The 57,671-nt window shown below is 52.3% G+C and carries 48 protein-coding genes and 1 pseudogene (1 of these 49 running past the window's edge); 15 read left to right on the forward strand and 34 right to left on the reverse strand.

Annotation, left to right across the window (positions count from 1 at the left end; genetic code table 11):
- The 4 genes and pseudogenes from HK11_RS12570 to HK11_RS06400 all read left to right on the forward strand — a co-directional run.
- Nucleotides 1-205 (forward strand): annotated as a pseudogene (locus tag HK11_RS12570) (hypothetical protein); the annotation flags it as partial.
- 171 nt (nucleotides 206-376) lie between these two features.
- Nucleotides 377-766 (forward strand): hypothetical protein, encoded by a 390-nt coding sequence (locus tag HK11_RS06390; RefSeq protein ID WP_086554521.1) that lies wholly within the window; start codon nucleotides 377-379, stop codon nucleotides 764-766.
- A gap of 65 nt (nucleotides 767-831) precedes the next feature.
- Nucleotides 832-2,790, forward strand: coding sequence for a copper resistance system multicopper oxidase (locus tag HK11_RS06395; RefSeq protein ID WP_086554522.1), 1,959 nt, complete (start codon nucleotides 832-834; stop codon nucleotides 2,788-2,790).
- Nucleotides 2,790-3,605, forward strand: coding sequence for a copper resistance protein B (locus HK11_RS06400; protein WP_086554523.1), 816 nt, complete (start codon nucleotides 2,790-2,792; stop codon nucleotides 3,603-3,605). Before HK11_RS06395 ends, HK11_RS06400 begins: the two co-directional genes overlap by 1 nt.
- Nucleotides 3,606-3,627: 22 nt before the next feature.
- Here HK11_RS06400 and HK11_RS06405 read toward each other — a convergent pair whose 3' ends face one another.
- Nucleotides 3,628-3,894 carry a metal-sensitive transcriptional regulator gene (locus HK11_RS06405; RefSeq protein ID WP_173559525.1) on the reverse strand — a complete coding sequence of 89 codons (267 nt, stop codon included), beginning with the start codon at nucleotides 3,892-3,894 and terminating at the stop codon, nucleotides 3,628-3,630.
- Nucleotides 3,895-4,119: 225 nt separating this feature from the next.
- Here HK11_RS06405 and HK11_RS06410 point away from each other — a divergent pair, with 225 nt between their 5' ends.
- On the forward strand, nucleotides 4,120-6,507 hold the full coding sequence (locus HK11_RS06410; RefSeq protein WP_086554524.1) for a heavy metal translocating P-type ATPase: 2,388 nt from the start codon (nucleotides 4,120-4,122) through the stop codon (nucleotides 6,505-6,507).
- On the opposite strand, the gene HK11_RS06415 is transcribed toward HK11_RS06410, so the two are convergent.
- Together HK11_RS06415 and HK11_RS06420 are read right to left on the reverse strand one after the other, a co-directional pair.
- Nucleotides 6,495-7,883 carry a glycosyltransferase family 39 protein gene (locus HK11_RS06415; RefSeq protein ID WP_158092790.1) on the reverse strand — a complete coding sequence of 463 codons (1,389 nt, stop codon included), beginning with the start codon at nucleotides 7,881-7,883 and terminating at the stop codon, nucleotides 6,495-6,497. The genes HK11_RS06410 and HK11_RS06415 overlap by 13 nt on opposite strands.
- Nucleotides 7,884-8,023: 140 nt before the next feature.
- Nucleotides 8,024-8,812 (reverse strand): polyprenol monophosphomannose synthase, encoded by a 789-nt coding sequence (locus HK11_RS06420; protein ID WP_086554526.1) that lies wholly within the window; start codon nucleotides 8,810-8,812, stop codon nucleotides 8,024-8,026.
- 171 nt (nucleotides 8,813-8,983) lie between these two features.
- Between HK11_RS06420 and HK11_RS06425 the strand changes: the two genes are divergently transcribed.
- The gene (locus HK11_RS06425; RefSeq protein WP_086554527.1) at nucleotides 8,984-9,925 is read left to right on the forward strand and encodes a DMT family transporter; all 942 of its coding nucleotides are present in this window, start codon (nucleotides 8,984-8,986) and stop codon (nucleotides 9,923-9,925) included.
- Between the two features lie 38 nt (nucleotides 9,926-9,963).
- On the opposite strand, the gene HK11_RS06430 is transcribed toward HK11_RS06425, so the two are convergent.
- The 4 genes from HK11_RS06430 to HK11_RS06445 all read right to left on the reverse strand — a co-directional run bounded on the left by HK11_RS06430 (nucleotide 9,964) and on the right by HK11_RS06445 (nucleotide 15,865).
- Nucleotides 9,964-12,408 carry a DUF3772 domain-containing protein gene (locus HK11_RS06430; RefSeq protein ID WP_086554528.1) on the reverse strand — a complete coding sequence of 815 codons (2,445 nt, stop codon included), beginning with the start codon at nucleotides 12,406-12,408 and terminating at the stop codon, nucleotides 9,964-9,966.
- Between the two features lie 26 nt (nucleotides 12,409-12,434).
- Nucleotides 12,435-13,178 carry an arginyltransferase gene (locus tag HK11_RS06435; protein ID WP_086554529.1) on the reverse strand — a complete coding sequence of 248 codons (744 nt, stop codon included), beginning with the start codon at nucleotides 13,176-13,178 and terminating at the stop codon, nucleotides 12,435-12,437.
- Between the two features lie 141 nt (nucleotides 13,179-13,319).
- Nucleotides 13,320-14,324 carry a porphobilinogen synthase gene (hemB, locus tag HK11_RS06440; protein WP_086554530.1) on the reverse strand — a complete coding sequence of 335 codons (1,005 nt, stop codon included), beginning with the start codon at nucleotides 14,322-14,324 and terminating at the stop codon, nucleotides 13,320-13,322.
- Between the two features lie 80 nt (nucleotides 14,325-14,404).
- A complete protein-coding gene (locus HK11_RS06445) occupies nucleotides 14,405-15,865 on the reverse strand; it encodes an amino acid permease (RefSeq protein WP_086554636.1) in 1,461 nt (486 codons plus the stop codon).
- Nucleotides 15,866-16,052: 187 nt separating this feature from the next.
- Here HK11_RS06445 and glyA point away from each other — a divergent pair, with 187 nt between their 5' ends.
- Nucleotides 16,053-17,339 (forward strand): serine hydroxymethyltransferase, encoded by a 1,287-nt coding sequence (glyA, locus tag HK11_RS06450; RefSeq protein WP_086554531.1) that lies wholly within the window; start codon nucleotides 16,053-16,055, stop codon nucleotides 17,337-17,339.
- A gap of 80 nt (nucleotides 17,340-17,419) precedes the next feature.
- Here glyA and HK11_RS06455 read toward each other — a convergent pair whose 3' ends face one another.
- Together HK11_RS06455 and HK11_RS06460 are read right to left on the reverse strand one after the other, a co-directional pair.
- Entirely contained in the window at nucleotides 17,420-18,460 is a 1,041-nt protein-coding gene (locus tag HK11_RS06455) for a succinylglutamate desuccinylase/aspartoacylase family protein (protein ID WP_086554532.1), read from the reverse strand.
- Nucleotides 18,461-18,639: 179 nt separating this feature from the next.
- Entirely contained in the window at nucleotides 18,640-19,806 is a 1,167-nt protein-coding gene (locus HK11_RS06460; RefSeq protein ID WP_086554533.1) for a DEAD/DEAH box helicase, read from the reverse strand.
- A 147-nt stretch (nucleotides 19,807-19,953) separates the two neighbouring features.
- Between HK11_RS06460 and HK11_RS06465 the strand changes: the two genes are divergently transcribed.
- Complete coding sequence (locus HK11_RS06465; protein ID WP_086554637.1) at nucleotides 19,954-20,880, forward strand: mitochondrial fission ELM1 family protein; 927 nt, start codon at nucleotides 19,954-19,956, stop codon at nucleotides 20,878-20,880.
- Nucleotides 20,881-20,888: 8 nt separating this feature from the next.
- On the opposite strand, the gene HK11_RS06470 is transcribed toward HK11_RS06465, so the two are convergent.
- A complete protein-coding gene (locus HK11_RS06470) occupies nucleotides 20,889-21,083 on the reverse strand; it encodes a hypothetical protein (protein WP_086554534.1) in 195 nt (64 codons plus the stop codon).
- Nucleotides 21,084-21,096: 13 nt separating this feature from the next.
- On the reverse strand, nucleotides 21,097-21,984 hold the full coding sequence (gene serB / locus HK11_RS06475; protein ID WP_086554535.1) for a phosphoserine phosphatase SerB: 888 nt from the start codon (nucleotides 21,982-21,984) through the stop codon (nucleotides 21,097-21,099).
- Nucleotides 21,985-22,012: 28 nt separating this feature from the next.
- Between serB and miaA the strand changes: the two genes are divergently transcribed.
- The 5 genes from miaA to sodC all read left to right on the forward strand — a co-directional run bounded on the left by miaA (nucleotide 22,013) and on the right by sodC (nucleotide 27,210).
- Nucleotides 22,013-23,032 carry a tRNA (adenosine(37)-N6)-dimethylallyltransferase MiaA gene (miaA, locus tag HK11_RS06480; RefSeq protein ID WP_086554536.1) on the forward strand — a complete coding sequence of 340 codons (1,020 nt, stop codon included), beginning with the start codon at nucleotides 22,013-22,015 and terminating at the stop codon, nucleotides 23,030-23,032.
- A gap of 39 nt (nucleotides 23,033-23,071) precedes the next feature.
- Nucleotides 23,072-24,883 (forward strand): biosynthetic-type acetolactate synthase large subunit, encoded by a 1,812-nt coding sequence (gene ilvB, locus HK11_RS06485; protein WP_086554537.1) that lies wholly within the window; start codon nucleotides 23,072-23,074, stop codon nucleotides 24,881-24,883.
- A gap of 70 nt (nucleotides 24,884-24,953) precedes the next feature.
- On the forward strand, nucleotides 24,954-25,463 hold the full coding sequence (gene ilvN / locus HK11_RS06490; protein WP_086554538.1) for an acetolactate synthase small subunit: 510 nt from the start codon (nucleotides 24,954-24,956) through the stop codon (nucleotides 25,461-25,463).
- 70 nt (nucleotides 25,464-25,533) lie between these two features.
- The gene (ilvC, locus tag HK11_RS06495; RefSeq protein ID WP_086554638.1) at nucleotides 25,534-26,553 is read left to right on the forward strand and encodes a ketol-acid reductoisomerase; all 1,020 of its coding nucleotides are present in this window, start codon (nucleotides 25,534-25,536) and stop codon (nucleotides 26,551-26,553) included.
- 120 nt (nucleotides 26,554-26,673) lie between these two features.
- Complete coding sequence (gene sodC / locus HK11_RS06500; protein WP_086554539.1) at nucleotides 26,674-27,210, forward strand: superoxide dismutase[Cu-Zn]; 537 nt, start codon at nucleotides 26,674-26,676, stop codon at nucleotides 27,208-27,210.
- Between the two features lie 6 nt (nucleotides 27,211-27,216).
- Here sodC and HK11_RS06505 read toward each other — a convergent pair whose 3' ends face one another.
- The 5 genes from HK11_RS06505 to HK11_RS06525 form a co-directional block, all read right to left on the reverse strand.
- The gene (locus HK11_RS06505) at nucleotides 27,217-28,500 is read right to left on the reverse strand and encodes a lipoprotein pyruvate-formate lyase (RefSeq protein WP_086554540.1); all 1,284 of its coding nucleotides are present in this window, start codon (nucleotides 28,498-28,500) and stop codon (nucleotides 27,217-27,219) included.
- 120 nt (nucleotides 28,501-28,620) lie between these two features.
- A complete protein-coding gene (gene gltX, locus HK11_RS06510; RefSeq protein ID WP_086554541.1) occupies nucleotides 28,621-29,958 on the reverse strand; it encodes a glutamate--tRNA ligase in 1,338 nt (445 codons plus the stop codon).
- A gap of 57 nt (nucleotides 29,959-30,015) precedes the next feature.
- Entirely contained in the window at nucleotides 30,016-30,435 is a 420-nt protein-coding gene (locus HK11_RS06515; RefSeq protein WP_086554542.1) for a hypothetical protein, read from the reverse strand.
- The gene (locus HK11_RS06520; RefSeq protein WP_086554639.1) at nucleotides 30,432-31,610 is read right to left on the reverse strand and encodes a nicotinate phosphoribosyltransferase; all 1,179 of its coding nucleotides are present in this window, start codon (nucleotides 31,608-31,610) and stop codon (nucleotides 30,432-30,434) included. The genes HK11_RS06515 and HK11_RS06520 overlap by 4 nt, the downstream gene beginning before the upstream one ends.
- 127 nt (nucleotides 31,611-31,737) lie before the next feature.
- Nucleotides 31,738-33,123 carry a class II 3-deoxy-7-phosphoheptulonate synthase gene (locus tag HK11_RS06525; RefSeq protein ID WP_086554543.1) on the reverse strand — a complete coding sequence of 462 codons (1,386 nt, stop codon included), beginning with the start codon at nucleotides 33,121-33,123 and terminating at the stop codon, nucleotides 31,738-31,740.
- 308 nt (nucleotides 33,124-33,431) lie between these two features.
- On the opposite strand from HK11_RS06525, the gene HK11_RS06530 reads away from it, so the two are divergent.
- Nucleotides 33,432-33,830 carry a hypothetical protein gene (locus tag HK11_RS06530; RefSeq protein ID WP_086554544.1) on the forward strand — a complete coding sequence of 133 codons (399 nt, stop codon included), beginning with the start codon at nucleotides 33,432-33,434 and terminating at the stop codon, nucleotides 33,828-33,830.
- A gap of 8 nt (nucleotides 33,831-33,838) precedes the next feature.
- Here the strand turns inward: HK11_RS06530 and HK11_RS06535 are convergent, their stop codons facing one another.
- Complete coding sequence (locus HK11_RS06535) at nucleotides 33,839-34,462, reverse strand: YigZ family protein (RefSeq protein WP_086554545.1); 624 nt, start codon at nucleotides 34,460-34,462, stop codon at nucleotides 33,839-33,841.
- A gap of 131 nt (nucleotides 34,463-34,593) precedes the next feature.
- Between HK11_RS06535 and HK11_RS06540 the strand changes: the two genes are divergently transcribed.
- Complete coding sequence (locus tag HK11_RS06540) at nucleotides 34,594-34,971, forward strand: hypothetical protein (RefSeq protein WP_086554546.1); 378 nt, start codon at nucleotides 34,594-34,596, stop codon at nucleotides 34,969-34,971.
- Between the two features lie 27 nt (nucleotides 34,972-34,998).
- Here HK11_RS06540 and ligA read toward each other — a convergent pair whose 3' ends face one another.
- The 17 genes from ligA to HK11_RS06625 all read right to left on the reverse strand — a co-directional run.
- Nucleotides 34,999-37,113 carry an NAD-dependent DNA ligase LigA gene (ligA, locus tag HK11_RS06545; RefSeq protein WP_233133349.1) on the reverse strand — a complete coding sequence of 705 codons (2,115 nt, stop codon included), beginning with the start codon at nucleotides 37,111-37,113 and terminating at the stop codon, nucleotides 34,999-35,001.
- A complete protein-coding gene (recN, locus tag HK11_RS06550; protein ID WP_086554548.1) occupies nucleotides 37,097-38,830 on the reverse strand; it encodes a DNA repair protein RecN in 1,734 nt (577 codons plus the stop codon). The genes ligA and recN overlap by 17 nt, the downstream gene beginning before the upstream one ends.
- A gap of 153 nt (nucleotides 38,831-38,983) precedes the next feature.
- Nucleotides 38,984-39,934 (reverse strand): outer membrane protein assembly factor BamD, encoded by a 951-nt coding sequence (locus HK11_RS06555; RefSeq protein ID WP_086554549.1) that lies wholly within the window; start codon nucleotides 39,932-39,934, stop codon nucleotides 38,984-38,986.
- Nucleotides 39,935-40,031: 97 nt separating this feature from the next.
- Nucleotides 40,032-41,003, reverse strand: a complete 972-nt coding sequence (gene lpxC, locus HK11_RS06560; RefSeq protein WP_086554550.1) for a UDP-3-O-acyl-N-acetylglucosamine deacetylase — start codon at nucleotides 41,001-41,003, stop codon at nucleotides 40,032-40,034.
- A gap of 154 nt (nucleotides 41,004-41,157) precedes the next feature.
- On the reverse strand, nucleotides 41,158-42,801 hold the full coding sequence (gene ftsZ / locus HK11_RS06565; RefSeq protein WP_086554551.1) for a cell division protein FtsZ: 1,644 nt from the start codon (nucleotides 42,799-42,801) through the stop codon (nucleotides 41,158-41,160).
- 104 nt (nucleotides 42,802-42,905) lie between these two features.
- Nucleotides 42,906-44,312, reverse strand: a complete 1,407-nt coding sequence (gene ftsA / locus HK11_RS06570; RefSeq protein ID WP_086554552.1) for a cell division protein FtsA — start codon at nucleotides 44,310-44,312, stop codon at nucleotides 42,906-42,908.
- Complete coding sequence (locus HK11_RS06575; protein ID WP_086554553.1) at nucleotides 44,309-45,172, reverse strand: cell division protein FtsQ/DivIB; 864 nt, start codon at nucleotides 45,170-45,172, stop codon at nucleotides 44,309-44,311. The genes ftsA and HK11_RS06575 overlap by 4 nt, the downstream gene beginning before the upstream one ends.
- A complete protein-coding gene (locus tag HK11_RS06580; RefSeq protein ID WP_086554554.1) occupies nucleotides 45,172-46,110 on the reverse strand; it encodes a D-alanine--D-alanine ligase in 939 nt (312 codons plus the stop codon). Before HK11_RS06580 ends, HK11_RS06575 begins: the two co-directional genes overlap by 1 nt.
- A complete protein-coding gene (gene murB / locus HK11_RS06585; protein ID WP_086554555.1) occupies nucleotides 46,107-47,045 on the reverse strand; it encodes a UDP-N-acetylmuramate dehydrogenase in 939 nt (312 codons plus the stop codon). Before murB ends, HK11_RS06580 begins: the two co-directional genes overlap by 4 nt.
- A complete protein-coding gene (gene murC / locus HK11_RS06590; RefSeq protein WP_086554556.1) occupies nucleotides 47,042-48,469 on the reverse strand; it encodes a UDP-N-acetylmuramate--L-alanine ligase in 1,428 nt (475 codons plus the stop codon). Before murC ends, murB begins: the two co-directional genes overlap by 4 nt.
- Nucleotides 48,470-48,471: 2 nt before the next feature.
- Nucleotides 48,472-49,620 (reverse strand): undecaprenyldiphospho-muramoylpentapeptide beta-N-acetylglucosaminyltransferase, encoded by a 1,149-nt coding sequence (murG, locus tag HK11_RS06595; RefSeq protein WP_086554557.1) that lies wholly within the window; start codon nucleotides 49,618-49,620, stop codon nucleotides 48,472-48,474.
- Nucleotides 49,617-50,783 carry an FtsW/RodA/SpoVE family cell cycle protein gene (locus tag HK11_RS06600; protein ID WP_086554558.1) on the reverse strand — a complete coding sequence of 389 codons (1,167 nt, stop codon included), beginning with the start codon at nucleotides 50,781-50,783 and terminating at the stop codon, nucleotides 49,617-49,619. Before HK11_RS06600 ends, murG begins: the two co-directional genes overlap by 4 nt.
- A complete protein-coding gene (gene murD / locus HK11_RS06605; RefSeq protein WP_086554559.1) occupies nucleotides 50,783-52,213 on the reverse strand; it encodes a UDP-N-acetylmuramoyl-L-alanine--D-glutamate ligase in 1,431 nt (476 codons plus the stop codon). The genes HK11_RS06600 and murD overlap by 1 nt, the downstream gene beginning before the upstream one ends.
- Nucleotides 52,210-53,304, reverse strand: coding sequence for a phospho-N-acetylmuramoyl-pentapeptide-transferase (gene mraY, locus HK11_RS06610; RefSeq protein WP_086554560.1), 1,095 nt, complete (start codon nucleotides 53,302-53,304; stop codon nucleotides 52,210-52,212). Before mraY ends, murD begins: the two co-directional genes overlap by 4 nt.
- Nucleotides 53,304-54,692, reverse strand: a complete 1,389-nt coding sequence (gene murF, locus HK11_RS06615) for a UDP-N-acetylmuramoyl-tripeptide--D-alanyl-D-alanine ligase (RefSeq protein ID WP_086554561.1) — start codon at nucleotides 54,690-54,692, stop codon at nucleotides 53,304-53,306. The genes mraY and murF overlap by 1 nt, the downstream gene beginning before the upstream one ends.
- The gene (locus HK11_RS06620; RefSeq protein WP_086554562.1) at nucleotides 54,689-56,179 is read right to left on the reverse strand and encodes a UDP-N-acetylmuramoyl-L-alanyl-D-glutamate--2,6-diaminopimelate ligase; all 1,491 of its coding nucleotides are present in this window, start codon (nucleotides 56,177-56,179) and stop codon (nucleotides 54,689-54,691) included. Before HK11_RS06620 ends, murF begins: the two co-directional genes overlap by 4 nt.
- On the reverse strand, nucleotides 56,176-57,671 hold the 3' portion of the coding sequence (locus tag HK11_RS06625; protein ID WP_086554563.1) for a penicillin-binding protein 2. 571 nt of this gene lie beyond the right edge of the window; only the last 1,496 of its 2,067 coding nucleotides appear in the window; its start codon lies beyond the right edge, outside the window; the stop codon is at nucleotides 56,176-56,178. The genes HK11_RS06620 and HK11_RS06625 overlap by 4 nt, the downstream gene beginning before the upstream one ends.

The following is a 57,671-nucleotide window of genomic DNA, read 5'->3' on the forward strand; positions in this document are numbered from 1 at the left end:
CACCAGCAAAGGGGCCGATAAAGCGTGGGATAAGACAAAGTCTGTTTCTGAGAAGGGCTGGGACGCAACAAAGCACGGCACTGAGAAAGGCTGGAACGCCACCAAAAATGGTACAGTTGATGCCGCTCACAAAGTTGGAGAGTGGGGTGATGATGCCGGTAAAGGTATTAAAAACACCTTTTCAGGTGGCAGCACTAAACAGTAAAATCTGAGAGGTATCGTTCTGCTCAGCGGGTTAGCTCTGAATAATATGATCCGCTGAGAAAGCTGAGTTTTTGCCTGAAAGAGATTTCAGAAAAATCTGGATTTATATGCCCCCATGGGGTATATAAAGGGCATGATATTGCGTAACCATACCCGGCAGAGGCATTCGGTCATGATCAGGCATTGCGCCAGATTTCTGACTGGTTTGTTCATTTGTCTGTTTGTGCAGGCAGGGCTGTGGTTCTCTGTTGTGCCTGCACAGGCTAAGATGCCGGTTATGGTGCAGCATCACTGTTCATCACATATGGTTATGCCTCAGACAGTGCCTGTCGATGCTCCCCGGCATAAGGGTGGTGAGCAGACGACGTTGCCCGGGCAGGATAAATGCTGCTCGGTTGCCACAGGGGTTTGTGCCGTGCCTTTACCTGCTGTGGTGGGTCTGCACGACGATACAAAGCCATTAACCCGAATGGTTTTTGTCCATTTTTCTCAGACCACATTTACAGGCACCAGATGTGCCCCCTTACTCAGACCACCAAGAGCACAGAGTTTTCTGATCTGAAAACATGCCTGCTTTCCTGAAAAGGAGGCAGGAACTCTGAGCTCTATTGTGGATAATGAGTAAAAATGAAGTTCTCATCTCGTATGCGGGATGGCCTGACGCGTCGCAGCTTTGTGACAGGTCTTGGGGCCGGTGGGTTTGCTGCGGCATTCCCCCGGTCTGCCTGGGCCATTTCTCCGGTGGCCGGCATAATTCCGGCTCAGTCTTCTGCGCAGTGGCATCTTAATATCAGCCAGAAACACATTGAAATTGACCATAAGGCTCTGAAGGCCCCTTGTGTCGATGGCAGCCTGCCCGGGCCAACCTTGCGCTGGCGGCAGGGGGATACGGTTGAAATTAAGGTAACGAATCACCTTAAGCATGAGCATACTTCAATCCACTGGCATGGTCTGCGCCTGCCTTATACTATGGATGGTGTGCCCGGACTGAGCTTTATGGGGATTAAACCAGGTGAGAGTTTTACCTATCGCTTTCCTCTCATGCAAAGCGGCACATACTGGTACCATAGTCACTCAGGCATGCAGGAGGCTCAGGGGCTTTACGGTGCAATTGTTATTGACCCGGCAGAACCTGACCCGAATGCCTGTGAACGGGATTATGTGATTTTTCTGTCTGAGTGGACGGATGTGTCCCCCGACGACATGATCAGTAATCTCAAAATGCAGGATGATTATTATACCTTCCGGCAGCGCACAGCGGCGTCTTTCCCTCAGCAGGCGCGTGAGGCTGGCAGTGCTGTGGCAGCCCTGAAGAACCGCCTGATGTGGTCGCGTATGCGTATGGCTGCGACAGATATCTCAGATGTCTCGGGCATTATTTATACATATCTGCTTAATGGCCACTCCCCGGATATGAACTGGAATGGTGTGTTTCGTCCTGGTGAACGCGTCAGGCTGCGCTTTATTAATGGCTCATCAATGACGTTTTTTGATGTGCGTATACCAGGGCTTGAAATGCTGGTTGTGCAGGCTGACGGGAATGATATTGAACCTGTTCCGGTCGATGAATTTCGCATTGGTGTGGCTGAGACTTATGACGTGATTGTTCAGCCCGGGGATGAGAAAGCCTACAGCATTTTTGTACAAAGCGAGGACCGCACAGGTTATGCCCGGGGCACGCTGGCCCCTCATGCTGGCATGGAGGCTCCGGTTCCCCCTATGGACCCGCGCCCGGTCAGAACTATGGTTGATATGGGTATGGGCGATATGAAGCCAGGGATGAGCATGAAGGACATGAAGATGCCTGCTCAGTCCGGTACAACAGCAGGTGAGAAATCTGCCACCCCGGTGTCGATGCCTCACCATACAGATGTGGCACCTGCTAACACGGCCGCCCCAAAAAAAGCGGCATCCATGGATATGAAAAATATGGACATGTCAGATGATGATATGGCCGGCATGGATATGTCTGATGACGATATGCCCGGGATGGATATGGGGGCGAAGACCCCGGCAAAGAGCGTGCCGCCAGCGCATATGCCGGCTGCGCCGCCACCGCCGCTGGAAATTGATGACCCAGGCCCGCCGCCGCTGAATGTTGAAAACCAGAATGTGGCACAGATGCCCATTGACCGGCTTGGCAGCCCGGGTGACGGGCTTGAGCATAACGGGCGCAGGGTGCTGAACTACAAACAGCTCAGAGCAACACGGCCGGGCACTGATCTGCGCCCTCCTTCACGTGAGATTATTCTGCATTTAACCGGTAATATGGAGCGCTATATCTGGGGGTTTAATGGCCGTAAATACTCAGAATCGGGGCCCATCCGCCTGAAAAGAAATGAGCGTGTGCGGTTTACCCTGATTAACGACACGATGATGGAGCACCCCATTCACCTGCACGGTATGTGGAGTGAGCTTGAAAACGGGCAGGGAGACTACCGGCCTTATAAGCATACTATTATTTCACAGCCAGGCTCGCGGCTCAGCTACCTTGTGACGGCCGATGCGCCAGGTGCATGGGCGTATCATTGCCATCTGATGCTGCATATGGAGCTGGGGATGTTTCGTGTGGTGGTGGTTGAGTGATGAAAGGGATTATTTTTCCGGTTTTGTCAGTCGTGCTGGCGTGTAGCGCAGCAGGGCAGGCACGGGCTGATAACTCACAGTCGCAGGATGCCACTTCTCCTGTTGTGACCATACAGCATCTGGCAGCTGATGCACCTTCTGCCACACCTTTTGTTCCTGTAGGGCATATGAACCCGGTTATGGACCAGGGTACGTATTTTCACGGTATACTGAATGAAATGGAGGGGCGTTATAGTGCGTCAGGCACAGATTTTCGCTGGGATGGTGAGTCCTGGTATGGGTCTGACTATAATAAGCTGTGGCTGAAAAGCGAAGGCACACTTGAGCGCGGTCGTCTGCAGGATGGCCAGCAGGAGCTTTTATATAGTCGTTCTGTCTCGACTTATTTTGATGTTCAGGCGGGTGTCCGGCTTGATCTGGATGATGGGCCAATGCGTACCTGGGGGGCTTTTGGTATCCAGGGGCTGGCACTGTACCAGTTTGAAGTGCAGGCAACGGCTTATGTGAGTGATGAGGGGCGTTTTGCAGCTAAGGTTGAAGGCTCTTACGATTTTTTGCTGACAAACCGCCTTATTCTTCAGCCTCAGGCAGAGTTTAATTTTTATACAAAGTCAGACGCTGCGCGTCAGTCCGGAGCGGGTTTGTCAGATGTAGATGCAGGTTTACGCCTGCGTTATGAAATCTGGCGTAAGTTTGCGCCCTATATTGCAGTAACCTATTCTGGTTATCTGACACAGGCGCGTCGTATTGTGCATGACCAGGGTAGCAAAACGGGTACAACGCGTTTTACCCTGGGTATACGGAGCTGGTTTTAAAGGCAGTGAAGAAAACGGGCTCTTAGCGAATCATTTTGCGCATGAGCCCCAGAAGTTCATTAATTTCAGCTTCACCGCCGTTATTTTGTATCGCATTTCTGACACAGCCAGAGGCATGGTTGCTTAAAATTTCGATCGCAACACCATCAAGTGCAGATTTGATGGCTGAAATCTGTGTCAGAATATCTACACAATAGCGGTCAGTTTCGACCATTGTGCGTACGCCACCTGTTTGTCCTTCTATGCGGCGCAGACGATTTATAAGAGCTTTTTTTTCAGGTTGTTCCACGCGTTTGCCGTCGGTTTCCGGCTCGCCATGGCAGGGTTTTCTGGCTGTGTTGTGAGGAGAGTTTACAGCGGATAAGCTCACGATTGCTCCATTGTTTTTCTGAGTATTTTTATCAGAGAGTATAAAGAGAGAGTAAGCTGATGAAAACAGAAAGAGTATTTTCTTGAAAATATACCCTAAGGGGGTATATGATCTCAAGTTAGAAAATGTCTGTCAGAGGTGAAAATGTCCGAAAATATCAGCTTCCCCGTTGATGGCATGACCTGTGCATCCTGCGCAGCACGTCTGGAAAAAGTGCTTAACAGGCAGCCTGGCGTGCAGGCTACAGTGAATTTTGCCACTGAACAGGCGCAGGTTCAGCTTGATAACCCGGCAGAAGACCTTGAGCATGTTTTTGCTGCTGTCAGACAGGCAGGCTTTCAGGTTGAGCAAAGCGCGCTTGACCTTGATATCAGTGGCATGACCTGTGCTTCATGTGCGACGCGACTTGAAAAAGTGCTTAACAGGCAGCCTGGCGTGCAGGCGGCGGTTAATCTCGCCACTGAGCAGGCACATATTTTGTATGTGCCAGGTGTTTCTGACCCTCAGTCACTGATTGCTCAGGTCGAAAAAGCTGGTTTTGGCGGGCAGGTGCATTCTGCTGAAATGATGCAGGACCAGAGCACAAAGCGCAGGCAGCACTGGCTGGCTGAGCGCAACAGTTTTTTACTGACTCTGGTTTTATCTTTGCCATTTTTTATTGAAATGGCCTGGATGTTTTTTGAGCACAGAGACTTCATGCCTGCATGGGTACAGCTTTTGCTGGCAACACCTGTGCAGTTTTACTGTGCCCGCCATATGTATCAGGGAGCATGGAAGTCCCTGCGCAGTGGCTCTGCCAATATGGATGTCCTGGTTGTTATGGGCACAGGAATCGCATATTTTTTCAGTGTAGTGGTGATGGTAACAGGGGCACATCAGCCAGTATATTTTGAAGCCAGTGTTGCAATTATTACGCTTATTTCTCTTGGCAAACTGCTTGAGACACGCGCTAAGAACAAAACAACCTCAGGCATTGAAAGTCTTTTAAAACTTCAGCCGCAGACTGCACATGTGGAAACAGCTGACGGCGTGACAGATCAGCCTGTTGCCAGTGTAAAAAAAGGTGATGTTTTTGTTGTCCGCCCGGGTGAGTCTGTGCCTGTTGATGGCCTTGTGCTTGAGGGGCAGTCGGATGTGAATGAGGCGATGCTGACAGGCGAGAGTGTGCCGGTTTTTAAGCAGCCCGACAGCCAGGTTTTTGGCGGCACAATGAACGCTAACGGTGCGCTGCGTGTCAGGGCAACAGGCGTGGGGAATGAGACAGTCCTGTCTCAGATTGTGAAAATGGTTGAGCAGGCACAGGGGTCAAAAGCACATGTGCAGCGACTGGCCGATAAAGTGGCTGGTGTGTTTGTGCCTGTTGTTATTGGCCTTGCCTGTCTGACTTTTTTTGCCGGATGGGCCATTACGGGCCATTTTACCTGGAGCGTTGTCTCCGCCGTGTCTGTTCTGGTTATTGCCTGCCCCTGTTCCCTGGGGCTTGCGACCCCTACGGCGATTATGGTCGGCACAGGGCTGGGCGCGCGGGCGGGTATTTTGTTTCGTAATGCAGATGCTCTTGAGCTTTCACAAAAACTGACAACGCTTGTTGTTGATAAAACCGGGACGCTGACCGAAGGTAAGCCTGTTGTAAGTGATGTGCTGCCTGCCGCAGGGTATGAGATTGAGAGCCTGCTTGCAGTGGCCTGTGCGCTTGAGCAGAATTCTGAACATCCCCTTGCACGGGCGGTAATGACATACGGGCAGCAGGTGCAGAGCAAGCCTGTCGAAATGACAGGGTTTGAGGCAGTTCCTGGCATGGGTGTCCAGGCTGTGAGCGGAAGCGATAAGATATCGCTGGGTGCGCCGCGCTTTATGTCGCAGCAGGCTATAGCCTGTGATGATGCTTTGATTGAGCAGCTTGAGCAGGAAGGTAAGACAGTGATTGTCGTGGCCAGGTCTGGTGTAGTGATGGGGTATATCGCGCTGTCAGATCGTGTACGTGCTGAGGCGCGTGCCGTCGTGCAGACACTCAGAAAAGCAGGCATTAAAATTGTTATGCTGACCGGTGATAACCAGCGGGCGGCGGCGGCAGTGGCTTCAGTACTGGGGATTGAAAGTTATGAGGCCGGCGTGCTGCCGGCAGATAAAGCACGTCATGTTGAGCAATATCGCGGAGAGGGCCAGGTCGTCGGCATGGTAGGTGATGGTGTGAATGATGCACCGGCACTGGCAGCAGCTGATGTGGGTTTTGCTATTGGTGCCGGTTCAGGCATTGCACTTGAAACAGCTGATGTTGTGCTGATGAACAGTGACCTGAACAGCGTGCCCGATGCTATTTCTTTGTCACGGGCAACATTACGTAAAATCAGACAAAATCTCTTTTTTGCATTTTTCTATAATATTCTTGGCTTGCCACTTGCGGCCTTTGGTTTGCTTAACCCTGTTCTGGCAGGTGCAGCGATGGCAATGAGCTCGGTCTCAGTTGTATCAAACTCATTGCTGCTTAACCGCTGGCGGCCACGTCCTCACTCTTCAGGTCAGGGGGAGTGAGCCGGGCTGAGTAATGTATTACGGGTGTAAATAACGGTGGTATGATGACGAAAGTGATGCTGATAGGTCGGGGTATAGTCTTTGCTGAGTGTCTCATACAGGCGCGCACGAACACTCTGATTTTCTTCAGCGTCAGCAGGTTCTGTTGAGACAATATGTGCAGGTCTTTGTGCCAGGACAGAAGATATTTCTTTAAGGGGGTTCATGCCGGTTGCGTTTTTTTCGATCTCAGAACTGAAATGAGAGGGGAAAGGGTGCGTTGTTAGTTTGCAATAAGCCGGTGTGTCATACAGTATTGCCGGGCCATCATAGATAAAGATACAGCCTGGCGGAGAAGAAAGAGCAGCCTGCATTTCTTCAAAAGCAATAATATTAGCGTGTTGTTGAAAATGTCGGAAAAGGGCTCTTTGCCCAATAACAGTGCCACAGCATGCGGCAGCAATTATCAGAAACTGTCCCGTTTTTTTACGCCATAAAGGAGCCGCCTGGATAGAGAGAGGTAAAAGAGCAGGCAGCGTGTAGTGATTATACCAGGACCCAAGACTAAACAGGCTGAGAAGGGCAAAAACTGACCATATATTAAAGAAGATAATATGTTCTTTTTGCTCACCCTGAAAATGTATGGAAAGAGGTTTTCTGATGAGCCAGCATAGCATCAGAGGTATGAGTATTGCGATAATGACAACAGTAATGCTTTCGATCTGACTATGGCTCATATGACCACGTAAAAAAATCGATTTAATGTTAGCAAACCACCAGGCATGCCCATATCCTTTTGCACGATAAAAAAGGAATGAGAGGCAGGTTGGCAGAAGGGCGCAGCTGATCCAGACAGAGGCATCGGCCAGCAGGTGTCTTGGAGAATTTTTTGCACGCAAGCCTGTCCATAACAGATACAGGCCGGCAAATATGCCTTCGACAATAACAGTATATTTTATTTGTATGGCCAGCCCCAGAAAGAGCATAACCACTATGCCCATGTTGCGGCGAAACTGGTCATTTTTCTTAATGGCGGGCAGAAAACATATAATGCAGCTCATGGCTGCAGCTGTTAAAAGATTATAAAAAACAGGAGACTGTCCACCTTCTCCTCCGGCGAGAATAAGCCAGATTTCATAAAGTAGTGCAGCAAGAACGGCTCCTCCTGCCGGCGCGATAGTTCGGGCCATACGCCATACAAGTATGGCCGTTCCCCACACGCTGAGCAGTGCGCCGATCTGATATGCCAGAATGCGCCATGTTCCAAAAAGATGAAAAAAAGCATAGAGCAGGAACAGACCAACAGGTTTTCTGTCCCATATATCGACAAATGGCAGATCACCCTGAAGAATACGGCCCCCTGTAAAGAGGTAAAACTCCTCGTCAATATTAATCATGGGGGCGCCAAGTGCCTGCCAGCGCAGACAAACAGCAGTTATCAGAAGAAAACTATATATTATAAGGCGTAAGCGTTTTTCAGATACGTCACTTATGTGCATTGCTTTCTTCCGGTATCATAAAGAGGACATTGCCTGTGTTATGCTTTTTTTCGCCAGAACAGGAAAAGAGCGCTGCTTATCAGTATGGTGAGCAAGGGGAATTTCAGGCATTTTATGCGTGGTTTTTTGAGAAGGTTCTCTGCCAGCATAACAAGAAACAGGATCATGACCTTAGGTGAAAGCTTGCTTTCGCCGTGCAGGCGGTCACGGAAAACCATAGGCACTTCTTTTAATTTTACCGGCTCAGATGATACGAGCAAAAGCTCAAGTAAAATTTTAAAACCCTTACCTGAAAGCTCTGGTGCCCGTGCCTCAAACCATTCACGCTTCATAGCAAAGAAACCGCTCATAGGGTCAGTGACCGGCGCTGAGGTAAGGCACTGAGCAAGCTTTATACCTGACTGAGACAGAAGATGGCGCCATGCGCTGGAGAGCCCGTCGCAGCTTCCACCCTCGATATGTCTGCTGGCAACTGCCATATCGTGCTGGTCATCAAGTATGGCTCTGATCATGGCGGGCAGGCATGTTTCATCATGCTGCATATCGCCATCCATCACAGCAATAACGGAGGCTGATGAGGATAAAGCTCCCTCTATGACAGCTGATGAGAGGCCCTTACGTCCGATACGCAGAATACCTCTGACATGCGAATTTTCAGCAGCCAGCTTACGCACTTCATGAATGGTGCCGTCGGGAGAGTTATCATCAACAAACACGACCTCCCAGCTGTAGTCGCCAAGGGCACTATGTAACGCTTTGACAAGGGGGCGTATATTAGCACATTCATTGTAGCATGGGACGATAATGCTGATGTCAGTATGCGTCATATATCTTTCATGTCCATTTGCGCGTAAAGTTTACGGGGCTCTGTTGCCGGGATTTTATGTCGTTTTTTTGTTAAAAATAAAAAGTTTTTCTTTATATCACAGGATATAAAAATTTATTTTATGAGAAAAAATGTTTGCCTGTAAAAAAATAAGAAAGGTTAACTTTCTATAATGATCTCTGATGCAGAAAAGCAGCATATACCACGTGGGGTGTTGTGCGGTGCCGGTGCCGGCGCTTTATGGGGGCTGGTGTTTCTGGCTCCTGCACTGGTGAGCGATTTTTCGCCGGTACAGCTCGCAGCAGGGCGTTATCTTGCTTATGGTTTTATGGCGGCAGTATTGCTTGCACCTCGCTGGACCAGAGCGCTGAGTATGCCTGGTCGTAAAGACTGGATTGCTTTGATATGGCTCTCACTGCTGGGCAATATTGTTTACTATATTCTGCTCTCCCGCGCTGTGCAGACGGGCGGTATCGCTCTGACATCACTTATCATCGGGTTTTTGCCCGTAGCTGTGACACTGATTGGCACCCGCGATGCTCATGCACCATCGGTGCGCTCTCTGATGCCGTCTTTATGTCTTTGTGTTGCCGGTACTTTTTGCATTGGTTACCAGGCTTTTTTGTCTGATTCCGCTTCACCTCATACGCTACAGGGGGTGATCTGTGCTGTGGGTGCTCTGGTTTCATGGACAGCCTACGCGGTAGGGAACACACGTTGCCTGTCGCGCCTGCACCATATTTCTGTACAGGACTGGAACTTGCTGACAGGTATCGTGACGGGAGCGCTGTCTCTGGTGTTGCTGCCTGTTGTGCTGTTTGTCACTACGGCCCATCACAGTGGGGCGCGCTGGCTATATTTTTTTGGTGTTTCATCTGCTGTTGCTTTGCTGGCGTCAATCTGTGGTAACGCATTATGGAACAAAATGAGCCGTCTCGTGCCTCTGACACTTGTCGGGCAGATGATATTGTTTGAGACGTTATTTGCCCTGATTTATGGTTTTGTATGGGAGCAGCGCTGGCCCAGGCTGATGGAGGTTGTTGCTTTTGTACTGGTAACAGCAAGTGTTGTTTTATGCCTGACAGCTCATAAAAAAAAGCCAGCTTCGTCCTGACATAAAAAACCCGGGAGAGTATCCCGGGTTCTTTTGTGTTATTTATCAGGAAAAGGCGCAAGGCTGTTCGGGATACTGATCGGGATATTATTTTCCTGAAAAGCCTGCCAGATATCAAACAAAGCTTCACTGCGGATCGTTGTCGTGCTCGACACATCGTTAGCGCGTGCTGTGCCTGTAAGCAGGGCTGATCCGTCAGCAATATTGGTGATCGTTGCTGTTGGCGGGTAAGTCGGGTCAACATTTTTACTGGCTGTCAGAGCTTCGATCATGACCTGCATTGCTCTTTCAAGGTCAGAGGCAAAAGGCAGCTGTAGCACTGTGGTAAACACACCTGGTTTTTCAGAGCGCGTGGCATTACGCACAGCCGTTGTAATGAACTGTGAGTTTGGAACAATCAGAGTTGATTTATCTGACAGGGCAATATTGGTTGAACGCACACTGATGCGGGTAATGACACCGCGAGAGCCTGCAATTTCAACGACATCCCCAATTGAGACAGGACGCTCTGCCATCAGAATAATACCTGACACAAAGTTCTGCACGATAGACTGAAGACCAAAACCGATACCAACTGAGAGCGCGCTGACGACCCATGTCATGCTCTTCATGGTGACGCCGAGTGTGGAGGCAGCGGTCAGTCCGATAAGGATCCATGAGGAGTATGTGATGATACTCAGTATAGATGACTGTGCACCAATATCGAGGCTGGTTTTAGGGAAGTAACGCTCACGAAACCAGGTGGTAAGAATTTTGATGGCATAAGAGCCAAGAATAAACAGGAGAATGCAGAGAATAATTGCATCGAGCGAGATATGAAAACCACCTTCACCACTGGTTGAGGTGTCGGCTCCGTTAAAGATATAGGCAATACGACTGATGATCTGTGAGGGGTCAAAAGTGGCTCCTGCTGTGGCAACGGCAAAGCCCATAATGACAAGAAAAACACATATAATGCCGGGAATAACAACGCAGGCCTGATCAACCAGACGAGCAGGCAGGCCCAGTTGTACAAGACGTGAGCCAACGGGTGCAGAGGAAGGGAAAATAGTATCGCCCAGTGCGATGACCAGCATAGCAAACAGTACGAGTGCAGTTGTTGTGACAGCCATGCCTGAAATCCATGTGATAATGGAGTAGGCAAGGGGAATATAGCCTAAAAAGACAGCAATCCAGCAGACGATGGAGACAGAACTTGCGAGAGTCTGTAACAGCGGAGCAAGTGAGCTGTGTATTTCTTTTCCCTCACCGGTCGAGAGACGGAGCTGGCGGGGAACGGCAAACAGCAACGGACTGACACTCAGCACATAAAGAGCATCACAAAACTGGATCGACATGCTGCTCAGGCCACTTTTGGTATCGATAAAGCGCAGAATGCCACGGATAGCCAGCGCAACAGCAAACCAGAAAGGAAACAGGCGGAGGTTTTTCGCCAGTGTGTCAGAAAGGCTGATGATACGCCATTTTTCATCGCGGGAGAGCAGGTTAAATCCCAGTTCGGTGACAAAGCCACAAATCGGGATTTGTATGGCAATCATACCGGCCAGAACGGAGAGATCTTCCTGCAGGGCATTATTGTTAAATGAGATGCCGGCCCATGCAATATCAAAAGAAAAACGCCAGATAATAGCTGTCAGAATGCTGCAGGTGACAGTGGCCACAATAGCTCTGATACGACCGGCAGGCAGCACGCGGGAGACCAGGCTTCTGATGCCTCTGCGGCTAAAAAGCCATCCTGTGAGCAGGAGAGCAGAAAGAGCAAATGACCCCAGGGTCAGCAGGGCACGCTGCCCTTTAAGAGATGCTGAAAGGACAGCACCACTCTCCTGTGCCAGACGTGACAGACGACCCGTGTTATTGCCAGCCGCATCAACCAGCTGAGACCAGAATGTTATGCCCAGTGGTGTTGGAAAACGCTGTGTCAGAGTGGCCTGCTGAATGGCAGAGCCATGCTGGCGCAGTTCGTCAACAAGCTGCTGTGCTTCCAGCTGATACAGGCGCAGTCTGGTCATACGTTCAGAAATATCGCGCTGCTTTACAGAAAGGGCTTTACGCTGCGCTGTTACTGAAGGAGATTCACTTGTATCTCCTTTTTCCGGTGCTTTGCCCAGAATGTTTAGAAAGTTCTGATAAATCGTATTGTATGGCTTGATTTTTGCCAGTAGCCCATCAGCCTGTGTTGCAATAGCTGAGGCTCGTTTTAGTAACGCAGCATATGCAACCGTGCTTTCAGTCTTTGTATAATTCTTAGTGCTGCTTTCATAAACAGAATGCAGCTCAGCCCCCATAGCATCAAGAGTAGAGTCAGGAGCGATAACAGAAATACCTGAGATAAGAGGGGTAGTCGGATTTGTACTTTCTGACTGATTTTGCTGTGTGTCTTCTGCTGCTGCCCATGCTGCGGGAAGCGTAGTGAGTGAGCATATTCCTATAAATAAAGCAGTAAAAAGAGCAGAAAGAGCACGTGTCGGTATAAAAGCCATCAGGTTTCCTGTAGCAAAATGGGCGGTCAGAAAGTTTTTTTTGCGTCTGCAGGCGGGGGGAGAGGACGCCATGACCCGGACTGAAGTATTTCTGCAGGGCGGTAGTTCGTTTTATAGGCCATTTTCTCTGATTTTTCTATCCAGTATCCTAAGTAGAGATAAGGCAGATTCAGAGTGCGGGTGTGTTCAGTTAAAGTCAGAATAGCAAAGCTGCCCAGAGAACGTTGTGTCTGTTCGGGGTCATAAAAATTATAAACGGCTGAAATTCCGTCTTCAAGCACATCAATCAGACTAACCGCAACGAGGGTCTGGTCAGCTGTACGAAACTCGAGGACAGCGGTCGCAACAGGTGTATCCTCTATCATGCCCTGGTAGTCTGTCTCTGTCATCTGAGCCATGTCACTGTCAGCATGGCGTGAGTGCTGATAACGACGAAACAGGGCGTATTGCTCAGCGGTCGCAACCGGAGCGGCCACGCTGATCACAAGGTCAGCATTACGACGCAGGGTGCGTCTTTGTGTCCGGTCAGGGGTAAACTGCGACACAGGCAGACGAATGGGAATGCAGGCAGAGCAGTTTTCGCACATTGGCATATAAGCGAAAGTATGACTGCGCCGAAACCCCGCACGGGACAGGCGACTATGCAGGGCGTTTGCCTGAGGTGTTGCCAGGTCAGCAATTATTTTACGCTCGGTTTTGCCTGGCAGATAGGGGCAGGGCGTAGCTTGAGCAGAATAGAAAAACTGCGAATGACGCAGCGGTGAAACCATAAGGGGTCTGTCCGTTCAGCTTACAGGTAAGAAAATCCAGAGATATTTATTTTGGTGGTGTTAACCGGGATATAATAACACATATCAGATTTTTTCTGTGGTCAGACAGACTCATCTGGCCACAGAAAAAATAAGAGTATCTTACTGTCCGTAGGTCTGACGAATACGTTCAGCAGCTTCAACAGCAAAGTAAGTGAGTATACCATTAGCTCCGGCACGACGGAAGGCAAGCAGGCTTTCCATGACGGCGCGCTCATGGTCGAGCCAGCCATTTCGAATGGCAGCCATAAGCATCGCGTATTCACCAGAGACCTGGTACACATAAGTGGGAACAGAAAAAGTTTCTTTTACGCGCTGCACGATGTCGAGGTACGGCATGCCAGGTTTAACCATGACCATGTCAGCACCTTCAGCAATATCCATCTCGACTTCGCGCATGGCTTCATCGCTGTTGGCAGGGTCCATCTGATAGGTTTTTTTATCACCCTTCAGTTTGTCTCCTGACCCCAGAGCATCACGAAACGGACCATAGAATACACTGGCATATTTAGCCGCGTAAGACATGATGCGTGTGTTCACCATGCCATTTTCGTCAAGGGCTGTACGCATCGTGCTGATACGGCCATCCATCATGTCTGACGGAGCGATAATATCAATGCCGGCTGCTGCCTGATTAACGGTTTGCCGGGTCAGAATAGCGACAGAGTCGTCGTTGTGAACATAACCATCGCGAATAACCCCGTCATGGCCGTGGCTGGTATAGGGGTCAAGTGCGACGTCACCAATCAGCCCGAGATGAGGAAATTCTTTTTTGAGTAAGCGTGCAGCCCGACACATCAGGTTGTCAGGGTTGAGAGCCTCAGTGCCTTCAGCATCCTTAACTTCTGCAGGTGTGACAGGAAAGAGGGCAAGAGCGGGAATGTCCAGTTTGGCGGCATGCTCGACATGACCTGCAAGGCGATCAAGGGTAACACGGTGCACGCCTGGCATAGAGGCCACTTCGGTTACGGTATTCGTGCCTTCGGTAAAGAAAATCGGCCAGATAAGGTTATTAATGCCCAGCGAAGTTTCAGCAACCAGTCGACGGGTAAAATCGTCAACCCGGTTACGACGTGGGCGGGCCAGAGGAAAGCGCCCTGCCTTCATGGGGAAAATCTCCTGAAATGAGTTGATGCCTGGTCTGTTACAGCTAAGCGTGACAAACCAGACAGGGGCTGATGTAAAGTCTACCTGTTTCGTGCGAGTTTACTATTGCGGTGACCGTAACCCATGTAGACGATCAGACCAATTGACAGCCAGAGAACAAGGCGAACCCAGGTCATTTTGTCGAGGGCTATCATCAGGCTGCCACAGCATAAAACGCCAAGGGCAGGGATAATGTCTCCCCCCGGCAGCCGGAAAGCACGCGGGGCATCGGGTGACTTACGCCTCAGAACCATAACGCCGATGCAGGCAATAACAAATGCCAGCAATGTACCTATCGAGGTCATGTGCCCAAGTTCAGAGATCGGCAGGAAGGCGCTGAGCAGGCTGGTGATGACCATGAAAAAGATGTTCGAAAGCCATGGTGTCTGAAACTTACTGTGTGTTTTGCTGAACATCGGAGGGAGTAACCCATCGCGTGACATTGCAAAAAAGACGCGGCTTTGCCCGAGAAGCAGCCCGAGAAGCACAGAGGTGAACCCGCAGATAATACCAATTTTAATAGCCAGCTGCAGCCAGTGATAAGGGGTCTGGTTAATGGCTGCCGCAACCGGTGCGGCGTCGCCAAGCATCTGTTTGTAGTTAAGCAGGCCTGTCATCACAACTGAGAAGGCAACATAAACAAAGGCACATATGACCAGGCTGCCAAGAATGCCAATAGGCATATCACGTGCAGGGTTTTTTGTTTCCTGTGCTGTGGTTGAAACAACATCGAATCCGACATAGGCAAAAAAGATAGTGCCTGCCGCACGCATAATACCAGACCAGCCAAAGTGGCCAAACGTGCCTGTATTTTCGGGAATGAAGGGATGATAGTTTGCGGGATGAATAAACGCTATTCCAAAGCCAATAAAAGAGGCGATGATAAGGAGTTTTATTATAACAATAACGGCGTTAACTTTAGCGGACTGTGAAATGCCGCGTATAAGCAGTAGTGATACAATGCATATAATAAAGGCCGCAGGCAGGTTGATCAGGCCTCTGACAATTGTGCCATCTGGCATCCCGATCCTTTCAAGGGGGGATGCTGTAAGTCTTCGGGGAAGTTCCAGCCCCCATGAGTCAAGCAGAGACGTCACATAACGAGACCAGCTTACTGCCACGGTCGCTGCGCCGACCGAATATTCAAGCACCAGGTCCCAGCCGATAATCCAGGCTACCAGTTCACCCATTGTAACATATGCATAGGTATAGGCACTGCCGGCAATGGGAATCATACTTGCCAGTTCGCTGTAGCACAGCCCGGCAAACCCACAGGCAATGGCTGCAATAAGAAAAGAGATGGCTACAGCCGGCCCCGCATTTTCTGAGGCAGCAATACCAGTCAGAGAAAACAGCCCGGCTCCGATGGTTGTGCCAATGCCAAGAGCAATCAGATTTCCTGGCCCAAGAACCCGCTTTAGTCCATTTTTGCGTTCCAGTTTTTCAAGCGGCATACAGCGTGCGAATAACGAGCCGGGTGAAGATGGCGGCCTGTGCTCCATCAGTTTTTCTCCTGTCACAACCAGCACGTATAAAAGGGAGAAAGGGCGTGGTGGTGTGGTCCTGATAAAATAACAAATTGGCTATGTCAGTAAGATATGTTTTTAACGTAATGAAATTATCTACTGTGTCTACCGCTTATAGTGCTATAGCGTGGGCAACTACAAAAGATTTAAAAAGGAGCCTTCAATGAGCCGGACAGATCTGGATCGTTTTTTTCGTGATACTGTAGAGGAGGTCGATCCTGCTGTTGCTGCCGCTCTGGCAGGGGAACTCAAACGTCAGCAGGATGGTATTGAGCTGATTGCCAGTGAAAACATGGTTTCACAGGCTGTTTTACAGGCTCAGGGCAGCGTGCTGACCAACAAATATGCAGAAGGATACCCTGGTCGCCGTTATTATGGTGGCTGTGTTGAGGTTGATAAGGTGGAAAGCCTTGCAATTGAACGGGTTAAAAAGCTGTTTAATGCCGGGTTTGCCAATGTGCAGCCTCATTCAGGTGCTAATGCGAACCAGGCCGCATTTATGGCGCTGGCAAAACCTGGTGATACCGTTCTGGGTATGAGCCTGGCAGCAGGCGGGCATCTGACCCATGGTGCGGCCCCGAACTATTCAGGCAAATGGTTCAATGCGGTGCAGTACGGTGTGCGTCGTCAGGATGGTCTGCTTGACTATGATGAGATGGAGCGTCTGGCCCGTGAAACAAAGCCCACTCTGATCGTTGCCGGTGGTTCAGCTTATCCGCGTATTATCGATTTTGCCCGCTTCCGTAAAATTGCGGATGAAGTCGGTGCCGCTCTTATGGTTGATATGGCCCATTTTGCCGGCCTGGTTGCAGCAGGTCTGTACCCCAACCCGCTGGATTATGCCGATGTGGTAACATCCACCACGCATAAAACACTTCGTGGTCCTCGCGGCGGTCTTATCCTGACTAATGATGAGGCTTTAGCGAAGAAAATTAACTCAGCTGTTTTCCCTGGTCTTCAGGGTGGTCCGCTCATGCATGTTATTGCTGCAAAAGCTGTCGCTTTTGGAGAAGCACTGCAGCCTGAGTTTAAAGAATATCAGAAAGCTGTGCAGACTAACGCCAATGTGCTGGCAGAATCTCTCGTAAAGCGTGGCTTTGATATTGTGACCGGCGGTACAGATTCGCACCTGCTTCTGGTTGATCTGCGTCCGAAAAAAGTGACCGGTAAAGCTGCTGAGCAGGCTCTTGAGCGTGCTGGTATCACCGCTAACAAAAATGCCATTCCGTTTGACCCTGAAAAACCGGCTATTACGTCAGGTGTGCGTCTGGGCAGCCCGGCGGCAACAGCACGTGGTTTCCGTGAGGCTGAGTTTGACGAAATCGGGGCCATGATTGACGAAGTGCTGACAGCTCTGGCCCGCTCCGGTGGAGAAGGCGATCATGAGGTTGAACAGGCTGTGCATGAGCGAGTTAAAGCTCTTTGCGCACGTTTCCCTATCTATAGCTGAGTGTTAAACTGACTGCCAGATTTCTGGCCGTCAGGTCTCGGTGATCTTACAGCGTCGTGTTAAAGCGGCGCTGTAAGTGTTTAACAGGCTCTGGCAAGCCTGAGCGCAATGTGGTTTTTGACCGGCCGCAGGTTAGGAATAACCAGAAGGCAGTTATCGTAAGGCGTACGAATTTCTTCTCCTCCATCAAGAGCCAGAAGAGTTCCCTGTCTGCGAATAAGGTCACAGTTGCGAAATGGTTTTATAAAAATGAATTTATCGGTGCGTGCATGCACAGCATGTGTCACGGCTGCGACAGGTGCTTTGATATTTGCTGCGACAGGTGTCGCTCTTTGGTCTGAAGAGGTGATTCCGCATATTTGCGGAAAAAGAGCCGCAGCCCGACGTGCCAGCTCCTGACTTGCGGTGCTCCAGTGTTGTCCTGTTTCAAAAAGGCAGGCTGTTGCCTGTGTATTGTCAGATAAAAAATGAGGGTGATCAATCAGGCGCAGACCGCTCTGACAGGGGGCATCCTGTATAACCCACGGCGGGCTGGTCAGAGCTGAGGCAACGGCACGTGAATGGTTTATATTTTTTTGTTTCTGTCCTGTGAGTAAAAGAGGCGGGCCGTCCCAGAACATCGAGTGCAGGTCTAGCACTCTGTCTGCTTCTGTAATAAGCGGGGCCACAGCTCGGATACGGTTTATTTCGTAAGACTGATGGCCTGAGCGAAGAAGGTCAGGGCACCAGAGCCGGTTCATATCCTCATCCACAAAGCGGCTGCGTGTGGGGTGTTGGGGGTCAAACTGCTCAAAAGCTTTTAAGTTGAGAAAAATCAGGCTGAGTTTTCCGCGTTCAGGGCGTATTTTTTGAGACAGCAGCGCATTGAGAGCATAAGCCCCGGCATATTCATTGCCATGCATAAGAGCCGTAATGACAACATGGGGCCCGCGTGCCGGACCTTCAAAGTGATGCACACCTTCGATTCCACAATTGCCTTTAATCCAGGGGGTAATGTCAGGAGGGGGGATTGTCTGAGTGAAGACGGGCAGGGAATACTGAGATGGAGCCAGCACAGCAGAAATCGTCCGGAAGCGTACCGGAGCATGCTCGGTGTCGTGTCTGCGGGAGGCACAGCTCATAGTGTGTATCCTGTCTGACTACAGATAAAAATTAGCTGCTGACAAGAAATATGCCTGCATAGTGCAGTTACTATGAAAGTAAGGGGGCTGGTATGCAATCCCTCCCCGGACTGATTTACCGTCCGGGAAGTTAAAAAAGTATAAAAAAGAGAATTTTTAATAAAATTACAATAAAACAGTTAGTTAGCTGGTGGTGGCAAGGCCTGATCTTCGGTCAGGATACGAAATTTTATTTCGGCACCTTTTTCAATATCACGGAGTTTTTTGCGGTCTGTCAGGCTGCATAAGGTCAGAGCGGTGCCTGTTTTACCGGCTCTGCCTGTGCGGCCAATACGGTGCAGATAGACTTCGGGCTGTTCAGGCGGGGCAAAATTAATAACGGTTTTAATGTCAGGCACGTCCAGCCCGCGTGCAGCAATATCTGTTGCAACCAGTATGGGGGTGCGCCCTGAGGTGAAGCTGGCTACAGTTGCATTACGCTGTGCCTGTGTCAGGTCACCATGCAGAGGTGCCGCAGGCAGTTTGTTCTTTTTCAGAAAGCCCGCAATCTGATCAGCCTCAGCTTTTGTCTGGGTAAAGACAATCGTTTTACTTTTTCTGTCGCGGTTAAAAAACGTTTTAAGAAAAGCAGTCCGCAGCCCGGGGTCAATAAAATAAGCGCCCTGACGAATGGGCCCTCTTTTCTCAGGGTGTTTTTCAATTTCAACCTTGACCGGTTTGTGCAGTAATTTGTGCAAAACGGGTGTCAGTGTATCAGGTAATGTTGCCGAGAAAAATAAAGTCTGACGTATTTCAGGCAGGCTCTCGATAACAGTTGCACTTTCTTCAAAAAATTCAGGGGCAAACAGCCTGTCCCCTTCATCCATTACAACACGGGTGCAGGTTGCCGGGTCCAGGTCACCCATATGAATAAAATCAAGCAGGCGGCCCGGCGTTGCGATAATAACGCGCGGCCCCTTATGATCGAGACTTTCAGCCTGAGGTTCGCGGTCAGCTCCACCATATAATGTGATAACAGCCGGGGCACCGCTCTTAAAACGGTTCGCTCTGGGGTCCAGCCCCAGGCAGCGTCTGAAAACACCGGCAGTTTGCAGGGCAAGCTCCCGGGTCGGTACAATCACCAGCACATCGTTGTGACGGCGTGTGCTGAGCAGATGGTGTAACAGTGGCAGCGCATAGGCCGCCGTTTTACCTGTGCCGGTGGGGGCAATGGCCAGCACATCTTTATCATTAAGCACGGCAGGAATGGTCTGTTCCTGCACGGGGGTCGGTTGTGTCATACCCGCCTGGGTAGCGTGAGTGCAAAGAGCGGGCAGAAGGCCCATTGTCTCGAAACTGTTAGACATGCTGGTTTTGTCTGCCTTGAGCGAAGAATGTCTTGTCTATATGCCCAAACATGGCAGAATTTTAAACCCCGCACAGAGTATGATGTTTAGCCAGAGGAGAAAATCGTGTCAGTTTCAGCACTGATTATAGGGGAAGACTTCGCGGGGATGCGCTCTCAGGCGTGTGGTCTGGCTGTGCGTGCAGAGTGGCAGAGCGCGTTTCATCCTGTCCGCCCCTCACGTTTATCTCGCTTGTTGCTGCGTGGCCCTGAGATGCTGAGCCGCAGGTGTCTTGCTGATCTGAACGGTGTTGATCTGGTCAAAGAAGCGCAGAAGACAGCACAGATGCTTATCAGTATTGGTGGCAAAGGCGGAGCTGCAGGGGCTGCGCTGAGCGCTGTGGCAGGCTTGCCTGTTGTGCAGATTCAGCATCCGCGACAGGCTTTGTCACGTTTTAATCTTATTCTGGCCTGTGTACATGATGAAATAAGCGGGCCGAACGTGTTGCTTGGCCGCACGGCACTTCATGGGTTAACGCCTGAGGTGCTGGAGCAGGTGCGTGCTGAGTGGATGCCTCGTTTTGCTCATTTGCCACGCCCCCTGACAGCGGCTCTGGTGGGCGGGTCTAACGGACGTTTCAGCTTTGGTGTGCGTGAGGCCGCAAGTCTTGGGGATGCTCTTGCCGTCACGACTGCCGATTCCCGGGGCAGTCTTATGGTAACACCCTCGCGGCGCACAGACCCCGCAGCACTGGCCGTGCTGACTGAGCGGGTTCACGCTGTGGGAGGAGAGGTCTGGAATGGTGAAGGTGATAACCCTTATAAAGGGCTGATTGCCTGTGCCGACCAGATCGTCGTAACGACAGACAGCGTTTCTATGGTGTCAGAAGCTGTAGCGGGCACAGCGCCTGTGTCGGTCTTTCCTTTACCAGGCAGATCACGGCGTATTTTTCGTTTTGTGGATGAGCTGGTTAAAGCCGGGCGTGTCAGGCTGCTGGAGAGCAGGGCGCAGCGTTTACCTAAGATATGGGCAGTCCAGCCTCTTGATGACACAACGGAGCTGGTGGGTGAAATGCACCGTCGGCTGGCTCTGTGATAACAGATTTATGCCCAGATGGTCCCCAGCAGCACAATAGTACCGACAATCAGTGCTGCCATATGGCGCATGACGTGCTCGGGTGAATCGGGGGGGAGTAAGACGTAGTAACGATAGCAGTATAACATCAGCGCACAGCCGGTTGTGCCCGTAATGATACGGGTTACAGGAAGTCGTGAGAATTTGCTGGTGTTAAACTGCATCGTTTGTCACGCTTTATGGGCCGGGGAAAACCGAGGCGGGGTAGCCCTGGGCAAAAAGTGCTGTACGCAGCGAGGTGTGGTTAATCTGCGCTGTAATTTTTTCACGCACAACAGGTTTGGCAAAAAAGGCCAGGCCAAGTCCCGCAGCCTGCAGCATAGGCAGGTCATTGGCGCCGTCACCAATAGCCAGAGCCTGCTCGGGGGCTAGGTGGTGGCGCTGTGATAATGTGTTGAGCAGGTGCAGCTTGGTGTCAGGGCCAAGAACAGGCTGGCCGGTTTCACCTGTCAGAAAACCGTTATCGCTTAGCAGCGTATTGGCATGATTTTCCTGAAAATTACACAGGGCAGCAACACGTTCAGTAAAAAAAGTGAACCCGCCTGAAACCAGAGCCGTATAGGCGCCGTGTGCCCGCATTGTCTGCACAAGGGCTTTTGCGCCATCGTTGAGGCGCACATCCTGCCAGGCTTTTTCAAGCAATGAGGCCGGAAAGCCTTTGAGCAGAGCCACACGCTCACGCAGAGCAGTGGCAAAGTCCAGCTCGCCATTCATGGAGCGTGCAGTGATAGCGGCAATCTTATCGCCAATACCAGCATGTGTTGCCAGGTCATCAAGCGTTTCACCGGCGACAATGGTGCTGTCCATGTCTGAAACCAGCAGGTGTTTGCGTCGCGCTGCCGGATGTGTCAGGACCGCATCAACTGGTTTGTCACCCAGAGCGGCCTGTAAAAGCGGCAGCCGTTCTGCGGCATCAGCAGGGCAGATAATGTCGGCTGCTTCGCCAGGGGAGAGAACAGAAGGAGAGTGCGTGCTGTGCATGCACTCCTGCGCCGTAGCGATAATGTCATCGCTCAGCGTCGTTGCATCGCGTTGTGCAACAAGGGTCAGAACAAGGGTTTTCATTTGCCCGTAATGTGACAGGAATGCTCGTATGAGGCAAGCAGATGTATGGAACTTTGATGTGAGCGCACCGTATCGGCTGCCAGCCGTGATTGTGGCCGGGCCAACCTGCTCTGGTAAGTCAGATATGGCGCTTATGCTGGCAAAAGCTCTGCACGGTACAATCATTAATGCAGATTCGATGCAGGTTTATAAAGAACTGAGAGTTCTGACCGCACGGCCGGCTGAGGCAGATGAGGCGTCTGTCCCTCATCGTTTATACGGGGTTTTACCGGCAGCTGAAAAAGGGAGCGTGGCCTGGTGGCGTGAGCGCGCGCTTGAGTGCATGAACGAGGCCTGGCAGGCAGGGCGGCTGCCCATTCTGTGTGGTGGTACCGGGATGTATATGAATGCTCTGGTTAAAGGGCTTGCTGAAATTCCGCCCTCTGACCCGCTTGTGCGTGAGCAAACCCGTGAGTTTGTCAGTGAGTACGGAGCTGCTGCCCTGCATGACCGTCTGATGGAGGCAGACCCCGAAATGGCTGCGCGTTTGCATCCGGCAGATTCGCAACGTGTCAGCCGCGCGTGGGAGGTGCTGCGCAGCACCGGCCGCAGTCTGGCCTGGTGGCAGCAGCAGCCCGGCCTGCCGCCTGCCGCCTGTCGTTTTGTCGCATTACGTCTTTTACCGCCGCGTGATGAGTTAAGAGCCCGCATTGCACAGCGTTTTGATAAAATGATGGCGCAGGGCGCGCTGGCAGAGGTGCAGGCACTCCTTTCGCAAAACCTTGACCCCGCTTTGCCGGCTATGCGTGCCCATGGCGTGCCGGAACTGAGAGCCTGTCTGCAGGGTGAAATCAGTGAGGAGGAGGCGATGCGCCTGGCTGTGCTGGCAACCGGGCGTTATACGCGCCGTCAGGCGACGTGGTTTGCCCATCATGCTCTGGCTGAGGATGAGCGAACATATGATTTTAATGCGTGCACACCACCGTTTGAGAAATTTTCGGAAAGAAAAAGAGATGAAATCATTTCTTTTATTATTAACGGGATTGACGCTCCCCCTTCAGTTCTCTAAAGATGCGCTCAGACCGATTTGAAAAGACGGAATAATATTATGTCGAACACAGCCTCAGCCCACCCGGCTACAAAGAACACCGCATCTCTCCCCGGAGCGGAAGTTCTTATGCGCGCTCTTCAGGAGCAGGGTGTGGAGGTGATTTTCGGCTATCCTGGCGGGGCAGTGCTCCCTATTTATGATGCATTGTTTCGTCAGAATGCTATTCGTCATGTTCTTGTTCGCCATGAGCAGGCTGCTGTGCATGCGGCCGAGGCTTATGCACGCTCAACAGGTAAAGTCGGGGTTGTTCTGGTCACAAGCGGGCCGGGTGCGACAAATGCTGTCACCGGGCTGCTCGATGCACTGATGGATTCTATCCCGCTGGTGTGTCTGTCCGGGCAGGTGCCTTCACCACTGATTGGCTACGATGCATTTCAGGAGGCAGACACCACAGGTATTACCCGCCCGGTTACCAAATATAATTATCTGGTACGTGACCCCGAGACCCTGGCTGAAACCCTGCATGAAGCATTTGCAATTGCCCGCTCAGGTCGTCCCGGTCCGGTTCTTGTTGATTTGCCAAAAAATATTATGGTTGGTGACGCCCCTTATGTCAGTGCCGGAGCTGTAACACCGCGGACTGGTAAAGTGCGTATGGACCCGGAGCGTGCAGCGGTGGCTGCCGCTGTGGCTGCAATGAAAAAAGCACGCCGCCCTCTGTTTTATACTGGTGGTGGTATTATTAATGCTGGTCCGCAGGCGTCTGAAACGCTGCGCAAACTGGCTCGCCTTACACGGTTTCCTGTTACGTCAACTCTTATGGGGCTGGGAGCATTTCCCGGAACTGACAGCCAGTTCCTGGGGATGCTGGGCATGCACGGCACATATGAGGCGAATCTGGCAACGCATGGGTGTGATGTTCTGATAGCGCTGGGCAGCCGCTTTGATGACCGTGTTACAGGCCGCTTGGATGCATTCTCTCCCGATTCATTTAAAATTCATGTCGATATTGATCCGTCTCAGATCAATAAAATTGTGCATGTTGATCTGCCCATTATTGGTGATGTCGGCCGCACCATGGCGCTGATGATCGAAGAGTGGGAAGCGCAGTCTGCCTATGAACATAATGATGATCTTGATGCCTGGTGGCAGCAGATCGAAGCCTGGCGTAGCCTCGACTGTCTGCGTTTTTCACAGGACCAGACTCCTGATGCGGTGATTAAGCCTCAGCAGGCTATTCGTCGGATTTATGAACTGGCCCGTGAGACGGGACGCGAGACCTATGTCAGCACTGAAGTCGGGCAGCATCAGATGTGGGCTGCACAGTATTTTCAGTTTGACGCCCCTAACCGCTGGCTGACATCAGGTGGCCTGGGCACGATGGGGTATGGTCTGCCTGCGGCTGTTGGTGCGCAGATAGCCCACCCAGACGCTCTGGTGCTCGATATTGCCGGTGAGGCTTCAACCCTTATGAATGTGCAGGAACTGGGGACGATTGCCCAGTATCGCCTGCCGGTTAAGCTGTTCATTATTAACAACCATTATATGGGTATGGTGCGGCAGTGGCAGGAGCTTCTGCATGGTTCGCGTTATTCAGAAAGTTACAGCGACGCGCTGCCTGACTTTATCAGACTGGCTGAAAGTTTTCATGCAAAGGGGATGCGGGCAACCCGTCTTGATGAGCTTGATAACGTAATTCGCGAAGCACTGGCGCATCCTGGCCCTGTTGTTGTTGATCTGTGCGTGGCAGAGGGTGAAAACTGCTTCCCGATGATTCCTTCGGGTGCCGCTCATAATGAGATGATTCTGGGGCCTGAGCAGGAGGAGCGTGGCGTGCAGGTCACCCGTGAAGGCCGGGCTCTTGTCTGAGCACGAATCTTGTGGCCTGCTGATGCCGCATCAGATGTTTTCCTAAGCTATAACTTCAGGAAGTTTAAATATGCAGAAGGAAATTCCCGGTCCTGCAGTTATCTCTCTGCTGGTAGATAACGAAAGTGGGGCTCTGGCCCGTATTATCGGTTTGTTTTCAGGGCGTGGATATAACATCCGGAGCCTGACAGTTGCACCGGTTGACGAAGAAGGTCTCGTGTCACGTGTGAATGTCGTCACAACAGGCACACCGGCTGATATTCGTCAGATTGAAGCACAGATTGAACGTCAGGTGCCTGTGTCGCGTGTGGTGAACCTCACAGCTGAGGGGCCGCATGTTGCACGTGAAATGGCACTGATTAAGGTTGTGTCACATGGTGAGGCCCGCACAGAAGCTCTGCGTATAGCTCAGGCTTTTCGTGCGCGCGCTGTTGATACAACTGCATCCTCCTTCGTGTTTGAACTCACAGGTTCAACCGATAAACTCGACAGCTTTATTGAGCTTATGCGTCCGCTTGGGCTGGCTGAAGTGTCTCGCACAGGGGTTGCGGCTATTCGTCGCGGGCCACAGACAATTTAGCAACACTGGCGCATCAACTTAACAATGCAGACCATCGGGGTCTGCCAGAACAGGAAAAAAGAGAATGGCACTGCGCGTTTATTATGATCGTGATGCAGACGTTAACCTGATTAAATCTAAAAAAGTTGCGGTCATTGGTTATGGCAGTCAGGGCCATGCTCATGCAAACAACCTGAAAGACAGCGGTGTAAAAGACCTGGTTATCGGTCTGCGTGAAGGTTCATCAGCCGTTAAAAAAGCACAGGATGCTGGTTTTACGGTTATGACACCAGACAAAGCCGCTGCATGGGCTGATGTTGTTATGGTGCTGACACCTGACGAAGGGCAGGGCGCTCTTTATAAAGAGTCTCTGGAAAAGAACCTGAAACAGGGTGCGGCTCTGGTTTTTGCTCACGGTCTGGCAATTCACTTCCGTATTATTGAAGCCCGTCCTGACCTCGATGTGTTCCTGATCGCACCAAAAGGTCCTGGCCACACAGTACGCTCTGAATATCAGCGTGGTGGTGGTGTACCCTGTCTTGTTGCGATTGCTCAGGACAAATCAGGTGCAGCGCTTGAAATCGCTCTGTCTTATGCTTCTGCCATTGGTGGTGGTCGTGCCGGCACGATTGAAACAAGCTTTAAAGAAGAAGTTGAAACCGATCTGTTCGGTGAGCAGGCAGTTCTGTGTGGTGGCCTGGTTGAGCTGATCCGTGCTGGCTTTGAAACACTGGTTGAAGGTGGCTATGCCCCTGAAATGGCCTATTTTGAGTGTCTGCATGAAATGAAGCTGATCGTAGATCTGATCTATGAAGGCGGCATTGCCAACATGAACTACTCTATTTCTAACACAGCTGAATATGGTGAGTATGTCTCTGGTCCGCGTGTGATCACGGCTGAAAGCAAAAAAGCTATGAAAGAAATTCTGACAGATATTCAGAACGGTACTTTCGTTCGTAACTTCATTCTCGAAAACCAGTCTGGTAATGTTGGCTTTAAAGCCACACGCGCAATTAACGACGCACACCAGATTGAAGCCGTTGGCGAAAAACTGCGTGGTATGATGCCATGGATTGCAAAGTCACGTATGGTTGACAAAACCAGAAACTAAACTGTTTTTTGCAGTTTCCTGAGTTGCATGAAACCCTGCCGGGCTCCCTGGCAGGGTTTTTTCTTGGCTTATGTTCTATGATGATATTCAATAGGTTATCAGACAATAAAGGACAGGAAGATGGTGGCATTACGTATCAAAAAGGCTTGTGCGCTTATAGCAGGTCTTGCTGTTTTTCCCGCTGTGGCGCACGCTGAAAGTGCCGCTCATGGTCAGTTTATTGATGCACAGGGTAGTGAGCGTGGCACTGTTGAGGTGCGCCCGGCCCCTCATGGTGTGTTGATTCATCTTGAGGTGAGTGGTCTTACCCCTGGCTGGCATGCTGTGCATTTTCATGAAAAAGGCAGTTGCACACCTGATAAATTCACCTCGGCTGGAGGACATGTGCACGCAACAACGCCGGTAGTACATGGTTTTATGAATGAAAAAGCTAATGACGCCGGTGATTTGCCAAATATTTATGTCGGGCACGATGGTTCAGCCCGGGCAGAGTTTTATTCTCCTCTGGTGTCTTTGAAAACGGCTGAGGGTGGTCGTTCTGTTTTACTTGATAAAGACGGAGCGTCAGTGGTTATCCACGCTAATCCTGATGACTACCAGTCACAGCCCATTGGTGGGGCAGGCGGCCGTGTGGCCTGTGCTGTTTTGAGGGAGTAGTATTGCTCAGGGCAGAGACGGAGTCGTTTCGCCCAGGTAAAGGCTGGCGGCTGATGGCCGCCACTCACCGGTATTTTCGTCGCGCCCCTGAAGCAGAAAATGCGGCGAGTTTGTTTTGAGTTCAGCTACAGCTTTTTTCAGAAAAACCTGCATAGATGGTGTTTGTCTGCGGTTAATCAGACAGCATAACGGTGTGTCAGGAAAGGCTTTAAGGAGTGCAGCAGATCCATCTTCTCCTGCAATGATCATCAGAGGATTTTTTTTACGCTTTTCCACAAAATGGGTGCGGATCAGAGTGACCTTCCCGTCATCGTAAGGGAAGGGGTATCCTGGGGCAGCTGAAGGCTGAAGCACACTTTTTTTACTGCTGAGGCGTGCACCCAGAATTAATGCACGTGGCAGATTATAGCCATATTCTGTAGAAGTCGCGAAGGCTGCTGTGCTTTCCTCAAATGATGATGTGCATATGACCGGGTCTATACCGTATTCCTGTATAATCTGAAAAAAATCAGCCATCTCGGGTGTCAGGCGCAGCCCCTGCGACAGGGTTACACTGACAGTTCCGGCTTTGCCCGGGCGACTTTGCGGGCAATTCCATGTTTCGGTACCAATTGATTGCCCAAGCTCACGTTCATAAGCTGCGCGACTTACGGCGAGTATGCTGGCATGTGTCTGGCCTGCTGCCAGAGAGACAAGCCATCGCTGTGCACTTTCTTCACCCTGGGTTGCTATCAGTGCCTGGTGAAAAAAGGCCATACGTGCACGAAAGGCCTGAAGAGCAGGGTTTTGCACCAGCTCATTGCGGGGAAGAGGGTGTGGGCGGTGGCTGTACTGTGCTAAAAGAGTTTGATAATCTTCGAGTAAATCTTCTGAAAGAGCCTGCAAAGAGAGAGGTTTCTTGTCGGTCGTGAGAAATGGTGCCGGCAGTGCCTCACCTGATATATGACCAGAAAAAAGTGTGCGAAAACTATAAGCGGGGAGCAGGAACGAGAAGTGCTCCAGCATGTAGTAAAATAGGGTAAGCTGCACATTTCCAACAATGGCAGTGTTATCCCAGTCAACAACGATGTAAGGACGGGTTCCGACCCGGTCAAAAGCACTTTGTTGCTGATGCTGCTCTAAAAATTTCTGAATGATTGTGCGGGTCCGCGGTGCCCATTTGAGAGTTTCAAGCTCAGCGGGCTGAATGATGTCAGGGTTGAAATCCTGCGCATGGCTCCGCACGGGCCAGAGAAGGGCTGCTCCGGCGGCAGACAGTAAAGAACGTCGGCTGAGAGAGTATTTCGTCATCAGATCAGAATGTTATCCTGCAGCGCACTATGTTTTTCAAAACTATAAGCACGCTGTGCAGAATTGTCAGGCACACTTTACTGTATTGCACATATGCGTGTGCCTGATATCTGGACTTTTTTAGTTTTCTGCCCCGGCGAGAAGACGGGCAAGAGCACGTTTGCGCCCCATAAGAGGCAGCAGGTCTTTGAGTTCAGGGCCGTGTTCTTCGCCGGTCAGGGCAAGACGCAGTGGAAGAAAAAGAGCTTTACCTGAAAGACCGGTTTTTTCTTTCAGCGTGGCTGTCCATGTTTTCCAGGTGCTCACGTCCCATGGCTCATCGGGAAGAAATGTTGCTGCCTGGTGCAGGAAGGCAGTCTGCTCCGGCTCCTGAACCGGTGGAATAATGTCTTCATATACAACATTAAACCAGTGTCTGGCTTCAGACAGCAGTTCAATATTACCGCGGATCGCCAGCCAGAATTCTTCACTACTGCCTGCGGGCAGATGCTCTCTGACGGCTTCATAAGGCTGCTGACCAAGGAATTTGTGGTTCAGGCTCAGCAGCTGCTGGATGTTAAAGCGTGCAGCTGATCTGGAGACGTGTGAAATATTATAAACGCGTGCCTGCTCTTCAAACGGTAGCAGAACCGGGTCATCAGAGCTGCCCAGGCGTGCCAGGTAAGCGACCAGCGCTTCGGGCTCCATTCCGTCAGTTCGCAGGGTACGCAGAGACATAGCGTCAAAGCGTTTTGACAGTTTGCCGCCATTTTCATCAAGCAGCAGGGGCAGATGTGCAAAATTAAAGTGGTCAGGCTTTGCCCCGAGTGCCTCTGCAATGTCGATCTGCACCCCGGTGTTGGTGACGTGATCTTCACCGCGGATAATGTGTGTGATGCCCGTCTCCATGTCATCAACAACAGAGGCGAGGGTGTAAAGCACCGTGCCATCAGTCCGCACTAAGACAGGGTCAGAGAGCGAAGGCAGTTTGACCTGACATTCTCCCATGACCTGGTCCTGCCAGCGCACAACGCGTTCAGAAAGCTGAAAACGCCAGTAAGGCACTTTGCCATTGGCTTCAGCCTGGGCGCGCTGCTGTGCTGTCAGTTTCAGCATAGCCCGGTCATAGATGGGGGGACGACGCTGGCGGATCTGTATTTCGCGTTTTGCAGCGAGCTCGTATTCGCTTTCAAAACAGGGGTAAAGGCGCCCGGTGGCTTTCAGTTTTGCAATGGCCCGGGCATAGCGGTCGAGGCGTTCTGTCTGTCTGAAAGTTTCATCCCAGGTAATGCCAAGCCAGCTAAGGTCAGTGCGAATAGCTTCAGCATGGCTTTCTTTCGAACGCTCAGTGTCAGTATCATCAATACGGAGCTGAAACTTACCCCCGTGATGGCGGGCAAACAGGGCGTTGGCAATGGCAAGACGGGCGTTGCCGACATGCAGCATACCGGTAGGGCTGGGAGCAAAACGAAGTTTCATAAAGTCTCTGTATGATAAAGTGATGGTGCCTGGTCAGACAGACCGTACGACCAGCGTTTAATGATGTGTGGTAGCAGAATCCTCATCATCTGTATCAGCATAGGCGGAGAAATCCTCCTCCTCTTCATCAACCAGACGGCGGGGGTCAAGCATACGCCAGTCGCGTTCCATAAACGAAGCCGGTGTTGCGGTGAAGTCATCAAGCTCGTTGGCTGACAGCCATGCGTCATCACCTGCGTCGACAACAATAGCATCTTCACCAAAGCAGAGCCATGCGTCGAGCACTTCTCTGGCTGACGCACCTGCTGTCCGGCAGCGTTCAATACTGTCACGCACATAGCAGCGGGCAAAAGCATTGGCATGCGCCAGGTCATGGAACCCGCCGACTTCTTCACTGATACCTTCCTCAGCACCGCCGGCCAGGTCAAGAATGCGAACGCGCCATGTTTTATCTTCTGTAGCGGAGTTTTCGGTCATGAGCCGGGTCCTTTCTGCAAAGTGCGTAGGGAGGGGAGGAGGAATTCGCGCCCGATTTTGACACGTTCCTGACCGTTATAAGAGACGATATCAGCAGTTGCATATGTTTCATTCCACTGATCAGGAATGAACGAGCCGGTGCCAACCACATCAACCGGTGCGTGAGCATCTGTCATACAGGCACATTTTATCACGTTAAAGCCTGATGATGCGATAATTTTAACGTTTGGAAAGCCAGCATTATCCAGAGCGTCACGCATATGCCAGATGGCCGCGGCAGAAACACCGGTGCCAATCAGATAGCGCAGTTCAGTATCAGAGCGGTAACGGCGCAGTGCTTCAGGGGCATGCCGGTTGACCACAGCGTAGGACTCCTGTGGGTTCAGCCCTTCCATAAAGCGGCCGCCATGCGTATCAAGTCTGACGCCTAATTTACCCTGCTCAGCCAGTTCAGGAAAGCTTTTGCATACGCTCAGAGCATCTGTAACTTCGCGGCCAAAATAATCGACCAGAACTGTCAGGTCTGTCTCAGGATAAATTTCATGAAACATTTCAGCTGCGCGTACGGTTGAGCCGGCGTAGCCAATCAGGGCGTGTGGCATGGTGCCAAAGCCATGTGTGGTGTTAAAAAAGGCAGCTACGGCATGGTTAGCAGTGCCAACAAAACCAGTCGCTCCGTCCTTCTGTGCAGCCCGGCTGCCAACCGAGGCACCATATGCCATAAGTTCCTGCATTTCATAACCTGCACAGTGGCGGGCATCCATGGCGAGGAATTTTGTGTTGGGTAAAGAGAGCGCCATCTGGTAGGCATTATGTGCCGCAACGCAGGTACTGCCCAGTTTTTGTAAAAGCAGGGTTTCAAGGTCTGCCAGGTGCAGAAATGAGCCGGTGATGTACATGATAGGCTCACCCGCACCGATCCATTCGCCCTCAGGGTGTATCAGTTCAACGGTATAAGGCGCGTTACGGGCCTTCATAACATTTTTCAGCCATTCCAGAGCAATGCCCGGAGCTGAAATAACAGGACGACGAATAAAAAAGACGTAGGTTACCTGGCAGTCGCCAAAATGCCCGACGATTTCTTTTGTACGATTAAAATAGGAATCTGTGCGTGCTGTAATACCGGCGTCAGATGGTGCCTGAGATGCAGCAGCCGTGGCTACTCCGGGTGTCATCTGAGGATCTGTAAAAGACTGTTTCATTTTTTATTACGTCTCCACTTTAACCTGAGCTGACAATTTGCAGAAAGCTCCGTACACTATAGTGCAGGAGCTTTCTGTTTTATCAATATCAGAACGAGTTTTAGTTCTGACGTTTGTCTGTCAGTTCTTCTGCCATCAGGAAGGCAAGTTCGAGAGACTGCTCAGCATTGAGACGCGGGTCACAGAAGGTTTCATAACGATCGCCCAGATCAGATTCTGTCAGGCATTGCGCGCCTCCCACGCATTCCGTGACGTTCTGGCCAGTCATTTCAATATGAACACCACCGGCATGTACCCCTTCAGCGGCGCATACATCAAAGAACCCTTTAACCTCACGCATAATGGCATCAAAAGAGCGTGTTTTAACATTTTGCGTTGTTGAGGTTGTGTTGCCGTGCATGGGGTCTGTCAGCCAGGTAACCGTACGACCGGTCTTTTTAACAGCCCGCATAAGAGGGGGAAGATATTCGGCAATTTTATCTGCACCCATGCGTGAGATAAGAGTGATACGGCCGGCTTCGTCTTCAGGGTTGAGGAGCTCAAGCAGCTTTTCAAGATCTTCTGCTTTGGTGGTCGGGCCAACCTTGATGCCAAGCGGGTTACGCACACCACGTAAAAACTCAACATGCGCTCCATCAGGCTGACGGGTACGGTCGCCAATCCAGATGAAATGGGCTGAGCAGTCATACCATTCATCAGAGGTGGAATCGATGCGTGTCATTGCCTGCTCATAAGGCAGCAGCAGCGCTTCGTGAGAGGTATAAAACTCGGTCTCGTCAATCTGAGGGGCTGAACCTGCATCAATACCACAGGCTTCCATGAAGGAGAGGGTTTCGCTGATTTTTTCTGCGGTGGCGCGGTAACGACCGGCCAGTGGAGAGCGCTCAACAAAACCGAGGTTCCAGCGGTGCACTTCATGCAGGTTAGCGTAACCACCGCGTGAGAAGGCGCGCAGCAGGTTCTGAATGCCAGCCGACTGGAAGTAGCCGGTCTCCATACGTACCGGGTCAGGAATACGGGCTTCTGCTGTAAATTCAGGGCCGTTAATGGTGTCGCCACGGTAAGAGGGCAGGGTTACACCATTTTGTGTTTCGGTGTCAGAAGAGCGAGGCTTGGCAAACTGCCCTGCCATGCGCCCGAGCTTAACAACCGGTACTTTTGCGCCGAAGGTCAGAACAACGGACATCTGCAGCAATACACGGAAGGTGTCGCGTACAATGTCAGCTTTGAATTCGCTGAAGCTTTCGGCACAGGGGCCGCCCTGAAGGACAAAGGCTTTCCCCTGGGATGCCAGAGCAAGCTGACGGCGCAGACGCCTTACCTCACCGGCAAAGACCAGAGGCGGGTAAGAGCTCAGGCGGTCTTCAACAGCTTTCAGTGCAGCAGCATCAGGATAAGAAGGCATTTGTCTGACAGGAAAAGAGCGCCAGCTATCCGGCATCCAGGGCGCAGATATAGGGGTAGGCTGGACACGCGAGGCAGTCATGGACTTTATCCTGTCAGTTCTTGATGGTTCAGTATTTTAAAACATAGTGCGTAACGGCCGGCAGAGCATCAGAGATCACTGCACGGGGTAGCCTTTATGTCTAAAACAGAAGAGATAGGCAAACCTGAATTTTTCATAAAATATGTAATGATTATCAAAAAGCTGATAACGGAGGCAGACGCGGGGCTGCCCGTTGCTGGCAGATTAGCTTTTTTTTGTAGTTAGTGCGATACTATGCGCATCAGTTGTCTGGCTTCTGACAGCCTCAGAATGACAGGCACAAACTTATTTTATAAAGGTAAAGGCTGATGGTACTGCTGCGTAAACAGACTTACCTGGTTTTGATGGCTATGGGCCTCGGCGTTGTGGCGGCTCCTCACGGAGCAGCTTTTGCAGACCCTATGGTTCCTGATGGTAACATTTCCTTTGGTTCAGCCGGTATGGGTAATACCGGGGTAGGAAGCCAGAGTCGCACGTCTGAAAAGAAAGTGGTTCATGGCCACAGGAGCCTGCCTCCTGGCTATCAGGACGCACCGTCAATGGAGTTTAATCACGGTGCCGACCCTGATCATCTTGCTAAGGTACACCGCGATTCAGTGACAGGCTCTGATCTGTCAAAATATGGTACGGCTTACCAGAACAGCGGGCCTTATGGTGATGGCGCTATGGGGGATTCGACTGGTAACGGATGGGTTACCCACCGATAATAACGACGTTACACGCTGTTGGGCTGGTGCTCTAAGTCGTCAGTCAGCAGTCTGACAGAGATCTGCCCGCTACTCAGATCAGCAAGATGATCTGAGAGAGCCTCGCGCTGTGCCTCGGGGAGGGTGAGGGTCATTTGTGCCCCCTGTGCGTCAAAGCTGGTCTCCGGTGCGTCTTCGGTAAAGCTCTGAAGGCGTGCCTGCACCAGAGAGAGCAGTGAAAAGGGTGTATGAAACGTCAGGGTGACACGTTCAATTATTGGTTCTTTGGGGGCCTCACGCAGGCATTCAGCTGCGGCACCGCTATATGCTCTGATAAGCCCGCCAGCCCCAAGTTTAATGCCGCCAAACCAGCGGGTTACAACAACGGCAACAAAATCAAGCTGCTGTGCTGTAATAACCTGCAAAATAGGGCGCCCTGCCGTGCCTGACGGCTCTCCGTCATCGTGGCACCGGCAGTGAGGTCCGACCTGCCAGGCCCAGCAATGATGGGTTGCCTCAGGTGCAGATTGTGCGATCGTACGAATAAAATTTTCAGCATCATCGCTCGTTTTGACCGGGGCTGCCCGTGCCAGGAACCGGCTTTTGCGAATTTCCTGCTCTCGTTCAAAGGGACCTGTCAGTGTCTGCATCATGGATGGCAGAGTAACAGGGCAGGCGCAGGGCAGACAAGAGAGGAGTGCTGAAGGTCCATTATTGCCTAAAGTGAGCAGAAATGGCAGAAACCTGAGGTGTAAGTCTTTGTATGCAGAAAGGGTATTAGATTATGGCATATCGGTTCTGCCGGAGAGTTCTTGTTCTGACAGCAGCTCTGGTCGTTGCTGGTTCTGCGCTGCCGCACCATTTTGCCCGGGCTGATGATGACGGTGGTGATGAAGAGGATGTGCACAAAGCCCCTTCTATGCACTCACTGGCTGCAAAACCACCTTTGCCGCGTGCACATAAAGATTTCAGCAAGTTCCGTTATACACCGCCAGGTGATAAGATTGTTGAGCAGGCAGCTGCAAACCGCCTTTTGTTCTGGACAAAAGACGGCAAACCCGATGGTTATGCTCAGCGGCGTGGCAATAGCATTATTTACTATGATGCTCAGGGCAAGGCGGTACGGGTGCAGCGCCTGACTGAAGCTGAACTGGCTGATTAAGCGCAGCTCAGCCTACTAAATTATATTTCAGGCGAGTGTCTCGCCTGAAGGCAGCTGCCCTTTATTGTTACAAAATTCGATCCATTCTGCTTCGTTCAGCGTGGTGATACCCAGCTCAGCCGCTTTTTTAGCTTTTGAACCTGCTTTTTCACCCAGAACGACCAGGTCGGTCTTTTTAGAAACAGAATCCGAAACCTTTGCTCCCAGGCGTTCTGCCATAGCGCGTGCTTCCTGACGGCTCAGCGTCGTCAGTGTGCCGGTAAAGACAATGCTTTTGCCTGACAGCCAGCCTTCCGCTGCCTGCTCTTCTTCTTCAATAGTCAGAAAGCTTTTCAGTTCGCTGAGCGTCTGTCTGTTATGCTCTTCTTTGATAAAAGCAACGAGGTCATCTGCGATAACGCTGCCGATACCGCTGATAGAGCCGAGTTCAAGCCGTTCATCAGAGCCTGTCAGGGTTGCTTTCTGCAACTGACTGACCCAGTTTTCATAGGTGCCATAATTGCGGGCAAGCAGGCGGGCTGTGCCTTCGCCAACGCGGCGAATACCCAGAGCGAAAATAAAACGGGAGAGGCTTATTGTTCGTCTGGCTTCAATAGCCTGGAGCAGTTTCTGCACGGACTGCTCCCCCCAGCCGTCACGTTTCATAATGACGTCAGCATGTTCTGACAGACGGAAAATGTCAGCGGGAGTCTGAATGAGCTTATCTTCGTAAAATTCACGAATACTGCGCTCTCCCAAACCTTCAATGTCAAAAGCCTGGCGTGATACAAAATGAATCAGGCGCTCAACGATCTGTGCGGGGCAGGTTAACCCGCCTGAGCAGCGGCGTACAGCTTCACCTTCGGGGCGTATGGCAGTGGCCCCACAGGCAGGACAGTGAGCCGGAAATACGAAAGGTGCTGCGCGGGGTGGCGCATCAGGTGCCGGGGGGAGGACGGAAACGATTTGTGGAATAACATCCCCGGCACGCTGCAGCGTAACTTTGTCGCCAGGGCGCACGTCTTTGCGGGCTATTTCATCTTCATTATGCAGTGTAGCACGTGACACCAGCACGCCACCCACATTGACAGGCTCAAGATGAGCAACCGGCGTGAGAGCCCCTGTGCGTCCGATCTGAATTTCAATGGCGTTGAGAGTTGTAATGGCCTGCTCTGCCGGAAATTTCCACGCAATAGCCCAGCGGGGTGCGCGCCCGGCAAACCCAAGGCGCTCCTGCAGGGAAAGGTCGTTTATTTTATAAACAATACCGTCGATATCGTAACTCAGGCCGGCACGCTCGCGGGCAACCTCATCAAAAAAAGATTCGGCCTCGCTGATATCATTTAGTTTTCGTGAAAGAGGATTAACCGTAAACCCCCAGGCTTTCAGCTGCTCAAGATAGCTCCAGTGGTCAGCCGGCAGAGGGGCAGAGGTAAAGCCCATAGCATAAGCAAACAGTGCCAGTGGCCTGCGTGCTGTGACGGCAGGGTCAAGCTGGCGGAGCGAGCCTGCGGCAGCATTGCGGGGGTTGGCAAATGGCTTACGGTTTTCAGCCAGCTGCGCAGCGTTGAGTGCCAGGAAATCCTCTTTGGCGAGAAAAATCTCTCCGCGTATTTCAATAAGGTCAGGTACCGGGCCGGGCAGTGTTTTGGGCAGATTGCTTATTGTGAGCAGATTGCCGGTAACATCCTCACCTTCTCTGCCATCGCCGCGGGTTGTGCCTTTTACAAACTGACCTTTTTCATAAGTAAGGCTGATCGACAGCCCATCAATTTTAGGTTCAGCAACAAAAGTGAGCTGTTTGCTTTCTGCCGGGCTTAGACCCAGGAAGCGGGTTGCTTTGGCAACAAAACTTTCAAACTCTTCCTGATCAAATACGTTATCGAGTGAAAGCATAGGCACAAGATGACGTGACTTTTTAAACAGTGAATCGGGTGCTGCACCAACGGCACCGGCGGCACTGTTTTCAGGTTCAGCTTCGGGAAAAGCGGCCAGAAGAGAGTCATACGTCCGCCGAAGCGCATCATATTCTGCATCGCTGATCTCGGGGGCATCATCCTGATAATAGGCAGCGTTATGGCGACCAATCTGGTCAGCCAGGCGTTTGAGTTCGTCTCTGGCTTCTGCAGCAGTAAAAGAGCTTTTGTCAGGGTGCGGGGTCATCTTTATGTCCAAGTAGGCTGGCAGCAGCAGCACGGGCGGCATCAGTTACGGTATCGCCAGCCAGCATACGTGCAATTTCTTCCTGTCTTTCTTCAGGCTGAAGAGGGGCTGCATGGGTTTCGGTCATGTTATTACGCACACGCTTGCCAATGCGCAAATGGGCATCGGCACAGGCAGCCACCTGCGGGCTGTGTGTCACGGCCAGTACCTGTACAGAACGTGCGGCCAGTCTGTGCAGGCGTTCACCAATAGCTGCAGCCGTAGCACCGCCAACCCCGGCATCTATTTCATCAAATACAATAGTGCCGATAGAGGATTGCTCAGCCAGAACCAGTTTGAGGGCCAGCATAAGGCGCGATAATTCACCCCCTGAAGCCACTCTGGCCAGGGAGCCGGGTGGCTGGCCCGGGTTGGCGGCAATCAGGAACGAAATGCTCTCCATGCCCTGTGCGTTCCATTGTTCAGGGGGCAGGGATTCAAGGCTGACAAAAAAGCGGGCACGCTCAAGTTTAAGGGGTTTAAGCTCGCTGGTAACGGCTTTTTCGAGTTTGCGAGCTGCTTTTTCGCGGGCTTCTGACAGTTTTTCAGCATTGCTCTGAAATGTTTTTAAAGCCTCTTTAACTGCCTGCTCAAGTTCGTGCAGCTGAGAAGTGCCGTTATCAAGAGCCTGCAGGCGGTTTGTCAGTTCATTAAGCAGTGAGGGGAGTTCTTCAACAGCAACATCATGCTTGCGGGCAGCGGCCCGCAGGGCGAACAGGCGTTCTTCTGCCTCCTCCAGCAGGCGGGGGTCAGCTTCAGAATCCGCAGCCAGGCGTGAGAGCAGCATTTCTGCTTCAGCAAGAGCTGTTTCTGCCTGCTCAAGTGCTGTCAGTGCATCGTGTGTACGGGTTTCAAGAGCGCCGGTCGGGGTTGTATCTGCATCTGACGGAGCGGGAAGAAGGCGCTGTAATGTGCGGCTTGCAGCCCGCAGAGCAGCAGCCGGGCCGTTATTTTTCCGGTCTCGCGGTGTCAGTTCTGAAAGGGCAGCCGCAACAGCTTCACCCCGGCGCTCTGCCTGTTGCAGGCTATGACGCAGTTGTGCCAGCTGTTCTTCTTCGCCTTGCTGTGGAGCAAGTGCTGAGAGTTCAGATACGGTGTGTCGCAGCCATTCTTCTTCCTTAGCAGCCTCATGCAGCATTTTGCGGGCTGTGCGGAGTTTATCGCTGAGCTGGCGCCAGGCTGTATAGGTGCTGCTGACCTGAGCGATAAGAGAGGCAGGCACACCATAGGCGTCAAGAAGGGTGCGGTGTGTGGTTGAGTCAGTCAGCCCGATTTGCTCGTGTTGCCCCTGAATTTCAACCAGGGTTGCCGCAACGTGGCGCATGAGCGTAATGCCGACCACCTGGTCGTTGATCCATGCGCGTGAGCGCCCCTCGCGCGACAGGCTGCGTCGCAGAATAAGGGGTTCATCAGTTTCAGCAGTAATGTGATGTTCGCGCAGAAGGTGATAGACCGGATGGTCTTCAGTGAGCTGAAAACTGGCTGTTACCTGTGCTTCCTCAGCTCCGGCTCTGACCAGTCCTGCGTTTGCACGCGCCCCCGTAGCCAGCCCGAGACTGTCGAGCAATATTGACTTGCCGGCACCGGTTTCACCGGTCATGGCGGTAAAGCCGCGATGAACAGAAAGATCCAGTGCTTCGATCAGAACAATATCTCTGATGGAAAGATGTGTCAGCATAAGACCCTGCCTGAATATCTGTCCGGTAAGACGTGCGAGAAAAATACGCGTTACGTGTCAGCTAAGATTTTATATGAAATAAATCAGAACATAACAAGAACGCGCAATCTTTTTTATGACAGGTCCCGTCGTTAGAAAAAGGATCTTTCTGCTTTAGTGCTGTGGAGCCGGTGCTGACTGAGCCTGTGGTTGTGTCATTGCATGCGGGGCCGGAGCATGACCCGCATCGGTTGGCGAACTCGTTTTTTTATCAGGTGCAACAGGCTGGCTTGCCTGTGCTGTTACAGCTTTGCCAGGTGCAGGAAAGTTACCACTGAGCAGTTTATAGCGTTTCAGGTCATCATAAGCAAAACGATACCATTTGCTGCCAGGGTAGTTATAGCCGAGAACAATACCTGATTTACGGGCCTGATCTGTTAACCCAAGGTCGAGGTAGACCTCAACCATACGCTCCAGGGCTTCGGGTACGTGGTTGGTAGTCTGAAAGTCCTGGACAACGTGCTGATAGCGGTTGATGGCCGCCTCATAGTTACGCTCGCGCTGGTAAAACCGGCCAATAAGCATTTCTTTGCCGGCCAGGTGGTCGCGGCAAAGGTCGACTTTCAGTTCGGCATCCTGTGCGTATTTTGACTGAGGAAAACGGGTAATTACTTCACCAAGAGCTTCCATTGCCTCAACAGTACCCTGCTGGTCGCGTTGTACGTCAGCAATCTGCTCATAAAAGCACAGCGCGCGCAGATAATAGGCATATGCTTCATCTGAACTGGTGGGATGAAGGCTGATAAACCTGTTTAGCTGCTGAACGGCTTCAGGATATTGCCCCTTAAGATAATAGGCATAACCTTCCATAAGCTGAGCATTCGCAACGTAGCCAGAGTAAGGGTAGTTTTGCTGAAGTACTTCAAACTCTGCTGCGGCAAGCGTGTAACGACGGGTGCGCAGGGCGTCGATCCCGTTATTATAGAGCGTTTCAGCTGAGGCCAGCTTAGGGATTTGAGGCGTCCCCTCTTTGAACAGAGAACAGCCAGACAGGCTCAGCAACACAGTTGCGGAGAGTATACGGGATATATGGCCGCGAAAATGAAGTGCTTTTATGACGCTCACAGATGTACCAGCTCTCTGAAGTGATGCAGTCTTATAGCATGTAAAACGTGTAAGAAAAGAAAAGAGAAAGAATGTTTCCTTCTCTTTTTATCCGGCATTAGTTTGTGCCAGCTGATGCGGGAACAAAGCGCCATGCTTTGCTGTCAGCAAACAGGGCTCTGAGAAGCATGTTATTAAGCCCGTGACCTGAACGGTATCCACAGAAATGCCCGCGTAAAGGGGCTCCCGCTGTATACATGTCGCCTGCGGCATCGAGAATTTTATGACGGACGAATTCATCATCACAGCGCAGGCCATCTTCGTTGAGAATCCGTTCCTCATCGACAACGATAGCATTATCAAGTGAGCCCCCGAGAGCAAGGCCGGCACTATGCATCGCTTCTATTTCCTTAAGCAGGGTAAAGGTGCGGCAATGTGCAATGTCCTGGCGAAAGGCCTGGGGTGTCAGTTTAAATTCTAAGTTTTGTTTACCAATGGCCTGAGCAGAAAAATTAATACCCATTGAAAAAGTAAGGCCCGCATCAGATGAGGGGAGAAGCTCAGCAAAAGAGTCTCCGTGTTCAACGCGTACCGGCCGTAAAATTTCAATACACTGACGAATTTTATGCTGGCGGGTTACTCCGGCACTTTCAATCAGAGAGATAAAGTCGCGCGAGGATCCGTCAAATACCGGCAGTTCAGGGCCATCAACTGTGACCAGCACATTGTCAATATTGCACCCGGCAAGAGCAGCCATAAGATGCTCAATGGTTGCGACACGGTTTTCTGAGTTCTCTGTCTCGCTCAGAACAGTGCTGAGGCGTGTGTTATGCACATTACTGAATAAGGCTGGTAAAGGTTTTCCTCCGATATCGCTGCGCTGGAAAACGATGCCATGACCAGCATGCGCAGGAGTGAGGGTGAGCTGAATATGTTTGCCTGTGTGCAGACCCGTGCCGGTACCTGTAACAGCTTTACCAAGAGTATGCTGATATAAGGTTGCATCTCTCGTGTTCAGTGCAGAGACGGGGGACAGGATTTCCTGCGTAACACTAAGGAGTGTGCGAGGGTCCAGGGAGAGGCTGTCCATGGGGGCGGTGTTATCCTGCAGAGTTTAAAGGCGATTATGCTTTTAAAATAAAGGTTAAAAACCGTTTCTGGCCAGTCAAGGTTTATTGCGGTCTGTTACAAAGCCCCTTCATGCTACCATTGCAGGTAGCATGAAGGCTGACTTTCCTGAAAAATTACCGACGCAGAAAAGTCGGTATTTCAAGTCCATTCTCATCTGAATCAGCAGGACGAATGCTGACACCCTGCTGATGGCCGGGCTGTCCCTGTTCCTGATGTGTGTTCTGAGGGGTGTGTGCCTGCTGTTGTGCCGGCCCCTGGTGGGCAGCCTGCTCATGCTGTGCCGGATAGTGCTGGGACTGATGCGGCTGAGGCTGAGGGTTATGCTCGTTCGTATGCTGATCGTTCGGGTTTGTACGACGGAACGGGTTGGTCATGCGCCCGAACAGCCCGCTGCGAGACTGAGTGTTTGTCGGTGGTACAGCGTGACGCGGCGTTTCAGTGAACAGCCCTGCACGTGGTGACGGACCAGGACGCATCAGAGGCTGCTGTGCCGCTGGTGGAGGCGCCATGCTGGCCTGCTGCTGCCCGGGCAGGCTATGTGCAGGCGGCGGTGCTGCATGGCCGGTCTGGCGTGATGGCTGCTGCTGATATGGCTGGCCTGCATTATGTTGTGCTGCTGGCTGGCTGGCTGGCTGATTAGGGTAAGGTATGGTTTCGTGTCGTGTAACCTGCTGCGGTGCCGGCTCAGGCTGGCTAACTGCTTCTTTACCCGTATTTTGTGGCGTTGCTCCTGATGGGGGGGCTGAAGAAGACTCCCCGGGTGCAGCCTGAGGCCTGTCGAGTTCAGGCATATCAATACCCGTGGCTACAACAGAGACACGAATTTTGCCGTTCATGGTCTCGTCAATAATCGAGCCCCAGATCATATTGGCATCGTCCGTAACTTCACGGCGGATACGGTTGGCGGCTTCTTCCATCTCGAACAGAGTGATATCTTCACCACCGGTGATGTTAACCAGCAGTCCCTGTGCGCCAGACATCGAAGCATCTTCAAGCAGAGGGTTGGCAATGGCGGCTTCAGCGGCTTCGATTGCACGGTTATCACCTTCAGCCTCACCCGTGCCCATCATGGCTTTGCCCATTTCAGCCATGACGCTGCGTATATCCGCAAAGTCAAGGTTGATATAGCCTGGTGCAACCATCAGGTCGGTGACACCACGCACACCCATATAGAGCACATGGTCAGCCATTCTGTACGCTTCACGCAGCGTTGTACGTTCACTGGCTACGCGAAAGAGGTTCTGGTTAGGAATAACAATCAGAGTATCAACATATTGCTGCAGCTCACGGATGCCTTCGTCTGCTATACGGGCGCGGCGTTTACCTTCATAATCAAAAGGCTTACTGACTACCCCAACAGTCAGAATGTTCCGCTCGCGTGCCATGCGTGCAATAACCGGAGCTGCCCCTGTACCTGTGCCTCCGCCCATACCTGTAGTGATAAAGACCATGTGAGAGCCTTCGAGATATTTTGAAATCTCATCGGCGGCCTCTTCAGCAGCCCCTCTGCCCACTTCAGGTTTGGCACCTGCACCCAGACCATGGGTCAGGTGCGGACCAAGCTGAATGCGGCGGTCAGCCCGGCTTTTAGCCAGACTCTGCGCATCCGTATTGGCGACAACAAACTCTACCCCCTGCAGGCTGGACGCAATCATGTTGTCGACAGCATTTGTTCCGCCCCCGCCAACACCAATGACTGTTATTCGTGGTGAAAAGTCAGAGTGGCTTTGTTCAGGAACAGTGAGGTTCAGGGTCATTAAGGCATCTCCCGGTAGAGGGGCAAAAAGCAGAGCAAGAGGCAGGCTGACATTTTACAGATGGCCACGTCAGACGGCCTTATACAGAGGGTTATCCGAGTATATCAGACTTTTTCACGAATAAAAGCGACGACTTTCTGTAAAAAACCTGAAGGTTGTGTTTCTCTGAATTCAACATCACCGAAAGGTCTTTCCGCGCTGGCTGCCCATGAGAGTAGCCCGGCTGCTGTGGCAAAGCCAGCTGAAGCAGCGGTTTTCTCTGGTAAATCAATAATATTTTTGGGCCTGCCAAGTCTGACAGAACGGTTAAATGCAGGGCCGTGACGGCCTTTTGCTGAAGGCGCGCCAAGAATTCGTTCAGCCAGGGGGCGTATGCCGTCAAGTAAAGATCCGCCGCCAGTCAGCACAATACGGCCGCTCGCGGCACTGCCAAGGCCGGCTCCATCAAGCTTTTCACGCACTAATTCGAGAGTTTCTTCCATACGGGGGCGAATGATTCTGCCAAGATGCGAGCGGGAAATCTGCTCAAAATGCGGCACATCATTTCCCAGCAGCTCAACTGTCAGCAGGTCATCTTCCACGTCGGATGCCAGGTCTGCGCTGCCATAAACAGTTTTCAGACGCTCAGCATTTTCAAGTGATGTGCTCAGCCCGCGCGCAATGTCACGGGTAACGTGCTGTCCACCAACGCCGATCTGTGTTGTGTGCAGAAGCTGACCTTCACCAAAAACGGCAAGAGATGTGGTGCCACCTCCCATATCAATGACCGTCGTACCAAGTTCGCGTTCATCAGCATTAAGAACGGACAGACCTGACGCCATGGGAGAAGAAACAAGGGCGTCGAGCTTAAGCTCTGAACGGTTGAGAACAGTCTGAAGGTTCAGAAGGGCTGTAGATGCGGCATCAATAATATTCAGTCTGACTTTCAGGGTGTCGCAGAGGTGACCGCGGGGGTCGACGACATTTTCTGTATCATCGACAGTAAAGTCGATAGGAAGCGTATGCACGACCTCACGCCCTTCAAGCGTGGCCTGCATGCGCCCTTCATTGATAATGCGCCTGATATCAGCTTCAGAAACAATACGCCCGCCTATCGGCCAGCGTACGTTATACAAACGGCTTGCCGGGTGCCCGCAGGAGAGATTGACCACAACTCCGTCAACTGAGCGGTCAGCCATTCTTTCAGCCTGACCAACTGTTGCACGTATGGCAGCCTCAGCTTTGTGCAGGTCTGTGATTGCACCATTGCGAATACCATCAGCCCGACGCCAGCCACAGCCCACAACGCGAAGGATACCATTACTTTCGCCACGTCCGATAAGGCAGGTTATTTTTGTTGAGCCAATATCGAGAACAGCAAAATAACCGCTGCGCCAGGGTTTCTGACGTTTACTGTTATCGGAGGAGGGAGGCAGCAAAGATGAGGAATGATGGTTCACAGGCAGACCAGAAGAAGAACGTTTTGGACGTAGTGACCAGCCCGAAGATGCAGAAGGAGAAAGACTGGTCATGGTGTGTGTTCCGGTGGAGGCGAAGAAGATGTGCCCGAGAGTCCGGGCTCTGACTGTTGTTTTGTTACGGTCAGCCGGTCAGGCAGACGCATATCAACTGAGACAATAGACCGGTCAAGCAGATGTGTCGATTTCTGAATAGAGGCTAGTCTGTGAATAGCGGGCTCTTCCTCACCTTCAGGGAGAAGAACAGTAATATTGTTGTGCAGAACGAGGTTCCAGCGTCGTTCATTGACCCTGACAGCCGCAGCGACATGACTGCGTATTTCAGGCTCTTTTGACAAAACATCAATCAGGGAGGCAGCAGCTTCACTGGCGCCCACACCCACAACCAGAGGCAGCTTCGTGAAAGCTTCAGCATCTTTACCGGTCATGCCCTGATCAGGCACAGGGTTACCCTGCCTGTCGATGAGAATGAAGTGCCTGTTATGCTGCCAGACCGCGAAGGGAGGACGTTCTGTAATATGAACAACAATGTCACCAGCCAGGTGACGTTCTACGATAACGTGGTCGACAAAAGGCAGCTTATTAAGGCGGTCACGGGCACCACTGACACTAAATGCGAGAATTGGGTCGCCAACATGAACCCCCAGAGCTTCTGAAATAGCTTCAGGGCTGGTGAGCTGGGCACCATCTGTTTTAATTGAGACAATGTGCAGCGGTGCTTTGCTGGCAATGTGCTGTAACCAGGAGGAGAGGTGCGATTTGGTCTGAGGAGAACTCAGATATAAAAAGCCTCCGCCCGCCAGAATGCCCACAAGAAACAGACCGGCAACGGGGCGCAGCGTTTTTTTCTGTCTGCGCATAAACAGTTGCAGACGTGATGGTCTGTCTGCCGGAGGGGGGGGAGGCATACGCATTATTTGTTAAGGGCCTGCTCTGTCAGCCAGCTGCACAGCTCAGGGTAGCTTATTCCACACCATGCGGCCTGCTCTGGCAGCAGAGAGGTCGCGGTCATGCCAGGCTGAGTGTTGACCTCAAGCAAGACCAGGCGCGCAGGGCCAGAGCCGGTATCGTCAAGGCGAAAGTCAGCGCGTGAGGCACCTGAACAGCCCAGAGCCTGATGCGCTTTGACAGATGCTTCAAGAGCCTGTTGCGCTGTTGTTTCGTCAAGCTGAGCCGGCAGCACATGTGTTGAGCCGCCCGTCTTATATTTTGCATCATAGTCGTAGAAATCATGCCCCTGACCGGGGGTTGGTGTGATGTCAGTAATGGTCAGTGCGCGGTCACCCATGACACCGACCGTAATTTCACGGCCAGGAATAAACTCTTCTGCCAGGGCATACGGGCCGTAGCTCCAGTTTGCAGCGATTTCTTTACGCTGATCGGACCCTTCACGGATGATATAGACACCTACAGATGAGCCTTCATTCAGTGGTTTAATCACGTAGGGGGCAGGGAGAGGATCAGCTTTTGCGAGTTCTTCAATGCTGACGACTTTACCTTTTGCAACGGGCAGGCCAGCCGCCAGAAAAACAGCGCGTGCGGCAGCTTTATCCATAGCAACAGCTGAGGCGCGGACATCAGAATGGGTGTAGGGAATTTTCATCCATTCAAGAATGCCCTGAATACAGCCATCTTCGCCATATCGCCCGTGGAGGGCATTAAAGACGACATCCGGTTTTTGTTCTTTAAGGTTGCTCACCAGTGCGGCGAGGTCAGAGGAGGCATCAAGCTCGCTGACGATATAACCGGCAGTGCGCAGGGCTTCGGCAACATTTTTACCGGAAACAAGACTGACTTCGCGCTCTGAAGACATGCCTCCCATCAGAACGGTGACGCGCCTGGCTGTTGTCATTCAGAGACTCCTGCTTTGCCGATACGTTTAATTTCCCAGTGAAGGGTAACGCCTGAATGGTCTGCAACGCGCTGGCGGACATGATTGCCAAGAGATTCCAGATCTGACGCGCTTGCTGTACCTGTGTTGATTAAAAAATTGCAATGTTTTTCGCTGACCTGTGCTCCGCCCATCTGCAAACCGCGACAGCCGGCCTGGTCAATGAGCTGCCATGCTTTCAGCAGTGATTCTTCAGCATCAGGATTGCGGAATGTCGAGCCACCCGTTCTGGCTCTGACGGGCTGAGAGTCTTCACGGGCTGCACGAATGGCTGAGATAGACGCTGCAATATCAGCCGGGCTGGCCGGCGTGCCGCGCAGACGCAGGCGTGTAACGACAGCCCCCTCTGGCAGCCCGGAGCGACGATATCCAAAATTGAGTGCCCCGGCATCAAGCCTGATAACAGAGCCATCGCGCGTGACAATTTCTGCCCAGTCAAGGATGGTTGCAATGTCAGACCCATAGGCTCCGGCATTCATGCGTACGGCACCACCTGCTGAACCGGGAATGCCAGCCAGAAATTCAAGTCCGGCCAGTCCGGCCTGAGCGGCATGTTCAGCGATTGTGGCATCAAGACAGGCTGCCCCGACAATCAGACCATCTTTCTCGGTCACGATGTCAGAAAAACCACGGCTCAGGCGCAGCACAACCCCTTCTATTCCTCCATCACGCACAATGACGTTAGAGCAGGCACCAAGGGTCGTGACAGGCAGCTCCGGTGACAGGTTTTGCATAACCGCAGCAAGGTCATCCGTATCCGCAGGCTGAAAGAGCCACTCAGCGGCACCGCCAGTACGAAACCATGTGCGTGACCCAAGCAGAGCCTGTTCAGTTACGCGCCCCCGCGCTGAGCTAAAAGCTTTTTGCACAAGGCTGATCATGCTTGGGGCTGTCATGATGACTGCCCGGCCTGAGCCTGCAGCGCAGCAAGCTGCTCTGGCAGGGCCTGGGCCCATGTTGTGATCGTCCCCGCACCAAGGCAGACAACCAAGTCGCCAGGCTTTGCAATATCGTGCACCATGGCAGCAAGCTCATCAGGGCTGTTAAGGCCAGAAACAGAGCGGTGACCACGTTCACGCAGGCCCTCGATCAGAGCATTGCGGTCAATGCCATCAATCGGTGCTTCACCCGCAGCATATACATCGGAGACAATAACGGTGTCTGCATCGTTCATACAGGTGCAGAAATCTGAGAAGAGCATTTGCAGGCGTGAGTAACGATGAGGCTGCATTACAGCAATGACGTTACGCGCCCCGGCCTGGCGGGCGGCTTTTAAAACCGCAGCAATTTCTACCGGGTGATGACCGTAATCATCAATTACGGTAATGCCGCCGGTTTCACCTGTGCGGGTAAAGCGGCGTTTCACACCACGGAAAGAGGCAAGGCCAGAGCGAATGACATCGTCAGAAATCTGCATTTCAGTGGCAACGGCAATGGCCGCCAGTGCATTCTGAACATTATGGGCACCCAGCATTGGCAGGCGGAAGGGGCCTGCCCTGCGTGTTTCACGAGAGACCCGGTCTGTCAGTACGACGTCAAATGTTGCGCCGGTTTTGTCTGTCTCTAATTTTTCCGCTCTGACATCAGCCTGAGGAGAGAAGCCATAAGTGACAATACGATGGTCTGACAGGCGCGGGATCATCTGCTGCACAGCCGGATGGTCGATGCATAAAACAGCAAAGCCATAAAAAGGCACGTTAGAGACAAACTGGTCGTAGGCCGCTTCCATAGCCTCGGCTGAACCCCAGTGGTCCAGATGTTCGGGGTCCATGTTTGTCACGACAGAAATGACAGCCGGGAGACGGAGGAAAGACCCGTCACTTTCGTCAGCCTCGGCAACCATCCAGTCACCTTTGCCCATACGGGCATTGGTGCCATAGGCCTCAATAATGCCACCGTTAATGACGGTAGGGTCCAGATGTGCGGCTTCGAGTACAGCGGCAACCAGGCTGGTGGTTGTGGTTTTTCCGTGTGTCCCCCCGATCGCAACAGACCAGCGCAAGCGCATGAGTTCAGCCAGCATTTCGGCGCGCCGCACAACAGGCACAAGGCGGCTGCGTGCAGCAACAACCTCAGGGTTGTCACGGCTTACTGCAGTTGAAATAACAACGACCTGCGCCTCGCCCAGGTTTTCTGCTGCATGCCCGACAGTGACAGGAATACCGGCAGCCCGCAGGCGTTTAACATTGGCATTTTCGCTGATGTCAGACCCCTGAACAGAGTAACCCAGCATACTGAGCACCTCAGCAATGCCTGACATGCCAATACCACCAATGCCGACAAAGTGGATGGTGCCGATCGAGAGGGGCAGAGCTCTCATATTCAGACTGTTTTCTGAGGGCTGTGAGGAGGCTGGTTTACTGAAGATGGGGAAAGATGAAAGCATTCTTCTACACTGTCAGCCAGGTGTCTGGCGGCATCGGGACGGGCAAGCCTGGCAGCTGCGGCTGCAGCGCGCTCAAGCTCATCGGGTGAGGTAAGTAAATCTGTGAGGCGTGATGCCAGAGCAACAGGCGTAAAGTCGGGCTGGCGCATGATCCAGCCTGCTCCGGCAGAGGTGATGGCCTTGGCATTTTCAGTCTGCTCATCGCTGGCTGCTATGGGCAGTGGAACGAGAATGGAAGGGCGCCCGGCAACAGTCAGCTCTGCAATGGATGACCCTCCGGCGCGGCCAATAACCAGATGCGCTGACCTGAGAAGATCGGGCACATCGCTGAGGAAGGACTCAACACGGGCATTCAGGCCAAGCTCTGCATATGTTTTGCGCACGGCCTCGATATCGGCTTTGCGGGCCTGTTGTGTTACGCGCAGGCGCTTACGCAGCTCGGGGGAAAGGCGTGCCAGTGCAGCGGGCAACACTTCAGAAAAAACAGTAGCCCCGAGCGAACCTCCCCATACCAGCAGGCTGATAGTTTCGCCAGGCGGAGTAAATGGCTCGCCTGCCAGTGCGGTGATGGCCGGACGTACCGGCATGCCCGTCAGCACGGTATGGGTGCCAACTGGCAGGCGGGCTACGGTCGGGAAGGATGTTGCAATGACATCAGCAAAGCGGGAGAGCACCGCATTAGCCTGCCCAAGAATGGCGTTACCTTCGTGGATGATCAGCGGAGGGTGTGTCTTACCCATAAGCCGCGCACCCAGCAGGGGGGCAACGGAGGGGTAGCCACCAAAGCCGACAACAGCATCAGGCCTGATGGTTTGCAGCAGTGAGCGGGCTTTCCATGCACTTTTGAGAAGTGTCAGGCAGGCTTTCAGCGCGCGCAGGGGGTTACGCCCCACCACGCCTGAGGCAGGCAGGGTAAACTGCTGCCCCTTGGAGAAGACACCCTCACTGATGGAGCCTGTGCGCTCATCGGTCATAAGTACAAGGGTATGCCCGCGGGCACTCAGCTCATCTGCCAGAGCCTGCGCGGGGAAAAAATGTCCGCCCGTTCCGCCGGCTGCGATCACAATGGTGCGTGATGTGCTCATGGTGTGCGTCCCTGTGTTCGGGGGGTTAAAAGGGGTGAACCAAAATTTGCGCGATCCCCTGGCTGATGGCGGGTCAGAGCGAGGACCATACCCAGAGCCAGAGCAATCGACATTGCTGAAGAGCCACCGTAAGAAATAAAGGGTAGTGTCATGCCTTTGGTCGGGATCAGATGCAGGGTTGAAGCCATATTTACAAAAGCCTGAAACCCAAAACCAGAAATAAGTCCCGTTACAGCAATAACGACGAAAGCATTATCTTCACGAATAAGGCGCAGCAGCGTGCGGATGATAATAACACTAAAGACAAGAATGATAAGCATGCAAACAATCATGCCATATTCCTCGCCTGCAACGGCAAAAACAAAGTCAGCATGAGCATCTGGCAGCAGGTCTTTAACCCGCCCTTCACCTGGACCGCGCCCGGCCAGGCCGCCATTGCCAAAAGCACGCAGTGCAGTGTCAATCTGATAATGGTCGCCTACATCAGGGTGCAGAAAGCGCTCAACACGTGAGCGCACATGGTGAAACAGAAAAAAGGCTGAAATGCCAGCAGCAATAATAAGAGCAACACCAACGCCGACCAGGGCCAGGCTCAGACCATCGACAAAAAGCTGGATCAGAAATACCAGCGTTACGACGGTCAGCATGCCAATGTCAGGCTGCGATTTAAGCAGCATGAGGATAATGCCATACAGAACAAAAGCGATCAGCATCCCTGGCAGATAGCGTGACAGGCGCCGCTGTGTCAGAAGCCAGCCGGTAACCACAGCAAAACAGGGTTTCAGAAACTCAGAAGGCTGGAGAGACATAAGTGGCAGTGCAATCCAGCGGCGGGCTCCTTTAATTTCAATGCCATGCACCAGTGTCAGCAGGGTTGCGCCGAGCATCAGCGCCCCGCAGATCATAGCCAGTCTGAGAACAGTTCTGCGCGACAGCATTGAAACGCCGGTCATAATCGTACCGGCAACGGTGAGAAACATCACCTGCTTTAAAATAAACATATTGCGCGATGCGCCGATACGTACTGCAACAGCAGGGCTTGCAGCCAGCATGAGAATATAGCCAAACCCGATCAGAATGAAGGCACAGATGAGCGTTGTGCGGTCAACACTGCGCCACCACCGCCCAAAGGGGGAATCATCACTGCGGGAAAAGCCTGGCATCAGATACTTTCTCCTGGCTGAGAAACAGACGGGTTCGTCAGAGCCTGTGCCAGCTGCTGAAAATATAACCCACGTGCTTCAAAACCTGAAAACTGGTCAAAGCTTGCACAGGCAGGGGAGAGCAGCACAACAGGTGTCTGTGAGCTCTTTGCCTCAGCAAAAGCCGCAGGCACAGCCTTGTCAAGCGTGCCGGCAACCGTAAAGGGGACCTGATGCGCACGGAGTGTTTCTGCCAGCTTTTCAGCATCGCGTCCGATCAGGAAAGCATGTCTGATACGCGGGAAATATGATGAAAGTGAGTCAATACCACCTTCTTTTGCTATGCCGCCGGCAATCCAGATCAGGTTTTCATAACAGTCGAGCGCCCGCGCTGTTGCATCAGCATTCGTGGCTTTGCTGTCATCAATAAACGTTACCCCCTGATGCTGTACGACAATTTTTTGCCGGTGCGGCAATCCAGCAAAAGAGGAAAGGCACTGACGGATAACGTCAGGATTAACGCCCAGAAACTCTGCCATAGCCCATGCTGCCGCTGCATTTTGTGCGTTGTGACTACCTGGCAGGGCAGGACCCGCAGAGGCGAGTTTTTCTGCTTTGCGGCGGAGTATTTTTCCGTCTGCGAAAATATCAGCCTGTGGTTCATCAGGGCTGCCCGAGATGGTTATGCAGTTACAGTTTTTTGTCCGTAACTCATCAATGACAGCGCGGCAAAAATTATCTTCAATGCCGACAACAGCAAGGTCGTTTTGTGTCTGACCTTTAAAGATCTGCTTTTTGGCCTCGGTATATCCGCTCATGCCATCATGACGATCAAGATGGTCAGGTGTCAGGTTAAGCAGGCAGGCGACATCAAAATGCATGCTCTCAAGGCGCTCAAGCATGTAGGATGACATCTCAAGCACATATACACCGTTGTCCGGCAAAAGTGGCAGGCTGAGTGCCGCGGGGCCGAGATTGCCTCCCGCCGCAACAGGCATGCCAGCCTGTTCAAGGATATAAGCGAGGAGGGTTGTGGTTGTGCTTTTGCCATTTGTGCCGGTAATGCCGGCAAAGCGTGCCTTGCTGCCAGCTTTACGCACAGCCTGAAACAGCAGTTCAGCATCTGAAAGAACAGGTATACCTGCGGCACGGGCGCGGGCTGCTGCCGGGTGCGGAGCCGGCAGGATGTGGGGAATACCCGGAGACAGCACCAGAGCAGAAAAGCCATCGAAGGTTTCAGGTGGTGCGAGAGTAAGGCGGTTTTGTATGTCAGCAGGTTGCCGGGCAATAAGAGCAAGCAGGCCATTACGTGCCTGTTCGCTGTCGTCCCATGCCTGAACGCTCGCACCCATTTGCGCCAGGGCTATGGCTGCGGGGCTGCCGTTGCGCCCCAGACCCAGCACGGCATAGCGATGATCTGTAAAAAGAGTGTCAGGAAAAATATGTGTCATCGTAGTTTCAGCGTGGCCAGGCCGCACAGCCCCAGAACGATAGAGACAATCCAGAAACGGATCACGATTTTCGGTTCAGCCCAGCCTTTTTTCTCAAAATGATGGTGTATGGGCGCCATCAGAAAAATACGACGTCCTGTACGTTTATACCAGAAAACCTGTATCACAACGGAGCAGGTTTCAATGACAAACAGCCCGCCAACAATGCACAGTACCAGCTCATGTTTAATGGCAACTGCCAGGGCCCCCAGCGCCCCGCCAAGAGAGAGAGAGCCGGTGTCGCCCATGAATACCGAAGCCGGTGGTGCGTTAAACCATAAAAACCCTAAGCCGGCACCAATCAGGGCTGCACAGAAAACGGCCAGTTCACCGGCGCCTGGTACGGCATGCACCTGCAGATAATCAGCAAAAACATGATTCCCGACAACGTAAGACAGCAGACCAAAGACCAGAGCGGCAATAACAACAGGCACAATAGCCAGGCCATCAAGGCCATCAGTGAAGTTCACAGCATTACCAAATCCGGTAATGGTGATCATGGCAAAAAGCGGAAAAGCAAAGCCGAGTGGCAGCAACAGGTCTTTAGCAAACGGAAAGGCCACTTTATTGGCGAGGTCAGGTGGCATCATGTGTTGCAGCCACCATCCGCAGAGCAGAGAGATCAGAAACTCGCTGCCAAGTCGCGCGCGCTTCGACACACCATCCGTATTGCGTTTTGAAAGCTTCAGATAATCATCGGCAAAGCCAACGCCGCCAAAGCCAAGAGTAGTCAGCAGTACAGCCCATAAAAGCCCGTTAGACAGGTCGCCCCATAATAATATGGAAACCAGCATTGAGATCAGAATAAGCACGCCACCCATTGTTGGGGTACCGGCTTTTTCAACCAGGTGGCGTTCTGGTCCGAGCGCCCTGATGGGCTGTCCGCCACGCTGGATACGTCTGAGCATGGCAATCAGAGGTTTGCCCAGAAACAGCGACACGACCAGTGCTGTCAGGCAGGCGCAGCCGGCACGAAAAGAGATGTAGCGCAGGAGGTTGATAAGCGGAACATGGCCATCATGCAGGCTGAGAGAGGAGAGAAAGGAGAGCATCAGGCGGGTTCCACATGAGACAGAGCAGTGAGAGCTTCGATAACGACACGCATGCGACTGCCAAGGCTGCCTTTAACCAGAAGCACATCCCCCCGCCGCAGGGCAGCGCAGGCAAGAGGGGCCAGGGCAGCAGAGTTTTCAGCCCATGCGCCCTGTTTCGCATGAGGCAGAGAATCATAGAGGGATTTCATGTGTGGTCCGCAGCAAAAAATAAGATCAGCACACTGAGCAGCAACAGGAGCCAGTGCGGCGTGTTCGGTCGTTGAAAAATCACCCAGCTCGCGAATATCGCCCAGTATGGCAATATGACGGCTGGCAGGAATAAGTCTGAGTGTCTCAAGCGTTGCTTTAACAGAAGCTGCTGAGGCATTATAGCTCTCGTCAAGCAGGGTTATGGCGCCGCCTGCAATGTGAGTAAAAGCGCCGCGTCCTTTCCCCGGGGAGAAGCTGGCCATGGCGACTGCGGCACGCGGCAGGTCACCTTTCAGAGCAGCTACGACGCCCAGTGTTGCCAGGGCATTGCGCACCAGGTGCTGACCCGGTGCGTTTAACCGCACAGAGACTGTACCGTGTGGTGTGTGCGCCTGAAAAGAAGAACCTTCAGCCATCATATGCAGGTCAGATGCTCTGACGGTACTATCGGGCTTCTGACCACAGGACCATAATGTGGCGTGAACCGCAGCGGCTGCCCGTGTAAAAAAGCTTTGGCCGTGTGCATCGTCAGGTATCACAGCAATGCCATTTGCTGGCAGAGCAGAAATGAGCGCAGATTTTTCTTCAGCAATAGCATCAAGGCTGCCCATGTAGCCGATGTGAGCTGATGCGATGGTGGTGATAACTGCAATATCGGGGCGAACCATATGAGCCAGCGGCGAAATTTCGCCAGGGTGGTTCATGCCGATTTCACTGATGCAGAATGCTGCTTCACGGGGCAGGCGTGCCAGCGTGAGGGGGACGCCCCAGTGATTGTTATATGATGCTTCAGCCGCATGCACCTGCCCAAGTGCGCCCAGGGCGACGCGCAGCATTTCTTTGGTAGTCGTTTTGCCAACACTGCCGGTGACGGCAATCGTTTTGCCGGCAAAGCGGGCGCGGGCTGCCATAGCCAGAGCCTGAAGCCCGCTCAGGGTGTCAGACACAACAAGCAGGCGGGGGTCATCACACGATGTCGCATCATGCACCATGACCGCAGCCGCACCTTTTTCAAGCGCTGTGCTGATATGGGCATGTCCGTCACTGTTCTCGCCTTTCAGGGCAATGAACAAATCACCAGGAGCAAGGGTGCGGGTATCGATAGAAATACCGGTGATAAGAGCTGAGCATGGGCCGGTAAAATGTCCACCGGTTGCGGCTGTCAGTTCCTCAGTGGTCCAGAGTGGTCCGGTCATATAACACCTGCCAGTTCGCGCAGGACGGAGGCATCATCAAAAGGATGTATTTCAGTGCCAATAATCTGTCCCTGCTCGTGGCCTTTACCGGCAATGACAAGAATATCCTGAGGGGCTAACAGTGACAGCCCTTTAGCTATAGCATCTCTGCGATTGCCAATGGTGAGGGCATCAGGGGCGCCGCTTCTGACTTCAGCACGGATGGAGGCGGCATCTTCAGTTCTGGGGTTGTCATCTGTGATGATGACAATATCAGCACCTTTTGCCGCTTCCCGGGCCATAAGCGGGCGTTTGCCGCGGTCACGGTCTCCGCCTGCACCAAATACGACAATCAGACGACCCTGTGTGTGCGGGCGTAAAGAGGCCAGCAGGCTGGCAAGGGCGTCAGGTGTGTGTGCATAATCAACATAGGCAGCAGCCCCGTCAGGCAGCATCAGCACCCGTTCCATCCGGCCTTTTACACCTTCAAGTCCGGGGAGGAGGGCGATAACATCCTGCAGGGATATGTCATTTTGTGCGGCGAGGGCTGCAGCCAGCAGGATATTGTCAACCTGATACCGGCCAGGCAGAGAAAGTGTAAGTGTATGACGGCTGCCATCTGCATCAATCACGATTTCCTGCCCTGTGGGAAGAGGGGTTTGTGAGATCAGGCGGATATAATCGCCCTCAGCGCCAACTGTGCGCAGGGTAAGTTTGCGCGCTTTTGCTGTTTCACGCAGTGCGGCAAGGGTTTGCGGGTCCATATCAGCATTGGCCGCTGCGACAGCGCCCTCTGGCAAGAGTTCAGAAAATAATCTGAGTTTTGCCGTGCGATAGGCCTCTGGCGTACCGTGGTAGTCAAGATGGTCGCGTGTCAGATTTGTAAAGCCCGCAGCAGTCAGATGCAGACCATCCAGACGGTTTTGCTGCAAACCATGAGAAGAGGCTTCAAGAGCAACATGATTAACCCCGGCCTGTGCAAGAGTAGCAAGACCGTTTGCCAGTGCGACAGGGTCAGGTGTAGTGAGCGCAGGCATTTTAAGCGGGGGCAGGTCAGTGCCGGTCAGCCCCAGTGTGCCAAGGGCAGCGGCCCGAAAACCATGCAGTGCCCAGAGCTGGCGTAAAAAACCAACAGTGCTCGTTTTGCCATTTGTACCAGTTACCGCCACCAGCGGTGCCGGTTGCCGGCCTGCAAGGGCAGCTGCCATAAGAGCCAGAGCCTTACGTGGATTTTCCGCGCGTAAAAGGGGGCGTTGTGGCACGTCGGATGGCCAGGGAGTGTCATCATCAGGCATAAGAACCGCAGCGGCCCCCTGAGTGACGGCACTGGCGATAAAAGCACGCCCATCAGTTTTTGTACCCGGCAAGGCAACAAATAAAGTACCCGGCGTAACAGCACGGCTGTCAGCCGTGACGGCGCTGATTGTGACGGTGCGAAAAAGACTGTGCTCATGAGAAGGCACAGGCACATGTGCTGCGTGACACAGGGCGGGGAGAGAAAGGCTCATTCGTCCATGACCTCAGCAGATTGTTTTTTTTGTTGGGCTCTCAGGCGTTTTTCAGCCATTTGCATGGCTTTGCGTGCGGCTTCGGCTTTACGGGGGTCTCCGGGGTCGTTGCCTGGTCCCAGAGGGCGCACACCACGGGGAGGTGTCGGGTGCATGGGTAAAGCCATGCCTGCATCAATTTCTGCGGCATGGGCCGTGTCAGGAAAGATTTGCAGCATCGGACCAATACGCGTGATAATTTTTGATACAGTCGGGGCGGCGTTCCAGCCTGCGGTTGTCCAGCCATGTGTCTCTGGTGTTGGTTTGGGGCTGTCGAGCATGACATACACGGCATAGCGTGGTGCATTCATTGGGAAAATGCTGGTGAAGGCTGAAATATTTGTATGTTTCAGATAGCCACCGTGTGGTCCGATTTTTTCAGCTGTACCCGTTTTACCGCCAACAAAATACCCTGGAGATTCAGCCGTTTTACCCGTGCCTTTTGTAACATCAAGGCGCAGCAGCCTGCGAAGGAGAGCTGATATCTGCTCAGAGATAACCCGCTTGCCCTGGGGTGTCGGCTGGGGGTCATCACCGTCTTTGTTGTCTGCTGTGCTGTTAGCCTGCTGTGCCTGCGCATGGGTAAGAGCCTGCTGGAAGGCCGCGCTTTGCAGGTCTCTCAGGTTTGCATCAGCAGCGGGAGCTTCGTTTCTGGCTTTAACAACAGATTCAGCTGCTTCACCGGCTTCCAGCAACGTTGGTTTAATCAGTATCCCACCATTAACGGTTGCTGCTGTACCGCGCACAATGGCCAGGGGAGATTCTGCAATGCCGTGACCAAACCCGACTGTCATCGTTGTTGAAAGGCTCCAGCGATGAGGCACGAGCGGGCGGGCGGCTTCAGGCAGTTCAATTGGTACGGGAGCAAAAAATCCCATATCTTTCATCCAGGCGGCCTGTTTTACAGCACCAACGTCAAGCGCGATATGTGCCGCTGCCGGGTTGGATGAGTAAGCCATCACTTCGGGCAGGCTTAGCCATTCCGTGAAATGATCACTTTTCATGTCAGAGATTTTAAATCGTCCGACATGAATGGGCACAGAAGAAAAACGGTCCCAGATATGAATGGTGCCGGTTTGCAGCCCCATAGCAGCAGTCTGAAGTTTAAAAGTAGAACCAGGCTCATATAGCCCGGTTACTGCCCTGTTAAAATGCTCATCATTTTTTGCGTGCACAAAATCATTGGCATCAAAATCAGGCAGACTGACCATGGCGATGATTTCGCCGGTATGGACATCCATCACGATGGCACAGGCACCAATAGCCTGGAATGTTGACATCGCAGCAGCAAGCTCGTCCCGGACGACTGACTGCACGCGCACATCCAGGGAAAGACGCAGGGGAGTGCGGTCAGACATCAGGCGTGTGTTAAAATAACGCTCTACCCCTGCAATGCCATGATCATCAATATCAACCGCCCCGATAATATGGGCAGCTGTGCGGCCAAGAGGGT

This window comes from Acetobacter sp. DmW_043 (assembly GCF_002153485.1).
Lineage (GTDB): Bacteria > Pseudomonadota > Alphaproteobacteria > Acetobacterales > Acetobacteraceae > Acetobacter > Acetobacter thailandicus.

Excerpts from the sequence above, each read along its gene's own strand:
- HK11_RS06390 (WP_086554521.1), top strand. The coding sequence starts at position 377 with ATGATCAGGCATTGCGCCAGATTTCTGACTGGTTTGTTCATTTGTCTG.
- HK11_RS06395 (WP_086554522.1), top strand. The coding sequence starts at position 832 with ATGAAGTTCTCATCTCGTATGCGGGATGGCCTGACGCGTCGCAGCTTT.
- HK11_RS06400 (WP_086554523.1), top strand. The coding sequence starts at position 2,790 with ATGAAAGGGATTATTTTTCCGGTTTTGTCAGTCGTGCTGGCGTGTAGC.
- HK11_RS06410 (WP_086554524.1), top strand. The coding sequence starts at position 4,120 with ATGTCCGAAAATATCAGCTTCCCCGTTGATGGCATGACCTGTGCATCC.
- HK11_RS06415 (WP_158092790.1), bottom strand. The coding sequence starts at position 7,883 with ATGATTAATATTGACGAGGAGTTTTACCTCTTTACAGGGGGCCGTATT.
- HK11_RS06420 (WP_086554526.1), bottom strand. The coding sequence starts at position 8,812 with ATGACGCATACTGACATCAGCATTATCGTCCCATGCTACAATGAATGT.
- HK11_RS06425 (WP_086554527.1), top strand. The coding sequence starts at position 8,984 with ATGATCTCTGATGCAGAAAAGCAGCATATACCACGTGGGGTGTTGTGC.
- HK11_RS06430 (WP_086554528.1), bottom strand. The coding sequence starts at position 12,408 with ATGGCTTTTATACCGACACGTGCTCTTTCTGCTCTTTTTACTGCTTTA.
- HK11_RS06435 (WP_086554529.1), bottom strand. The coding sequence starts at position 13,178 with ATGGTTTCACCGCTGCGTCATTCGCAGTTTTTCTATTCTGCTCAAGCT.
- hemB (WP_086554530.1), bottom strand. The coding sequence starts at position 14,324 with ATGAAGGCAGGGCGCTTTCCTCTGGCCCGCCCACGTCGTAACCGGGTT.
- HK11_RS06445 (WP_086554636.1), bottom strand. The coding sequence starts at position 15,865 with ATGGAGCACAGGCCGCCATCTTCACCCGGCTCGTTATTCGCACGCTGT.
- glyA (WP_086554531.1), top strand. The coding sequence starts at position 16,053 with ATGAGCCGGACAGATCTGGATCGTTTTTTTCGTGATACTGTAGAGGAG.
- HK11_RS06455 (WP_086554532.1), bottom strand. The coding sequence starts at position 18,460 with ATGAGCTGTGCCTCCCGCAGACACGACACCGAGCATGCTCCGGTACGC.
- HK11_RS06460 (WP_086554533.1), bottom strand. The coding sequence starts at position 19,806 with ATGTCTAACAGTTTCGAGACAATGGGCCTTCTGCCCGCTCTTTGCACT.
- HK11_RS06465 (WP_086554637.1), top strand. The coding sequence starts at position 19,954 with ATGCGCTCTCAGGCGTGTGGTCTGGCTGTGCGTGCAGAGTGGCAGAGC.
- HK11_RS06470 (WP_086554534.1), bottom strand. The coding sequence starts at position 21,083 with ATGCAGTTTAACACCAGCAAATTCTCACGACTTCCTGTAACCCGTATC.
- serB (WP_086554535.1), bottom strand. The coding sequence starts at position 21,984 with ATGAAAACCCTTGTTCTGACCCTTGTTGCACAACGCGATGCAACGACG.
- miaA (WP_086554536.1), top strand. The coding sequence starts at position 22,013 with ATGAGGCAAGCAGATGTATGGAACTTTGATGTGAGCGCACCGTATCGG.
- ilvB (WP_086554537.1), top strand. The coding sequence starts at position 23,072 with ATGTCGAACACAGCCTCAGCCCACCCGGCTACAAAGAACACCGCATCT.
- ilvN (WP_086554538.1), top strand. The coding sequence starts at position 24,954 with ATGCAGAAGGAAATTCCCGGTCCTGCAGTTATCTCTCTGCTGGTAGAT.
- sodC (WP_086554539.1), top strand. The coding sequence starts at position 26,674 with ATGGTGGCATTACGTATCAAAAAGGCTTGTGCGCTTATAGCAGGTCTT.
- HK11_RS06505 (WP_086554540.1), bottom strand. The coding sequence starts at position 28,500 with ATGACGAAATACTCTCTCAGCCGACGTTCTTTACTGTCTGCCGCCGGA.
- gltX (WP_086554541.1), bottom strand. The coding sequence starts at position 29,958 with ATGAAACTTCGTTTTGCTCCCAGCCCTACCGGTATGCTGCATGTCGGC.
- HK11_RS06515 (WP_086554542.1), bottom strand. The coding sequence starts at position 30,435 with ATGACCGAAAACTCCGCTACAGAAGATAAAACATGGCGCGTTCGCATT.
- HK11_RS06520 (WP_086554639.1), bottom strand. The coding sequence starts at position 31,610 with ATGACACCCGGAGTAGCCACGGCTGCTGCATCTCAGGCACCATCTGAC.
- HK11_RS06525 (WP_086554543.1), bottom strand. The coding sequence starts at position 33,123 with ATGACTGCCTCGCGTGTCCAGCCTACCCCTATATCTGCGCCCTGGATG.
- HK11_RS06530 (WP_086554544.1), top strand. The coding sequence starts at position 33,432 with ATGGTACTGCTGCGTAAACAGACTTACCTGGTTTTGATGGCTATGGGC.
- HK11_RS06535 (WP_086554545.1), bottom strand. The coding sequence starts at position 34,462 with ATGATGCAGACACTGACAGGTCCCTTTGAACGAGAGCAGGAAATTCGC.
- HK11_RS06540 (WP_086554546.1), top strand. The coding sequence starts at position 34,594 with ATGGCATATCGGTTCTGCCGGAGAGTTCTTGTTCTGACAGCAGCTCTG.
- ligA (WP_233133349.1), bottom strand. The coding sequence starts at position 37,113 with ATGACCCCGCACCCTGACAAAAGCTCTTTTACTGCTGCAGAAGCCAGA.
- recN (WP_086554548.1), bottom strand. The coding sequence starts at position 38,830 with ATGCTGACACATCTTTCCATCAGAGATATTGTTCTGATCGAAGCACTG.
- lpxC (WP_086554550.1), bottom strand. The coding sequence starts at position 41,003 with ATGGACAGCCTCTCCCTGGACCCTCGCACACTCCTTAGTGTTACGCAG.
- ftsZ (WP_086554551.1), bottom strand. The coding sequence starts at position 42,801 with ATGACCCTGAACCTCACTGTTCCTGAACAAAGCCACTCTGACTTTTCA.
- ftsA (WP_086554552.1), bottom strand. The coding sequence starts at position 44,312 with ATGACCAGTCTTTCTCCTTCTGCATCTTCGGGCTGGTCACTACGTCCA.
- HK11_RS06575 (WP_086554553.1), bottom strand. The coding sequence starts at position 45,172 with ATGCGTATGCCTCCCCCCCCTCCGGCAGACAGACCATCACGTCTGCAA.
- HK11_RS06580 (WP_086554554.1), bottom strand. The coding sequence starts at position 46,110 with ATGACAACAGCCAGGCGCGTCACCGTTCTGATGGGAGGCATGTCTTCA.
- murB (WP_086554555.1), bottom strand. The coding sequence starts at position 47,045 with ATGACAGCCCCAAGCATGATCAGCCTTGTGCAAAAAGCTTTTAGCTCA.
- murC (WP_086554556.1), bottom strand. The coding sequence starts at position 48,469 with ATGAGAGCTCTGCCCCTCTCGATCGGCACCATCCACTTTGTCGGCATT.
- murG (WP_086554557.1), bottom strand. The coding sequence starts at position 49,620 with ATGAGCACATCACGCACCATTGTGATCGCAGCCGGCGGAACGGGCGGA.
- HK11_RS06600 (WP_086554558.1), bottom strand. The coding sequence starts at position 50,783 with ATGCCAGGCTTTTCCCGCAGTGATGATTCCCCCTTTGGGCGGTGGTGG.
- murD (WP_086554559.1), bottom strand. The coding sequence starts at position 52,213 with ATGACACATATTTTTCCTGACACTCTTTTTACAGATCATCGCTATGCC.
- mraY (WP_086554560.1), bottom strand. The coding sequence starts at position 53,304 with ATGCTCTCCTTTCTCTCCTCTCTCAGCCTGCATGATGGCCATGTTCCG.
- murF (WP_086554561.1), bottom strand. The coding sequence starts at position 54,692 with ATGACCGGACCACTCTGGACCACTGAGGAACTGACAGCCGCAACCGGT.
- HK11_RS06620 (WP_086554562.1), bottom strand. The coding sequence starts at position 56,179 with ATGAGCCTTTCTCTCCCCGCCCTGTGTCACGCAGCACATGTGCCTGTG.